The sequence below is a fragment of the Cupriavidus mimosae genome (genome assembly GCF_023952485.1).
GTDB classification, from domain to species: Bacteria; Pseudomonadota; Gammaproteobacteria; order Burkholderiales; family Burkholderiaceae; genus Cupriavidus; species Cupriavidus taiwanensis_C.
Genome location: NZ_JALHRY010000011.1, coordinates 225,121 through 265,661 on the forward strand (window position 1 = coordinate 225,121; position 40,541 = coordinate 265,661).

Annotated in this window: 38 protein-coding genes, 3 tRNA genes and 1 pseudogene (1 of these 42 running past the window's edge); 21 read left to right on the forward strand and 21 right to left on the reverse strand. The window is 67.7% G+C overall.

Annotated features, from left to right (window positions below):
- The 5 genes from hemW to MKD50_RS21085 all read right to left on the reverse strand — a co-directional run.
- On the reverse strand, positions 1–1,020 hold the 5' portion of the coding sequence (gene hemW, locus MKD50_RS21065) for a radical SAM family heme chaperone HemW (protein ID WP_252668552.1). The gene continues 213 nt to the left of window position 1, outside the view; the window shows 1,020 of its 1,233 coding nt (coding positions 1–1,020); it begins with the start codon at positions 1,018–1,020; its stop codon lies off the left edge, out of view.
- Positions 1,017–1,634 carry an RdgB/HAM1 family non-canonical purine NTP pyrophosphatase gene (rdgB, locus tag MKD50_RS21070; RefSeq protein ID WP_115706350.1) on the reverse strand — a complete coding sequence of 206 codons (618 nt, stop codon included), beginning with the start codon at positions 1,632–1,634 and terminating at the stop codon, positions 1,017–1,019. Before rdgB ends, hemW begins: the two co-directional genes overlap by 4 nt.
- 15 nt (positions 1,635–1,649) lie before the next feature.
- Complete coding sequence (gene rph, locus MKD50_RS21075; protein WP_111519003.1) at positions 1,650–2,369, reverse strand: ribonuclease PH; 720 nt, start codon at positions 2,367–2,369, stop codon at positions 1,650–1,652.
- Between the two features lie 103 nt (positions 2,370–2,472).
- Entirely contained in the window at positions 2,473–3,387 is a 915-nt protein-coding gene (locus MKD50_RS21080; RefSeq protein ID WP_115706352.1) for a PP2C family protein-serine/threonine phosphatase, read from the reverse strand.
- Positions 3,388–3,460: 73 nt separating this feature from the next.
- Positions 3,461–4,513, reverse strand: coding sequence for a serine/threonine protein kinase (locus MKD50_RS21085; protein ID WP_252668554.1), 1,053 nt, complete (start codon positions 4,511–4,513; stop codon positions 3,461–3,463).
- A gap of 212 nt (positions 4,514–4,725) precedes the next feature.
- Between MKD50_RS21085 and MKD50_RS21090 the strand changes: the two genes are divergently transcribed.
- From MKD50_RS21090 to MKD50_RS21105, 4 genes are all read left to right on the forward strand, one after another.
- Entirely contained in the window at positions 4,726–5,661 is a 936-nt protein-coding gene (locus MKD50_RS21090) for a YicC/YloC family endoribonuclease (protein WP_062797481.1), read from the forward strand.
- Positions 5,662–5,769: 108 nt separating this feature from the next.
- On the forward strand, positions 5,770–6,366 hold the full coding sequence (gene gmk / locus MKD50_RS21095; protein ID WP_240073919.1) for a guanylate kinase: 597 nt from the start codon (positions 5,770–5,772) through the stop codon (positions 6,364–6,366).
- A 105-nt stretch (positions 6,367–6,471) separates the two neighbouring features.
- Positions 6,472–6,675, forward strand: a complete 204-nt coding sequence (gene rpoZ / locus MKD50_RS21100; RefSeq protein WP_006578656.1) for a DNA-directed RNA polymerase subunit omega — start codon at positions 6,472–6,474, stop codon at positions 6,673–6,675.
- A gap of 205 nt (positions 6,676–6,880) precedes the next feature.
- Entirely contained in the window at positions 6,881–9,295 is a 2,415-nt protein-coding gene (locus tag MKD50_RS21105) for a RelA/SpoT family protein (protein ID WP_252668556.1), read from the forward strand.
- 9 nt (positions 9,296–9,304) lie between these two features.
- Here MKD50_RS21105 and greB read toward each other — a convergent pair whose 3' ends face one another.
- A complete protein-coding gene (greB, locus tag MKD50_RS21110) occupies positions 9,305–9,868 on the reverse strand; it encodes a transcription elongation factor GreB (protein ID WP_115706581.1) in 564 nt (187 codons plus the stop codon).
- Positions 9,869–10,024: 156 nt separating this feature from the next.
- Here greB and MKD50_RS21115 point away from each other — a divergent pair.
- The 3 genes from MKD50_RS21115 to MKD50_RS21125 all read left to right on the forward strand — a co-directional run bounded on the left by MKD50_RS21115 (position 10,025) and on the right by MKD50_RS21125 (position 10,741).
- Positions 10,025–10,101, forward strand: a tRNA-Arg gene (locus MKD50_RS21115).
- Between the two features lie 164 nt (positions 10,102–10,265).
- Positions 10,266–10,526 (forward strand): hypothetical protein, encoded by a 261-nt coding sequence (locus tag MKD50_RS21120; RefSeq protein WP_115706355.1) that lies wholly within the window; start codon positions 10,266–10,268, stop codon positions 10,524–10,526.
- A 139-nt stretch (positions 10,527–10,665) separates the two neighbouring features.
- A tRNA-Met gene (locus MKD50_RS21125) sits at positions 10,666–10,741 on the forward strand.
- A 138-nt stretch (positions 10,742–10,879) separates the two neighbouring features.
- Here the strand turns inward: MKD50_RS21125 and MKD50_RS21130 are convergent.
- Positions 10,880–11,161 carry a hypothetical protein gene (locus MKD50_RS21130; protein WP_115706356.1) on the reverse strand — a complete coding sequence of 94 codons (282 nt, stop codon included), beginning with the start codon at positions 11,159–11,161 and terminating at the stop codon, positions 10,880–10,882.
- A gap of 93 nt (positions 11,162–11,254) precedes the next feature.
- Between MKD50_RS21130 and MKD50_RS21135 the strand changes: the two genes are divergently transcribed.
- Positions 11,255–11,368 (forward strand): hypothetical protein, encoded by a 114-nt coding sequence (locus MKD50_RS21135; RefSeq protein WP_252668558.1) that lies wholly within the window; start codon positions 11,255–11,257, stop codon positions 11,366–11,368.
- A 58-nt stretch (positions 11,369–11,426) separates the two neighbouring features.
- Here MKD50_RS21135 and MKD50_RS21140 read toward each other — a convergent pair whose 3' ends face one another.
- A complete protein-coding gene (locus MKD50_RS21140; protein WP_018006974.1) occupies positions 11,427–11,735 on the reverse strand; it encodes a hypothetical protein in 309 nt (102 codons plus the stop codon).
- Between the two features lie 154 nt (positions 11,736–11,889).
- The gene (gene pdxR, locus MKD50_RS21145; protein WP_240073921.1) at positions 11,890–13,338 is read right to left on the reverse strand and encodes a MocR-like pyridoxine biosynthesis transcription factor PdxR; all 1,449 of its coding nucleotides are present in this window, start codon (positions 13,336–13,338) and stop codon (positions 11,890–11,892) included.
- Between the two features lie 170 nt (positions 13,339–13,508).
- On the opposite strand from pdxR, the gene MKD50_RS21150 reads away from it, so the two are divergent.
- The 4 genes from MKD50_RS21150 to MKD50_RS21165 all read left to right on the forward strand — a co-directional run bounded on the left by MKD50_RS21150 (position 13,509) and on the right by MKD50_RS21165 (position 15,865).
- A complete protein-coding gene (locus MKD50_RS21150; RefSeq protein WP_115679775.1) occupies positions 13,509–13,952 on the forward strand; it encodes a carboxymuconolactone decarboxylase family protein in 444 nt (147 codons plus the stop codon).
- Positions 13,953–14,180: 228 nt separating this feature from the next.
- On the forward strand, positions 14,181–14,492 hold the full coding sequence (locus tag MKD50_RS21155; RefSeq protein ID WP_252668559.1) for a hypothetical protein: 312 nt from the start codon (positions 14,181–14,183) through the stop codon (positions 14,490–14,492).
- A gap of 145 nt (positions 14,493–14,637) precedes the next feature.
- Positions 14,638–15,540 (forward strand): lipid A hydroxylase LpxO, encoded by a 903-nt coding sequence (lpxO, locus tag MKD50_RS21160; RefSeq protein WP_252668561.1) that lies wholly within the window; start codon positions 14,638–14,640, stop codon positions 15,538–15,540.
- A 67-nt stretch (positions 15,541–15,607) separates the two neighbouring features.
- On the forward strand, positions 15,608–15,865 hold the full coding sequence (locus tag MKD50_RS21165; RefSeq protein WP_115706359.1) for a putative hemolysin: 258 nt from the start codon (positions 15,608–15,610) through the stop codon (positions 15,863–15,865).
- A 25-nt stretch (positions 15,866–15,890) separates the two neighbouring features.
- Here the strand turns inward: MKD50_RS21165 and MKD50_RS21170 are convergent, their stop codons facing one another.
- On the reverse strand, positions 15,891–17,417 hold the full coding sequence (locus MKD50_RS21170; protein ID WP_371925381.1) for a sensor domain-containing diguanylate cyclase: 1,527 nt from the start codon (positions 17,415–17,417) through the stop codon (positions 15,891–15,893).
- 178 nt (positions 17,418–17,595) lie between these two features.
- On the reverse strand, positions 17,596–19,032 hold the full coding sequence (locus MKD50_RS21175; RefSeq protein ID WP_252668565.1) for an aminotransferase-like domain-containing protein: 1,437 nt from the start codon (positions 19,030–19,032) through the stop codon (positions 17,596–17,598).
- A 175-nt stretch (positions 19,033–19,207) separates the two neighbouring features.
- Between MKD50_RS21175 and MKD50_RS21180 the strand changes: the two genes are divergently transcribed.
- Entirely contained in the window at positions 19,208–19,579 is a 372-nt protein-coding gene (locus MKD50_RS21180) for a hypothetical protein (protein ID WP_252668566.1), read from the forward strand.
- 67 nt (positions 19,580–19,646) lie between these two features.
- Positions 19,647–21,272: an NAD(P)/FAD-dependent oxidoreductase gene (locus MKD50_RS21185; RefSeq protein WP_115706362.1), complete on the forward strand. Its 1,626-nt coding sequence runs from the start codon at positions 19,647–19,649 to the stop codon at positions 21,270–21,272.
- Here MKD50_RS21185 and MKD50_RS21190 read toward each other — a convergent pair.
- Positions 21,269–22,543, reverse strand: a complete 1,275-nt coding sequence (locus MKD50_RS21190; protein WP_252668567.1) for a TIGR03862 family flavoprotein — start codon at positions 22,541–22,543, stop codon at positions 21,269–21,271. The genes MKD50_RS21185 and MKD50_RS21190 overlap by 4 nt on opposite strands.
- Before the next feature lie 90 nt (positions 22,544–22,633).
- On the opposite strand from MKD50_RS21190, the gene MKD50_RS21195 reads away from it, so the two are divergent.
- On the forward strand, positions 22,634–23,245 hold the full coding sequence (locus MKD50_RS21195; RefSeq protein ID WP_115706583.1) for a DUF1415 domain-containing protein: 612 nt from the start codon (positions 22,634–22,636) through the stop codon (positions 23,243–23,245).
- On the opposite strand, the gene MKD50_RS21200 is transcribed toward MKD50_RS21195, so the two are convergent.
- Positions 23,246–24,085 carry a class I SAM-dependent methyltransferase gene (locus MKD50_RS21200; RefSeq protein WP_240073927.1) on the reverse strand — a complete coding sequence of 280 codons (840 nt, stop codon included), beginning with the start codon at positions 24,083–24,085 and terminating at the stop codon, positions 23,246–23,248.
- A gap of 190 nt (positions 24,086–24,275) precedes the next feature.
- Here MKD50_RS21200 and MKD50_RS21205 point away from each other — a divergent pair, with 190 nt between their 5' ends.
- Complete coding sequence (locus MKD50_RS21205; RefSeq protein WP_252668568.1) at positions 24,276–25,889, forward strand: flagellar assembly protein A; 1,614 nt, start codon at positions 24,276–24,278, stop codon at positions 25,887–25,889.
- Positions 25,890–26,159: 270 nt separating this feature from the next.
- Here MKD50_RS21205 and MKD50_RS21210 read toward each other — a convergent pair whose 3' ends face one another.
- Positions 26,160–27,272, reverse strand: coding sequence for a CapA family protein (locus MKD50_RS21210; protein WP_115706366.1), 1,113 nt, complete (start codon positions 27,270–27,272; stop codon positions 26,160–26,162).
- Between the two features lie 211 nt (positions 27,273–27,483).
- Between MKD50_RS21210 and MKD50_RS21215 the strand changes: the two genes are divergently transcribed.
- From MKD50_RS21215 to MKD50_RS21225, 3 genes are all read left to right on the forward strand, one after another.
- Positions 27,484–28,872 carry an FAD-binding oxidoreductase gene (locus tag MKD50_RS21215; protein ID WP_115706367.1) on the forward strand — a complete coding sequence of 463 codons (1,389 nt, stop codon included), beginning with the start codon at positions 27,484–27,486 and terminating at the stop codon, positions 28,870–28,872.
- Positions 28,873–28,992: 120 nt separating this feature from the next.
- Entirely contained in the window at positions 28,993–29,910 is a 918-nt protein-coding gene (ppk2, locus tag MKD50_RS21220) for a polyphosphate kinase 2 (protein ID WP_115706368.1), read from the forward strand.
- Positions 29,911–29,978: 68 nt separating this feature from the next.
- Positions 29,979–30,236, forward strand: a complete 258-nt coding sequence (locus tag MKD50_RS21225; RefSeq protein WP_115706369.1) for a hypothetical protein — start codon at positions 29,979–29,981, stop codon at positions 30,234–30,236.
- Between the two features lie 41 nt (positions 30,237–30,277).
- On the opposite strand, the gene MKD50_RS21230 is transcribed toward MKD50_RS21225, so the two are convergent.
- The 3 genes from MKD50_RS21230 to pepN form a co-directional block, all read right to left on the reverse strand.
- Positions 30,278–30,353: transfer RNA gene (locus MKD50_RS21230), tRNA-Thr, on the reverse strand.
- Between the two features lie 144 nt (positions 30,354–30,497).
- Positions 30,498–31,514 carry a class 1 fructose-bisphosphatase gene (locus MKD50_RS21235; RefSeq protein ID WP_012352281.1) on the reverse strand — a complete coding sequence of 339 codons (1,017 nt, stop codon included), beginning with the start codon at positions 31,512–31,514 and terminating at the stop codon, positions 30,498–30,500.
- An 80-nt stretch (positions 31,515–31,594) separates the two neighbouring features.
- Positions 31,595–34,306, reverse strand: a complete 2,712-nt coding sequence (gene pepN, locus MKD50_RS21240; protein ID WP_252668569.1) for an aminopeptidase N — start codon at positions 34,304–34,306, stop codon at positions 31,595–31,597.
- A 286-nt stretch (positions 34,307–34,592) separates the two neighbouring features.
- On the opposite strand from pepN, the gene MKD50_RS21245 reads away from it, so the two are divergent.
- Positions 34,593–35,228, forward strand: coding sequence for a DUF4136 domain-containing protein (locus MKD50_RS21245; protein WP_252668575.1), 636 nt, complete (start codon positions 34,593–34,595; stop codon positions 35,226–35,228).
- A gap of 338 nt (positions 35,229–35,566) precedes the next feature.
- Positions 35,567–37,888 carry an NADP-dependent malic enzyme gene (locus tag MKD50_RS21250; protein ID WP_240073931.1) on the forward strand — a complete coding sequence of 774 codons (2,322 nt, stop codon included), beginning with the start codon at positions 35,567–35,569 and terminating at the stop codon, positions 37,886–37,888.
- 105 nt (positions 37,889–37,993) lie between these two features.
- Here the strand turns inward: MKD50_RS21250 and MKD50_RS21255 are convergent, their stop codons facing one another.
- From MKD50_RS21255 to MKD50_RS21270, 4 genes and pseudogenes are all read right to left on the reverse strand, one after another.
- Entirely contained in the window at positions 37,994–38,239 is a 246-nt protein-coding gene (locus tag MKD50_RS21255; RefSeq protein WP_115706372.1) for a hypothetical protein, read from the reverse strand.
- Between the two features lie 238 nt (positions 38,240–38,477).
- The gene (locus MKD50_RS21260; RefSeq protein WP_115706373.1) at positions 38,478–39,545 is read right to left on the reverse strand and encodes a porin; all 1,068 of its coding nucleotides are present in this window, start codon (positions 39,543–39,545) and stop codon (positions 38,478–38,480) included.
- 180 nt (positions 39,546–39,725) lie between these two features.
- Positions 39,726–40,244, reverse strand: a complete 519-nt coding sequence (gene uraD / locus MKD50_RS21265) for a 2-oxo-4-hydroxy-4-carboxy-5-ureidoimidazoline decarboxylase (RefSeq protein ID WP_115706374.1) — start codon at positions 40,242–40,244, stop codon at positions 39,726–39,728.
- Positions 40,241–40,541: pseudogene (locus tag MKD50_RS21270) on the reverse strand (allantoinase); the annotation flags it as partial. The pseudogene MKD50_RS21270 and the gene uraD, both read right to left, overlap by 4 nt.

Below are 40,541 nucleotides of genomic sequence, written 5' to 3' on the forward strand. Positions count from 1 at the left end.
CGGCAGTTCGTCGGCGCCGACGTCGCGCGCTTCCTGCACGGCGTTGCCGGCCATGGCCTGGGCGATGTAGGTTGCCGGGTGCTTGTGCCGCATCTGGCGCAGCACGCGCTGCGGGAACGACAGCTTGCCGTGCGCGCCGGCACCGATGCCCAGGTAGTCACCGAAGCGCCAGTAGTTGAGGTTGTGGCGCGCCTCGCGATGCGGCTTTGCATAGGCCGAGGTCTCGTAGTGCCGATAGCCCGCCGCGGCCGTGCGCGCTTCGATCCAGTCCTGCATCTCGTACGCCGTGTCGTCGTCGGGCAATGCCGGCGGATACTTCGCAAACAGCGTGTTCGGCTCCAGCGTCAGGTGATACAGCGACAGGTGCGTGGTGCCGCAGGCCAGGGCGGCTTCGACGTCCGCCTGGCATTCCTGCAGGGTCTGGCCAGGCAGCGCGTACATCAGGTCAAGGTTGATGTTGTCGAAGCTGGCCTGGGCGATGTCGATGGCGCGGCGCGCTTCGGCGCCGCCGTGAATGCGGCCCAGTGCCTGCAGGTGCCGGTCGTTGAAGCTCTGGATGCCGATCGACAGCCGGTTGATGCCGCTGGCGCGGTAGCTGGCGAACTTGTCGGCTTCAAAGGTGCCGGGATTGGCCTCCATCGTGATCTCGGCATCGGCGTCGAGCGGCAGCAGGGCGCGGATATCCGACAGCAGCCGGTCCATGCCCGCCGCCGACAGCAGGCTGGGCGTGCCGCCGCCGATAAAGACCGTATGCACCGGGCGGCCCCATACCAGCGGCAGCGACTGCTCCAGGTCCGCGCGCAGCGCATCGAGGTAGAGGTCTTCCGGAATCTCGTGGTTGTCGGCGCCGGGCGCGGCGTGCGAGTTGAAATCGCAATACGGGCACTTGCGCACGCACCACGGGATATGCACGTACAGCGACAGCGGCGGCGAGCCGGGCAGGCTGATCTGCCCGGGCTTGAGCCACAACTGCTTGCTGTCCACGGGCACGGACGCGGAGGCCGGTACGATCGGAATCATCGCGTGGCAGTCTCCGCGGCCTCTGCCTGCAGCCGGGCCACCAGTGCGCGCAGCGCCTGGGCGCGGTGGCTGACGCGGTTTTTCTCCTCAGGCGGCAGCTCCGCAGCGGTCTTGCCCAGCGCCGGCAGCAGGAAGTGCGGGTCGTAGCCGAAGCCGCCCGCGCCGCGCGGCGCGTCGACGACCTCGCCATGCCACACGCCTTCGGCGATGATCGGGCAGGGGTCATCGGCGTGGCGCACGAACACCAGCACGCAGTAGTAGTACGCGTGCCGGTTCAGCTTGCCCGCCAGTTGCGAGACCAGGTAGGCGTTGTTGGCCGAGTCCGACTTGGCCTGCCCGGCCATCTGCGCATAGCGCGCGGAATAGACCCCGGGCGCGCCGCCCAGCGCCTGCACGCAGATGCCGGAGTCGTCGGCCAGCGCGGGCAGGCCGGCCAGCCGGCTGGCGTGGCGGGCCTTGGCCAGCGCGTTCTCGACAAAGGTGGCAAAGGGCTCTTCGGCCTCGGGGATGCCGAGCTCGCCCTGCGTTACCACGTCAAAGCCGAGCGGCGCCAGCAGCGCGCCGAACTCGCGCAGCTTGCCGGGATTGTTGGAGGCCAGCACCAGGCGTTGCATCGCGCGCTCCGCGGCTCAGGCCAGACCCAGCGCTTCGCGCTGGAGCTGCACCAGGCGGGCGATGCCGGCTTCGGCCAGGCGCGTCATGGCGTCGAGGTCGGCGCGGCTGAAGGGCGCGCCCTCGGCGGTGCCCTGCACCTCGACAAAGCCGCCGCTGCCGGTCATGACCACGTTCATGTCGGTGTCGCAGTTGCTGTCCTCGGCGTAGTCGAGATCCAGCACCGGCACGCCGTCGACCATGCCGACCGAGACCGCGGCGACATGGTCGCGGATCGGGCTGGCGGCGATCAGGCCGTCGCGCAACATGGTCGCGACCGCGTCATGGGCGGCGACAAAGGCGCCGGTGATGGCCGCGGTGCGGGTGCCGCCGTCGGCCTGCAGCACGTCGCAGTCGAGGTGCAGGGTGTATTCGCCCAGCGCCGCCAGGTCGAACACCGAGCGCATGGCGCGGCCGATCAGGCGCTGGATTTCCTGGGTGCGGCCGGTCTGCTTGCCGCGCGCGGCCTCGCGGTCGGAACGCGTATGCGTGGCGCGCGGCAGCATGCCGTATTCGGCCGTGACCCAGCCTTCGCCGCTGCCTTTCTTGTGCGGCGGCACCTTGGCCAGCACGCTGGCGGTGCACAGTACCTTGGTATCGCCAAAGGCGCACAGGACCGAGCCTTCGGCGTGGCGGGTGTAGTGGCGGGTAAGGCTGATGGAACGCAGCGCATCGGCTGCGCGGCCGCTGGGTCGCATGAGATGGTTTGTCCGCAAGGGGTAGAAGGGATGAGACCGCGATTCTACCGCTGCCGGCCCGTGCGCGCTGACGCTCTGGCCCGGCCGGCCCTTGCGGAGGCCATCACCGCATCAGGTTGCTGGTCTTGTCGATGGCGGCGCGGATTTCGGCGATGGAGCGCTCGATCTCTTCCTCGGACAACAGGTCGCTGTCGGTGGCGTTGCGCTCGAGGATCGAGGTGGTGAAGGCGTTCAGCGGCAGGGTGTCGGTCATCACCGCATCCTGGCCCGCGGTGTTGGTGTCCAGCTCCCACATCATGGCGATGCCGGTGGTGTTGTCCGCACCTTCGCCGGCCTGCTGCAGCGCCTGGTCGATCAGCGCCGGCACTGCCTGCACCACCGACAGCCGTGACAGCTTGTCCACCAGCACCGGCTCGTCCAGCGGGCCCCACAGGCCGTCGGAGCACAGCAGGGCGACGTCGCCCGGTTCCAGCCGCACCGGCCCGCCCAGATCGATCAGCGGCAGGTTGGGCGAGCCCAGGCAGTTGTAGAGCTTGTTGCGCTCGGGGTGGTTGGCCACCTCCATCGGCAGCACGCGTTCCTGCTGCAACAGGTTCTCGATCTTGGAGTGGTCGCGCGTGCGCGTCAGCAGCCGGCCCTTGCGCAGCAGGTAATAGCGCGAATCGCCGGCGTGCGCCCAGTGGATCTGGCCATGCTGCACCAGGCAGCAGACCACCGTGGTGCGGGGCACGTCGGCCATCTGGTTGGCCTCGGCATAGCGGTGGATCTCGCGGTGCGCCAGCATGATGGTGTCCTGCAGGAACTCGGCCGGGTTGCGCACCGCGGGCCGCGCCTGCAGCTGGAACTGGCGCGCCAGCGTCTGCAGCGCCTGCTGCGCGGCGACTTCGCCGTGGGCGTGGCCGCCCAGGCCGTCGGCCAGCACCATCAGCAGTGCGTCGCGCGTGAAGCAATAGCCCATGCGGTCCTGGTTGACGCGGCGGCCGCCTTTCCTGCTTTCCTGGTAGACAGAGAATCGCATGTTGGCTGGTTGGCTTTCTTTGGGTTCGATGGCCCGGTCGCGCGCGCGGGTGCGTCGCGGCCGGGTTTGTGATTCAGTCGACGCTTGTGCCTGGGGCCGGCTCGTCACGCCGGCGCAGCAGCGTCAGAAAGCGCGAGGTTGCGGGCGCTTTTTCCGGCGGCATGGGGGCGGGTGCCGGGGCCTGGGTCGCGGGCGCCAGCGCCTGCTCGCCGAGCGCGTTGGTCTGCTCGCGCAATTCCTTCTGCAGCCGGAACACGCTCTGCGGGCGGCCCGAGGGCTCCAGCCGCAGGCACCACTCGACCAGGTCGACCAGGCCGTTGGTGTAGCTGCTGCGCAGTCGCACCAGCGCCTCGCCCATGCGGTCATCCTTCTCGCGCTGGTTGGCTTCCTGCGGCGGCAGTCCGGCCATGCAGGCGTAGAGCGTCGCGCCCAGGCTGTAGATGTCGGTCCACGGGCCCAGATCGGTGTGCTTGCCGTACAGTTCCGGCGCGGCGAAGCCGGGCGTGTACATCGGCTGGAAGCGCGCGGCCTCCATGGTCAGGGTCTGCCGCGCGGCGCCGAAATCCAGCAGGATGGGGGACTCGTCCTCGCGCAGGTAGATGTTGCCGGGCTTGATGTCCAGGTGCAGCAGCTTGTGGATATGCACTTCGCGCAGGCCGCTCATCAGGTCGTGGAAGACCTTGCGGATGAAATGCTCGCGCAGCACCTTGGCGCGGCCCTGCTGCCGGGCCGCCAGCACATGTTCCTGCAGCGTCTTGCCCAGCTCGTAGTTCATCACCATGTAGACGGTGGCGTTCTCGCGGAAGAAGTTCACCACGCGCACCACGCTGGGATGGGAAATGCGGGCCAGCGAGCGACCCTCTTCGAAGAAGTACTTCAGGCCCAGCCGGAACGCCGCGGCGTTTTCCTCGGGCACCACGGGGATCAGTTCGCCCGGGTTGCGCCGCGCCAGCGACGACGGCAGGTACTCTTTGATGGCGACCGGCGCGCCGGTTTCGTCGGTGGCCAGGTAGACGAAACTGAACCCCCCGCTGGCCAACTTCTTTACAATACGATAGTTGGACAGCAGCGTGCCGACGGGCAGCGGTGCACTCTTCGGTTGTGGCGTGCCCTTTGGCTCTGTCATGGGAATAGGACGGGAGTTGCCCCCGCGGATTTGCCTCAGGATTGTCCGGGCTAATCGGTCACTTGTAAAGAACACAAATACGGGCGTTATTGCCCGCCTTTCAACGTTTTGAGGGCGTCCCCACAGGCTGCGCCGCGCGCCGGCCGGGCGGGCGTCCGCCGGCAGGCCGCGTCCGCTTCGGGCTGGCGCGGCGCCAATCACGAGAACAACCAATGATCCACAGCATGACAGGCTACGGCCTGGCGACGCGCCAGGCGCCATTGACCAACGCGCAGGGCGAGCCCAGCGGGCGCACCGCGTCCGTCTCGGTGGAATTCCGCACTGTCAATTCGCGTTTCCTCGACCTGTTGTTCCGGGCCCCCGAGGAGTGCCGCGCGTTCGAGCCGGCCTTGCGCGAGATGCTGATGGCCGAGCTGTCGCGCGGCAAGCTGGAATGCCGCATCAATTTGCAGCGCACCGATGCCGGCGGCGCCACCCTGGCGCTGAACGACGGGCTGCTGGCGCAGATCCGCGCGCTCGAAACCACCGTTGCCGCCACCTTCAGCAGCGCCGGCACCCTGCGCATGGGCGAGATCCTGCGCTGGCCTGGCGTGCTGGTCGAGCCGGAGCTGTCGCAGGAGTCGCTGCGCGAGGCCGTGCTCGGCGCCGCGCGCGAGGCGCTCGACCAGTTGCTGGAAGCGCGTCGGCGCGAGGGCGACGCGCTCAAGGCCACGCTGACGGAGCGCATCGACGCCATGCTGGCGATCGTCGAGCGCCTGACCCCGACCATCCCGCAGCTGATCGCGCATCACCAGGAAAAGCTGACCGAGCGCCTGCAGGAAGCCTTCAACCTGGCCGCGCCCAACGGCATGCCGGCGATGAGCCGCGACGAGATCGCCGAGCGCATCCGCCAGGAAGCCACGGTCTACGGCATCCGCATCGATATCGCCGAAGAGCTGTCGCGGCTGCAGGCGCACCTGAACGAAACGCGCCATATCCTGAAGAAGGGCGGCCAGGTGGGCAAGCGCCTGGACTTCATGATGCAGGAGCTCAACCGCGAGGCCAACACGCTGGGCTCCAAGGCCGCCGCCAAGGAGCTGGCCGATGCCTCGATGGAACTCAAGCTGCTGATCGAGCAGATGCGCGAGCAGGTCCAGAATCTAGAGTAAGACAGTCACCGAAACATCATGAGCCCAACTTCTTCAACGGCCGCCAATCCGACCGCCCACGCGACCCCCCACACCGCCATCGACACCGTCTACCCCGGCAACCTCTTCATGGTGGTGGCGCCCTCGGGCGCGGGCAAGTCGACGCTGGTCAACGCGCTGCTGGCGCAGGACCCGGCCATCCGCCTGTCGATCTCGCACACCACGCGCGCACCGCGCCCGGGCGAAGAGGACGGCCGCGAGTACCACTTCGTCACGGTCGACGCCTTCCGCGCCGCGCGCGACCGCGGCGACTTCCTGGAGTGGGCCGAGGTGCACGGCAACTACTACGCAACCTCGCGCGTGTGGATCGAGCAGCAGATGGCGCAAGGCAACGACGTGCTGCTCGAGATCGACTGGCAGGGCGCGCAGCAGGTGCACCAGCGCTTTTCCAACGCGGTGGAGATCTTCATCCTGCCGCCATCGCTGACCGCGCTGGAAGAGCGCCTTAAAAAACGCGGCCAGGACGAGCCCAACGTGATCGTGCGCCGCTTGCTGGCCGCTGGCAGCGAAATGGCCCACGCCTCGGAGTCGGACTACGTCATCATCAACGAGGTCTTCGACGATGCGCTGGAGCAGTTGCGCAACGTCATCAGCGCCACGCGGCTGCGCTTTTCCTCGCAGAAGGCGCGGCATGCGGAGCTGTTCATCGAGCTTGGCATCCACTGAAACGATGCCCGCCGATGACAGCCGCGCGGGGCGCCGCCGGCGTTTCCCGCCGCGTGCTGTAAAATAGCAACCCAACGTAAGGTTTTGTCCCAAGGTGGATTTGATATGGCGCGTATTACCGTCGAAGATTGTCTGAAACACATTCCGAATCGTTTCGAGCTCGCGCTGGCGGCCACGTACCGTGCGCGCCAGCTGGTGCAGGGCCACACGCCCAAGGTCGAAGCGAAGGACAAGCCGACCGTGGTGGCACTGCGCGAGATCGCGTCGGGCCAGGTCGGCATCGAGATGCTGAAAAAGGTCCCGACCTGATCGACCAGGCGGCCCATGGCTCATCCCTGTATCGTGCCAGCACTGTTCCAGGCTCCCCAGCCGGATTCCCCGGGCCGCCGCCATGCCATCGCCGCATCCGCCCTCCAAGCCTCCATCCCAGCCGTCGCCGACCGCGGTCGTGCCGGCGCCTGGCGATGCGGCCCCGCCCGCGGCGCGTAAGCGCACCATTCCGGGCCAGTCTTCCGTGAACGCGCGCACCGGCGCTCCCAATCTTCCCGATCCGCTCGGCGACGATGTTGTCGGCGAGCGCGCCGTCGCGCCCGCGCTGGCCCCGGGCAAGGCGCGCGGCGCGGCGGTGCAGGATGAACTGGCCGCGGTGCAGCAAGTGGCGCCGCCGGCAGCCGACAGCCTGTTTATCGATGCAGTGCTGGCGCAGTCATACCGGCACTTCTTCGGCCCGACCTCGCAACCCGCGGTGCCGCCGCGCCAGCAGGTCATCTCCATCACCCGGCTGATGGAGAAGCTCTCGTACCTGAAGGCGCCCGACCTGGCGCGCGTACGCGAGGCCTTCCAGTTCTCCGACGAGGCCCACCTGGGCCAGTACCGCCAGAGCGGCGAGCCCTACATCACCCATCCGGTGGCGGTGGCCGAGCTGTGCGCGGACTGGAAGCTGGACGTGCAGTCCATCATGGCGGCGCTGCTGCACGACGTGATGGAAGACCAGGGCATCACCAAGAGCGAGCTGGCCGAGAAATTCGGCCCCAAGGTCGCCGAACTGGTCGATGGCCTGACCAAGCTGGACAAGCTCGAATTCCAGAGCCGCGAGCAGGCGCAGGCGGAGAGCTTCCGCAAGATGCTGCTGGCGATGGCGCGCGACGTGCGCGTGATCCTGGTGAAGCTGGCCGACCGTACGCACAACATGCGTACGCTCGACTTCGTGCCGCCGGAGAAGCGCCGCCGCATCGCGCTCGAGACCATGGAGATCTATGCGCCGATCGCGCACCGTCTCGGTCTCAACACGATCTACCGCGAGCTGCAGGAACTGTCGTTCAAGGTCGGCTCGCCGTTCCGCTACGCCACGCTCGAAAAAGCCGTCAAGGCCGCGCGCGGCAACCGGCGCGAAGTGGTCAAGCGCATCCTCGAGGCCGCGCAGAAGGGGCTGGCCGATGCCGGCATCGTGGCCGAGCTGTCCGGGCGCGAGAAGACGCTGTACAGCATCTACCGCAAGATGCATGACAAGCAGTTGTCGTTCTCGCAGGTGCTGGACGTGTACGGTTTCCGTGTGGTGGTGGAAACGCAGATGCACTGCTACATGGCGATGGGCGCGCTGCATGGGCTGTACAAGCCGATGCCGGGCAAGTTCAAGGACTACATCGCGATCCCCAAGATCAACGGCTACCAGTCGCTGCACACCACGCTGGTGGGGCCGTTCGGCACGCCGGTGGAGTTCCAGATCCGCACGCGCGACATGCACCAGATCGCCGAAGCCGGCGTGGCCGCGCACTGGATGTACAAGCACCAGGCCGACCACGCCAACGATATCCAGCAGCAGGCGCACCAGTGGCTGCAGTCGCTGCTCGATATCCAGAGCCAGACCGGCGATTCGCAGGAATTCCTCGAGCACGTCAAGATCGACCTGTTCCCGGACGCGGTCTACGTGTTCACGCCCAAGGGCCATATCCGCGCGCTGCCGCGCGGCGCCACCGCGCTGGACTTTGCCTACGCGGTGCACAGCGACCTGGGCAACCAGTGCGTCGCGGTCAAGATCAACAACGAGATGCTGCCGCTGCGCACCGAGCTCAAGAGCGGCGACATCGTCGAGGTGGTGACGGCGCCGTACTCCAAGCCGAATCCGGCGTGGCTGTCGTTCGTGCGCACCGGCAAGGCGCGCGCGGCGATCCGCCACTACCTGAAAACCACCAAGCTGGACGAGGCGATCCAGCTGGGCGAGCGCCTGCTGGAGCAGTCGGCGCGCCAGCTCGGCATCGAGCTGAAGGCGGTGCCGCAGTCGGTGTGGGACCGCATGATCCAGTGGACCGGCAACAAGCAGCGCGAGGACATCTTCGCCGACCTGGCGCTGGGCCGGCGCGTGCCGGCGGTGGTGGCCAAGCGCATGGAGATCCTGCTGCAGGAACTGTCCGGCGATGTCGACAGCGCGCTGCTGGCGGCGGTGCAGACCTTTGCCGGCGAAGAAGCGCCCGCGGTGCCGATCACCGGCGACGAAGGCATGTCGATCATCTTTTCGGCGTGCTGCCGCCCGATCCCCGGCGATTCCATCGTCGGCTACCTGGGCAAGGGCGAAGGGCTGCAGATCCACGTGCAGGACTGCAAGATCGCCAAGCGCCTGCACAGCAAGGATCCGGAGCACTGGATCGAGGTCATGTGGGCAAAGAAGACCACGCGCGCCTTCGATGTGTCGATCAAGGTGATGGTGCGCAACGTCAAGGGCATCGTCGCGCGCGTGGCGGCGGACCTGACCGCCGCCGACGCCAACGTTGCCCACGTGGCGATGGAACAGCAGGACGCCGGCCAGCAGGAAGCCACCTACATGCAGTTCATCATCCAGGTGCAGAACCGCCTGCACCTGGCCAACGTGATGCGCGGGCTGCGCCGCAACCCGGACGTCATTCGCATCTTCCGCGACCGCAACGATAACTAAAGCGCCAGCTTACTGCTTGCGCGCCGGATAGCGGACTTCCAGGATATCGATCTGCTCGACGCCGGCCGGCGTGCGCAACGCCACGGTGTCGCCTTCGCGCGCCTTGAGCAGGGCCTTGGCGATCGGCGAGATCCAGCTGACGTGGTTGTGGTCGAGGTCCACCTCGTCCATGCCGACGATGGTGATGGTGGTTTCTTCGCCCGAGGCATGCGCGTAGGTGACGGTGGCGCCAAAGAAGATCTGGTCGTTGTCGCCCTGCAGGGACGGGTCGACCACTTCGGCCTTGTCCAGTCGGCGCGTCAGGAAGCGGATGCGGCGGTCGATCTCGCGCAGGCGCTTCTTGCCATAGAGATAGTCGCCGTTCTCGGAGCGGTCGCCATTGGACGCCGCCCACGAGACGATCTGCACCACGTCGGGCCGCTCGACATCGATCAGCTGCATCAGCTCGTTGCGCAGGCGCGCATAGCCGTCCGCGGTGATGTAGTTCTTGGTGCCGGGTGGCAGCGGCGCTGCGCCTTCGGGAAGATCGTCGTCCTCGTCGCCAGAGGACTCTTTGACAAATGCCTTGTTCATGGTCTGGATCACTTCTTTAGTCTGCCATTATAGGAAAAGCCCGCTGGCAGGCCGCGCCAGGGCGGGTCTGCCTCGACCCGCGCCAATAAAGATCGCAAAAAAGTTGGCAGGGGGCTTCACAAAAACGAAAACTGGGTTATAATCTTTTTCTCGCGTGCGGCTGTAGCTCAGTTGGATAGAGTACTTGGCTACGAACCAAGGGGTCGTGGGTTCGAATCCTGCCAGCCGCGCCACCTATGCAGAAAGAAAAAGGGCTTCCGGAAACGGAAGCCCTTTTTCTTTGTCCTTTGCCGCTCAAGTGTGTGTGCCGTCTTGCCGCGCGCTCGCGTTAAGCCTTGCGGTCGCGCGTGGCGCCTCCTAGTCTCGAAGAACCATCACGGATCCGGGAGTCGGGCGCATGGAAAACGCAGACTGGCGCGTCGAGGCATATCGCGGCATGGACGTCTACGTCCTGGTGTCGCCGCAGGGGCAGGACAGCATCGGCCGCTGGGGTTATGAAGTACGCGTGTCGCAGGAAGGTGCCGATCCGGCCGATGCGGGCGATACCGAACTGCTCGCCAGCGGGCCGCAGCAGTTCGCCACGCGCCATGCAGCCGAGGTGGCCGCGTTCGGCGCCGGCTATGCACTGGTCGATCGCCTGCTGGGTCCTGCCGAGTAAGTTGGGCGAGCCATCGCGCTCGCAGCGATTTATGTCACGTTGTGATGTATTGACTCGCCGGCGACGAACGATTTGATGCAAAGACACAAATAGTGCTTGCCATGCGCGGTCGGATCACCCATAATCCATCTCCTTCAGACGCGGGGTGGAGCAGTTGGCAGCTCGTCGGGCTCATAACCCGAAGGTCGCAGGTTCAAGTCCTGCCCCCGCAACCAACGCCTGGCATCAGCCATCCGCGGCAACCGCCGCGATCCCTCAAGCGTTGTTCCTCAGGCCGACCGGCCAAATCCCCTTAGCGTTTTGATATCGATGCCAATGCAGCAGTGCGCGCATGGACTCACGGCGCATCAATGTCAGGCAGGCACGCGTTCCGCCGCAAGCCTGAAGGTGTCGCGCACCAGCGGCTGGTCTTCGCGGTCGGCCGCGTCGGCGCGATCGCGCAAGCGTGCGGCGAGCACCGTCAGCGTTCCCTGTGCCTGCGGCCCGCCGGCGGCCTGGCACGTGGTCACCGCTTCGCGCATTACCGCATCGAGTTCGCCGCTGACGTCGGCACCATCGAAGGCGCTGACCGAAAGGGCCGAGATGCGTTCCAGGTAGAGATTGACCAGCGCTTCGTCGTGTAGCGGTTCGGACATGTCTGCTCCTTGTCGATGACGGCATACCCGAACCATTGTAGTGAAGGCGCCGCCTGCCCGGGATCAAGCAATAATGAATCTTGTTCGGGGCCTGTGCTGGATGGGCGCATCCGCCAGGTGGCGCAGGAGCTTGGCCAGGCGCACGAATGGGTGATCGGCCTGACCGGCGCCTATCACAACCTGCTGCGGCGCTGGGCCGACGCCTGAGCGCTGCCGGCGCCCGTGCAGGCGCGCGGTATTGGATCCGCGAAGATGAAGAGGGCGACTAGTCGTCGCGCCGTCGCTGGTTCTGCAACAGCTCGATGGGGGAGGGCTGGATGCGCCGCCGCGCCGGACGCAGCGCCCGGTTCGGCCACAGCACATAGTTGGTGTGCGGGTCCAGCGGCTTGCCGAAGTACGAGACCCAGACCTGTACGCCCTGCTCGGTTTCGGCAACGATGGCCGCGACGGCGCGCGCCGCGGCGGATGGGGACTTGAGCAGCTCGGCCAGGGCTTCGACGCCCTGCACCACATGGTGCTTCACCCCTGCAAACCATGCGTACTGACGCATGGCGGACAACAAACGCTTGGTCATGAACGCGACTCGGGTTGTTTGGAAGTGCGAATGAGACTTTCGTACATCCGTTTTGTTCACAGCAAATTCGCCCGGCAAGTATGACTGAGGCGCCATGTCGCAGGTGTGTCACCTGCTTGCCGTGCGTGGCTGGCGTCTCCCGGTGCTGGCCGCATCACGCGGTGCGCGGCGGGGCGGGAGCCAAGGCAGAGAGTACCATCGCCAGCCGGTCCAGGGCAGGGTCGATATCCAGCAGATCGATCGCGCCGAAGCCAAGCAGCAGCCCGGCGCAACTCGCTGGCGGACTGGCATAGCACGGGTCCAGCGTGGCCAGTTCCAGGTCCGCCAGCCGCGCCATCGACACCAGCGCCTCGGTGGCGACCGGCACCCGCAGCCGTGCCGCCAGGTGGAAGCCGGCCACCGCCGGCAGCGGCTCCAGCCACGGCGACAGGTCGCCCTGCAGCCGTGCCAGCAAGCGCGCGCGGCGCTGGGCATGGCGCGCATGCGAACGCCGGATGTGGCGCAGCAGGTGGCCCTCGGACAGAAAGCGCGCCAGCGCCTGCTGCAGCAGCGTCGGCGTGTACCAGTCCATCAGGTGCTTGACCTTGCGCGCCGCCGGCATCAGCCACGGCGGCACCACCACATAGCCGCCGCGCAGGTTGGCCGCCAGGGTCTTGGAGAACGTGCCCAGGTAGACCACGCGGCCGTGCCGGTCCAGCGTCTGCAGCGCATCCAGCGCCTGGCCGCCGTAGCGGAACTCGCTGTCGTAGTCGTCTTCCAGGATCACCGCATGGCGGCGCGCGGCCCAGTCGAGCAGGGCCTGGCGCCGCGCCAGGCTCATTGGCACGCCCAGCGGCGACTGGTGCGAGGGCGTGACATAGACCAGGGTTGCGTCGTTGGGCAGCGCCGCCACCACCAGGCCTTCGTCATCGACCGGCACCGGCACGACCCGCGCGCCAAGGCCCTGGAACAAGGCGCGTGCCATCGGATAGCCGGGGTCCTCGATCGCCACCACCGCGCCCGGCCCGAGCAGCAGCCGGGCCAGCAGATCGATGCCCTGTTGCGCGCCGCTGGTGACGAGGATGTCCGTCGGCGCGCTCTGCACGCCGCGGGTGAAGGCGATGTGGCGCGCGATTGCCTGGCGCAGTGTCATCTCGCCAGCGGGATCGGCCGGGCCGGGCGCACGCGTGCGCTCGGCCGTGAGCGCCGCGCGCACGCAGCGCGACCAGGCTTCATGCGGAAAGCGGGTGGTATCGGCCTGCCCGGGCTGGAAGGCATAGCGGGCGCCGCCGATTGGCCCCAGGAACGGAGTCGGCACGGCCAGCCAGCGCTGCACCGCCGGCGGCAGCACCGGCGCCGCGGCGCTACGCACCGCCGGCCGCGCCAGCCCTGGCGCGACATAGGTGCCGTCGCCGACGCGCGCGTGCAGCCAGCCTTCCGCCACCAGCCGCTCATAGGCGGTGGTCACGGTCTTGCGCGCCACGCCCAGTTGCGTGCCGAGCAGGCGCGAGGGCGGCATGCGTGCGCCGGCTTCGAGCCGGCCGCCCTGGATCGCGTCGCGGATGTGGTGGACGATCTGCGCGGTCAGGTCGCCGGCATGGTCCAGGGCCAGGTGCAGTTCCATCGCGGATTGCGTCGATTTCGATTGGTCTACTGATTCTGCCGGAAATTGGCAGTGTACGGGGCCAATCTGGAGGGCTATCGTTCATTCCGTCGGGCGCCGAACCAGCGCCCGCTGCATCGAACCTGAATCCAACCTGCTGAACCTGCTGAACCTGCTTAAGGAGATCGATCATGGAAGAACGGATGAACTGGCAAGACGTGGCCCCCGACGCCTACAAGGCGATGATCGGCGTCGAGGTCTACCTGGCGCGCTGCTCGCTGGAAACCACGCTGAAGGAACTGGTCAAGATCCGCGCTTCGCAGATCAACGGCTGCGCCTTCTGCCTGGACATGCACGTAACCGACGCGCGCAAGCACGGCGAAAGCGAGCGCCGCCTGAATCTGCTGCCGGCCTGGCGTGAAGTGAGCTGGTTCACCCCGCGCGAGCGCGCCGCGCTGGCGTGGACCGAGGCGCTGACGCTGCTGCCGCAAAGCCAGGCGCCGGATGCGGACTACCAGGCGCTGCGCGAGCAGTTCTCGGAAAAGGAGATGGCCGACCTGACGCTGCTGATCTCGGCAATCAACGCGTGGAACCGCTTTGGGGTCGGCTTCCGCCGCCAGCCGCCGGCGCTCTGAAGCCCGCACTCCCGCCAGCTTGGCTGACCGCGCGCCGGCTTGTCGATTGACAAGCCGGCGCGCGCTGCATTAGCTTCGGTTGCAGCGACTGCACATCTGGCAACGGCCCGCGGTGGCGGCATGGGAGGCGTGGTGCCTGGGCAGCAGCGACCGCATGGCCGACGTGATGATAGGCTATGCCAATGGCTTTCCGCGTGTAGTGTGACGTCCCCCGCCAGGAGTCTGCCCATGACCGAAGACACCCTGCTGCAACTGATGACGGAAGTCGAGAAGGAAGACCCGATCGACTACGCCGACCTGCCGTTCGACGATGCCGCGCTGCGCCGGCTGGCCTGCCGCCTGATCGCCGAGCGCTCCAGCGAGCTGGAAGCGTCCGGCCTGCCGGTGGAGGCACTGCTGGCCACGATGTGGGCCTCGACCGCCAAGCTGGTGCTGGAGAACCTGGTGCTCAACGCGCGCCTGCTGACGCTGCAGGGCCAGCCCGACGACGCACGCGCGCTGATCGAGCGCATCGCCCGCCAGTCGCGCGGCGACGGCTGATTCGCCGCTGGCCGGCATGTGCGCCGGCCCCGCCATGTGCCGCAGCCGGCGCAAGCTGCGGTGCCCCCGCCGTTTCGCTAAAATACGGGTTTTCGCCCAGCCGGGCCGCGCCATGCGGCGCAGACGGCTGACCAGGAGGATTTCGGTGATCAAGTGGATAATCGTCGCGGGCTACCTCGGTGCCATCCTGTATGTGCACTTCCGCGGCAAGGTGCGCCTGCGCCTGTGGCGCCAGCTGCTGGACCATTCGGCCCTGGTGGCCCCGATCAACTGCTTCATGTACGCGTTCTCGGGCGTGCCGCGCACCCCCTACATCCCGGTCGACAGTTTCCCCGACCTGGAAAAGCTGCGCGCGGCGTGGCCGGAGATCCGCGATGAAGGCCTGGCCCTGGCGGCGATGCGCAAGATCAAGGCCGCCGACAAGAACGATGACGCCGGCTTCAATTCCTTCTTCAAGTACGGCTGGAAGCGCTTCTACCTGAAGTGGTACGAGGCCCAGCACCCGTCGGCCGAGCAGTTGTGCCCCAAGACCGTGGCGCTGCTGCGCGAGCTGCCCACGGTCAAGGCGGCGATGTTCGCCGAGCTGCCGCCGGGCGGCAAGCTCAATCCGCACCGCGATCCGTTTGCCGGCTCGCTGCGCTACCACCTGGGCCTGGCCACGCCGAACGATGACCGCTGCTTTATCGAGGTCGACGGCGAACGCCACAGCTGGCGCGACGGCGAAGGCGTGGTGTTCGACGAGACCTACCTGCACTGGGCCGAGAACCGCAGCGATGCCAACCGGCTGATCCTGTTCTGCGATATCGAGCGACCGATGCGCTATGGCTGGGCTGCGAAATTCAACCACTGGATGGGCCGCAAGGTCATGACCGCCGCCAGCTCGCCCAACGACGAGCACGACCAGACCGGCATGATCAACCGGCTGTTCCGCTTTGTCTGGCTGGGCGGCCAGTATCGCCGCCGCTTCAAGGCCTGGAACCGCCAGCTCTACTACGTGGCCAAGTTCGGCCTGATCGTGCTGGGCGTGGTTTTGATCGTCTACCTGTAAGAAGCAAGAGCCGGCGCCAGCCGGCTCTTTCGTTTTGCGGACCTGTTTGCTTCTGCCGGAGATGCCGATGCGCTTTGTTCCCGTAGCCCTCGGGCTGGCCACCAGCCTTGCCGCGACGGCCTGCACCACCACGCCCGCCGAGCGCCCCGCCAGCACTGGTGCCGCCATCGGCATGGCCAATCCTGCCTCGGTCAACTGCGCGCAGCGCGGCGGCAAGCTGCAGATCGTGTCGACGCCGGCGGGTCAGACCGGCCTCTGTACCTTCCCGTCGGGCAAGCAGTGCGAGGAATGGGCGCTGCTGCGCGGCGAGTGCACGCCGGGCTGAAGCGTCGGGCCGTAGCGCCCGTCCTTCAGTCGCGGCGGCGTTCGTTGGCGAGCGCGGCGTAGTGATCGCGCTTGGCCTGGTACATGCGGCTGTCGGCCAGCTTGACGATGTCGCCCAGGCGCTCGCCTTCCTGGCAAGTGGCGTGGCCGATCGAGAAGCTGAGTCGCGTGCCGGGGTAGAACTGGTTGTTCAGCTCCACCACCTTGCCGATCTGCTCGACCACGGTGGCTGCGCCGCGCTCGTCGCGGCCGGGCAGCAGCACCATGAATTCGTCGCCGCCAGTGCGCGCCACGCAGGCCTGCTCGCCCACCGCTTTCTTCAGCACTTCGCCGGTGCGGCGCAGCAGGCTGTCGCCGTCGGCGTGGCCGAACTGGTCGTTGACGACCTTGAGCCCGTTCAGGTCGACCGCCACCACGCTGACCGGCCACGGGCCCTTGCGGCCCAGCCGCGCCAGTTCGTCCTCATAGTAAGCGCGGTTGTAGAGCTTGGTCAGCACGTCGTGCTTGCCGAGGAACTCGACATAGGCCTCGGCCTTCTTGCGCGCCGTGATGTCGGTCAGCGACACCAGCACCTGGTCCCAGTCCGCCTCGCGCCCGGGGAATACCGACCACTGCATGAACACGTCGACGGCGCGGCCGTCGAGCGCGTAGTTGATGACTTCGCGCTGCTGCCACAGCCGGCCGTGCCACAGATCGATCAGCTGCTCGGCAAAGTGGATGCGCATGTCGTCGCGGAACACGTCGCCGAGCCGCGACAGCAGCGTGGCCTTGCTGTCCGCGCCGAACATCAGCAGGGTCTGCTGGTTGACGTCGAGCACGCGGATTTCCTGCATGCAGCGCGAGACAAAGTCAGGGTGGACGTTGAGGAAGGTGCGGAAGTCAGTGATGCCCGCGGCGCGCACCTCGTCGATCAGCACCTTGACCGCGCTGAAGTCCTCGACCCACAGCGACACCGGCGAATGCTCGAACAGGCCCAGCGCATACTGCTCGCTGCGGCGCAGCTCGCGCTCGCTGCGGCGCAGCTCGCGCTCGCTGCGCAGGCGCGGGGTGATGTCCTTGATCGACAGCAGCACCCGCTCCCAGGTCTGTTCGTGCCCCGGCATCACCGTGGCCTCGAGCTGGATGTCGAGCCGCGCGCCGTCCAGCGCGTAGTTGACGGTCTGGCTGGCAAAGCCGTTGGCGCCATCCCACAGTTGGCCGAGTTCTTCGACATGTTGCTCGAACATGTCGTCGCGAAAGACGGTGTCGAGGTTGGCCACCAGGTCGTCGAGGTCGGCCGCGCGGAACATCTCCAGCGTGCGCCGGTTCACCGCGATCACGCGGATCAGCGCGGAACACTGCGCCACCCGCCGCGGGTCGGCGCGCAGGTGCGCGCGCACGTCGGTGATGCCCTGCTGCCGCCATTGCGCGAAGCACTCGCGCACCGCACTGAAGTCTTCCAGCCACAGCGACACGGGTGCCAGCTGGAACAGGGCCTGGTAATCGTCGGGAAGGGTGCGGGTGGGGTCGCCGCTACCCTGGCCGGCGGACTGCGCCACGGATGTACTGGTCAAGGCCATTCTCCTTGTTCTTGTCGTGAAGGTGCGCGGCGGCCGTGGACAACCGATGCGATGCCGCCGGGGACCAGCCGGGCAGCCGCGTGCGCGCCAGCGCACTAGGATAGGCGAGCGGCCGGTAAAAGGGGAGGGTTGTTGCAAAACGGCGCCGGCCCGGGCGCCGGCCAACTCGGCTTCAGCCCGCCAGCCGCTGCACGATCGCGGCGAGCGTGCCGAGCGCGCGCTCGATCTGCGCCGAGCGCGGAGCACCGCAGTTGATGCGCAGGCAGTGGTCGAAGCGCCCGGCGTTGGAAAACATCACGCCCGGCATCACGCGGATGCCGGCCTGCAGCGCCTGGTCGAACACCGCCTCGGACGAGACCTGCGCGGGCAGCTCCACCCACAGGTGCATGCCGCCGCGCGGCGCGCCCAGCCGCGTGCCGGCCGGAAAGCCGGCGGCGATGGCCTGCGTGAACCATTCGCGCTGCGCACGCAGCCGCGAGCGCAGCCGGCGCAGGTGGCGGTCATGCGCGCCCGATGCCAGGAAATCGGCCGCGGCCATCTGCGACAGCATCTCGTTGGGCCGCGACAGTCCGAACTTCAGCATCTCGACGCGCGCCTGCCATCTGCCCGCGGCGATCCAGCCCAGCCGCATGCCGGGCGCCAGCACCTTGTGCAGCGACGCGCAGTGGATCACGTTGCCGCTGCCATCCCAGGCCTTGGCCGCGGCCGGCGTCGCGTCGCTGTCGGCGGTGGCGGAAAAGCAGTCGTCCTCGATCAGCGCGATGCCGCGCGTCTCGCACCATTGCACCAGCCGCGCCTTGTGCGCGTCGGGCATGATGCAGCCGAGCGGGTTCTGCAGGTTTGGCACCACCGCGACCGCGCGGATGTTGTCGTAGTGCTGCGCGGCCAGGTCCAGCGCCTCGAGCGAGATGCCGGTCTGCGGGCTGCATGGGATTTCCAGCGCGCGCATGCCCAGGCTTTCCAGGATCTGCAGCAGGCCGTAGTAGGTGGGGGACTCCACCGCGATCACATCGCCGGGGCCCGCCACCGCGCGCAGGGCCAGGTTCAGCGCCTCGGTGCAGCCGTTGGTGATGGCGATCTCTTCCGGGGCCAGCTGCATGCGGTTGCGCAGCGCCTGCCGTGCGATCGCTGCGCGCAGCGGCTGATAGCCGTCGGGCTCGACGCCCTCGCCGAACAGCTGCGGATGCCGGCGCAGCGCGCGGACCGCGGCACTGCGCAGGGCCTCGGTCGGGTACAGCGAGGGCGCGCAGTAGGCGCCGCCCAGGTTGGTGTGCACGTGCTCGTGCTGGCCGCGCGCGAGCAGGCCGGAAATGCGCTGGTGGATGCCGACATACTGGGCCGGATCGGGCAGCGCGGCGGTGGGTTCGGACAGCGCGGCCAGTGCTGCGCGCCGCGGCGCGGCAACGAAGTAGCCGGAGCGCGGCCGCGCTTCGAGCAGGCCGTCGCTTTCCAGTTGCCGGCAGGCCTGCAGCGCCGTCGACAGGCTTACGCCGTGCAGCGCCATCAGCGCGCGCACCGACGGCATGCGGTCGCCGGTGGCGAGCGTGCCGGAGTCGATGGCGCGGCGGTAATGGCCGGCAAGCTGGCGATAGAGCGGGGTAGTTTCCATGGCGGCATCGTGGCGCGGCGGGCCGCATCGGTACAGATACAGAGGCGGGGGCTCTGTATCGTAACAGGCGGAAATCCTGGTTGCTGTTCCGGTCGCGGCGGTGAGGTCGTGTGCCTGCCGCGCGCGACAGCCGGTCGATACGCTGGAGTCCTGTGCCAGCTACCGGAGTCCTGCCATGCCAAGCGATCTCAACCACGCCCCGACCGTGATGCCAGTGCCGGCCGGCCAGGCCCTGCGGCTGCATGTGGCGGCCGGCACCGTGCTGCATGCCGCCGCCGGCGAGATGGCGCTGGCGGGGCCGATGCAATGGCTCGCCGGCCACTGCCACGTGCCGCAGCGGCATTTGGGGGCGGGCGACACCTGGATCGCTCCCGCGCGCGGCTGGCTGACGGTGTCGGCGAGCCGGGGTGGAGCGTTGTCGGTCACGGTGCCGCCGGGTTGGCTGGCGCGGCTGCGGACGCGGCTGGCGTTGCCCTGGCACCGTCCCCGACCGGCTGCCCAGCCGGCCCCGCTGCGGATTCCCGACCCGGCGCGCCAAAGACGATAAAATTGCGCTCCGGCCGGCCTGGCACATTGGTGTGCCCAACCCCCCGGCCGCAGTTCCCGGGTTCCCCATGCTACGTCTAAGTGAAGTCAAACTCCCGCTCGACCATACCGAAAGCGACCTCGACGCCGCCGTGCGCGCCGGTGCCGCGCAGATCGGCGTCAAGGGAGACGGCCTGATCGGCTATACCGTATTCCGCCGTGCCCACGATGCGCGCAAGCGCTCGGATATCAAGCTGACCTACATCATCGATATCGAAGTGAGCGACGAGGCCGCGGCCATCCGCCGCATGGCCGGCAAGCCGAACTGGAGCGTGACGCCCGACATGGCGTACCACTTCGTCGCGCGCGCGCCGCAGGGCGGTACGCATCCGCGCCCGGTGGTGATCGGCATGGGCCCGTGCGGCCTGCTGGCCGGCCTGATCCTGGCGCAGTCCGGCTTCCGCCCCATCATCCTGGAGCGCGGCAAGGAAGTGCGCGAGCGCACCAAGGACACCTTCGGCCTGTGGCGCAAGAGCGTGCTCAATCCCGAGTCGAACGTGCAGTTCGGAGAAGGCGGCGCCGGCACTTTCTCGGACGGCAAGCTGTACAGCCAGATCAAGGACCCGAAGCACTACGGCCGCAAGGTGCTGAACGAGTTCGTGCGCGCCGGCGCGCCGGAAGACATCCTGTTCAAGGCGCGCCCGCATATCGGCACCTTTCGCCTGGTGAGCATGGTCGAGAAGATGCGCGCGGAGATCATCGAGCTGGGCGGCGAGATCCGCTTCGAAACCCGCGTCGACGACATCGATATCGATGGCGGCCGGGTGCGCGGCCTGAAGCTGTCCAACGGCGAGTACCTCGAGGCCGACCACGTCATCATGGCGGTGGGCCACAGCGCGCGCGACACCTTCCAGATGCTGCACGAGCGCGGCGTGTTCATGGAGGCCAAGCCGTTCTCGCTGGGCTTCCGCATCGAACATCCGCAGGGGCTGATCAACCGCAGCCGCTTTGGCAAGTTCGCGGGCAACAAGCTGCTGGGCGCGGCCGACTACAAGGTGGTGCATCACTGCAGCAATGGCCGTTCGGTGTACAGCTTCTGCATGTGCCCGGGCGGCACCGTGGTGGCCGCGGCGTCGGAGCCCGGCCGCGTGGTGACCAACGGCATGAGCCAGTACAAGCGCGCCGAGCGCAACGCCAATGCCGGCATCGTGGTCGGCATCACGCCGGAAGACTACCCGGGCGGCCCGCTGGCCGGCATCGAGTTCCAGCGCAAGTGGGAAGAGCGCGCGTTCGAGCTGGGCGGGCGCAACTACAACGCGCCGGGCCAGCTGGTCGGCGACTTTATCGCCGGCCGCGCCTCGACCTCGCTGGGCTCGGTCGAGCCTTCCTACAAGCCGGGCGTGACGCCGACCGACCTGAGCACGTCGTTGCCCGACTACGTGATCGAGGCGATCCGCGAAGGCATTCCCGAAATCGACAAGAAGCTGCCGGGCTTCGCGCTGCACGACGCGGTGCTGACCGGGGTCGAGACGCGCACCTCGTCGCCGCTGCGCATCCGCCGCAACCACGACGACTACCAGAGCATCAACGTCAAGGGCTTGTACCCCGCGGGCGAGGGCGCGGGCTATGCGGGCGGGATCTATTCCGCGGCAATCGACGGCATCGAAGTGGCCGAGGCGGTGGCGCTCAGCATCGTCGGCGGCAGGGCGGTTTAAGCCTGCGTCCTGAGATAAGCCGCGGCTCCCAGCGCCGCGGTGCGGCCGCTGGCGAAGCATGCCGTCAGCAGGTAGCCGCCGGTGGGCGCTTCCCAGTCCAGCATCTCGCCCGCGCAGAACACGCCGGGCACGGCGCGCAGCATCAGGCTGGCATCCATCGCTTCGAAGCGCACGCCGCCGGCGCTGCTGATGACTTCGTCGATCGGGCGCGGGCGCAGCACGCGCAAGGGCAGCGCCTTCAGCGACACGGCCAGCGTGCCGGGATCGAGCATGGCGTCGCGGGACAGGCATTCGCGCAGCAGGCCGGCCTTGACGCCGGTGATGCCGAGCCGGCTCTGCAAGTGGCTCGACAGCGAACGCGAGCCGCGCGGATGCTCGACCTGCGCGCTGACCTGTTCGGCGCTGTGCGACGGCAGCAGGTCGAGGTGGATGGTGGCCTCGCCATCGGCTTCGATGCGGTCGCGGATCGGCGCCGACAGTGCATAGACCAGGCTGCCTTCGATGCCGTCGCGGCTGATGACGAATTCGCCCTGGCGATAGTGCGCTTTCCCTTCGCGGTCGTTCAGCGCGATCGCCACCGGCTTGACCGGCGCGCCGGCAAAGCGGGCGGCAAAGTCCTCGCTCCATGCCACGTCGAACCCGCAGTTGGCCGGCCGCAGCGGCGCGATCTCGACGCCGCGCCCGGCCAGCCGCGGCAACCATGCGCCATCGGAACCCAGCCTGGCCCAGCTTGCGCCACCCAGCGCCAGCACCACGGCGCGTGCGCGCACGACCGTGTCGCCGTGCGGCGTGGCAAAGCGCAGCGCATGCCCCGTGCCGTCTCCATCGTCCCAGCCCAGCCAGCGATGCCGCATATGGAACTGCACGCCCGACTCGCGCAGCCGGTGCAGCCAGGCGCGCAGCATCGGCGCGGCCTTCATGTCGGTCGGAAAGACGCGGCCGGAGCTGCCGACGAAGGTCTCGATGCCCAGCCCATGCACCCAGTCGCGCAGCGCCTGCGCGCCGAAGCCGGCCAGCATCGGCGCCAGCTGCGCGGTGCGCGCGCCGTAGCGGCCCAGGAAGGCCGGCTCCGGCTCGGCATGGGTCAGGTTCATGCCGCCCTTGCCGGCCATCAGGAACTTGCGCCCGACCGACGGCATTGCGTCATAGACCGCCACGCTGGCGCCCTGCGCCGCCAGCACTTCGGCCGCCATCAGCCCGGCCGGGCCGCCGCCGATGACGGCGACGTCGGGAGTGGCATGGTCAGGGGCGGGCGTGGCGGTAGAGGGCATCGGCGGGGCTCGGCAGGGCAGGGGTGTTTCCGCCGCGGATTATAGAGCCTGCGGCAGCGCTAGAATGACGGTTTGCCGCACCTTGCCATCATGTCTTCCGCCACGCACTCCGCCAGCCACCCCGACGATGCCGTCATTGCCGCCACCCGCCATTGGCTCGAGCGCGCGGTGATCGGGCTCAACCTGTGCCCGTTCGCCAAGAGCGTGTACGTGAAGGAGCAGGTGCGTTATGTGGTCAGCCCCGTCGCAGAGGCGCCCGACGTGATGGATGACCTGGAGCGCGAACTGCGCCTGCTGGCCGATGCCGACCCCGCGCAGGTCGACACCACCCTGCTTATCCTGCCGCACGCGGTGGCCGATTTCCTCGACTTCAACGACCTGCTGTACTTCGCCGAGCGCCTGCTCGCCAGCCTGGGGCTGGAAGGCACGCTGCAGATCGCCAGCTTCCATCCGCACTACCAGTTTGCCGGGACCGAGCCGGACGATATCGAGAACTACACCAACCGCGCGCCGTACCCCATCCTGCACCTGCTGCGCGAGGATTCGATCGCGCGCGCGGCGGCGGCGTTTCCCGATGCGGCGGACATCTACGAGCGCAACCAGGCGGTCATGCGCCGCCTCGGCCACGAGGGCTGGCAACGCTGGATGGCGGGTGACGATGAGCCGGGGCCCGGGCCTGGATCCGAGCCCGGGAAGCCGTAGTTACGCCGCTACCGGCGCGGTGAAGAAGCGCTCGCGCATTTCTTCCAGCCCCAGCCGGGCCAGCACCTCTTCCAGCCGCTCGGCCGGACGGCGGCGCGGCAGGTCCTTGTACTGCGCGATGATCAGTTCGTTCTTCATCGAGTGTTCCCAGCCCACCAGCTCGGTCACGCTTACCTGGTAGCCGTGCGCCTCCAGCTGCAGGCAACGCAGCACGTTGGTCACCTGGCTGCCGAACTCGCGCGTATGCAGCGGGTGGCGCCAGATCTCCGTGAGCGGATTGCCCGCCAGCAGCTTGCCCTTGTGCTTGCGCAGCACGCTCGCCACCTCGGCCTGGCAGCACGGCACCAGCACGATGTGCTGCGCGCGCTTGGCCAGTGCGAAGCGGATGGCGTCATCGGTGGCGGTATTGCACGCATGCAGCGCGGTGACCACGTCGACGGTGGGCGGCAGCTGCGGCGAGGTGATCGAATCCGCCACCGACAGGTTCAGGAAAGACATCCCCGGAAACCCCAGCCGCGCCGCCAGCGCCTGCGAGGTCTTCACCAGTTCTTCGCGGGTCTCGATGCCGTAGATGTGCGAGTCGTCCTGCAGGGCCTTGAAGAACAGGTCATACAGGATGAAGCCCAGATACGACTTGCCGGCGCCGTGGTCTACCAGCGTGACGCGGCCGCGCGCGGCCTTGACTTCCTGCAGCAGCGGTTCGATGAACTGGAACAGGTGGTAGACCTGCTTGAGCTTGCGCCGGCTGTCCTGGTTCATCTTGCCGTCGCGCGTCAGGATATGGAGTTCCTTGAGCAGCTCGATGGACTGGCCGGGGCGGATTTCGTGGGTGTTTGACATGGAGGGGGACTGCACAGGCTGCGGGGCGCGGCGCGCCCCCGGAATGGCGACAGTTTACCGAAAAGTCGCCCGGCGGCCGCCGGGGCTTACCGTGTGCGCTAAAGTTCCCGGCGCACCTGCCGTTGGTGATGAATCGATAACAAGCAGAGCGCCGGCTTCCGCCGTCGCCGCCAGACGATTCAGGGGACGCATGACGCATGAATCGGGACTGCGCCTGGAGCTTGCCGAGCCGGGCGAACAGGTGCACGCACGCTACACGCCGCAGCCGGGCCGCCTGCCGCCGGACCCGGCCAGCCTGCGCCAATGCCTGGCCGACCTGGGCTGGTCCGGCGCGCGGCTGGATGCGCGCGCGGTGGCGCAGTTCCTGGCGCAATGCCAGCGGGCCGAGCATGAGATCGACGCCACCATCGGCGCCCTGGTCGACGGCGCGTTCGAGCTCGATATCACCGCCGACGGCCTGGCCGTGCGGCTGACGCTGATGCCAGCGGAGGGCGGCCGGCCGGTCAGCGCGGACGAGATCCGCCGCGCCATGGCGGAGCGCGGCGTGGTGGCGCCGATCCAGTCGCTCGCACTGGACGCGGCACTGGCCGAAGGCGGCTGCGAATTGCGCACCATTGCCGCAGGCATCTCGCCGCGGCAGGGCGAGCCCGCGCGCTTCATCAGCCTGCTGGAGCCGCGCAAGCCGGCGCACAGCGACGTCGATGCCGGCAAGCTCGATCTGCGCGAGCTGGGCAACCTGCTGCTGGTCAGCCCCGGCACGCCGCTGATGCGGCGCATTGCGGCGGTGCCGGGCCATGCCGGCGTCGACGTGTTCGGCAAGCCGATTGCCGCCGATGCGGTCGACGACCCGCCATTTGCCGAGGGCCTGACCGGCGCGGCGGCGGATGCGGACGACCCCGGACTGCTGCGCGCGGTGATTGCCGGATCGCCGGTGGTCGGCGTATACGGCATCTCGGTCAGCCCCGTGGTGCAGGTCGAATCGGTGGACCTGCACTCCGGCAACGTGGCGTTCGATGGCACCCTGCGCGTGTCGGGCGACATCCGCACCGGCATGTCGGTCAATGTCAGCGGCGACGTGGTGGTCGAAGGCACCATCGAAGCCGCCAGCGTCGAGGCCGGCGGCGACGTCATCGTCAAGGGCGGCATTATCGGCAAGTCCGAAAGCGCCCATGCCGAAGGCGGCATCAGCCGCGCCAGCGTGCGCTGCAAGGGCGCGGTGAAGGCGCGCTTCATCGAGAATGCGGTGGTCGAGGCCGGCACCGAGGTCACCGTCGACAGCGGCATCCGCCAGAGCGATGTCGCCGCCGGCCAGCGCATCGTGGTGGGCGGCACCGGTGTGCAGGGCAGCATCAGCGGCGGCCGCAGCCGGGCCTTGCTGGCGGTGCGCGCCGCGGTGCTGGGCGCGCCGGCCGGCACCGCCACCAGCATCCAGGTGGGCCTCAATCCCTATGCCGACGCGCAGCGCGACGCGCTCGAGGCCAAGCGCCGGCGCATGCTGGAGGAGCAGAACAAGGTCAGGCAGCTGGTGGACTTCTTTGCCAAGCACCCGGAGCGCGCCGTCGGCGACCTGCGCGAAAAGGCGCGCGCGACGCTGTTCAAGCTGTCGCGCGAGATGTTTGAACTGGAGGCGCGCCTGAGCGAACTGGGACAGCAGATGCAGCCTGCCGCCGATGCCGTCATCGACGCCGCGCGGCGCATCCATGGCGGGGTCACGCTGCAGGTGGGCAGTCGCGTGCTCAAAGTGATGGAAGACAAGCCCGGTGGCCAGATCCGGCTGCTCGACGACCGCATTACGGTCGGCTGAATCGTGCGCTGGCTCGATCCCGCTTTGATCCGTGGGGATTTGTACTATCCTGCAGGTATGTCCTGGGGTGCCGCAGGATGGGCGACCGAGCTAGCGTTGGGCAATGAATGCAGAAGCGGATCAGCACTCTGTGGAAGCGTTACACCGAACCGACACACGTGGCACTTGATTGAACGGGAAGGCCAGCCATCGCGCTGGCCTTTCTGTTTTTGCGCCGGCCCTTTTGCAAGTATCGCAAGCACCGGAAGCGTGGCACGGTAGGCTTGCGGTTTATGCCGCCCACAGCCGCAACTCGTGCAGTCCGCTGCGCGCCACGCGTGTGCCAAGCGCGCTTCCCTGTGCTTCGAACATGGCTTGCAGCCATGCCATGTCGACTTCGCGCGCATACGCCAGCCGGAAGTGGCTGCGCCGCAAGGGCACCAGCCGCAGGTCCGCGCTGCCGCCGCCATCGAAGCTGACGAATGCCATCAGCGCCAGGTCCGGGCGGTAGGTATCGTATCCGCCGATGCCCTCGTAGTCGTTGATGAAATCGCCGCAGCCATACAGGATCGGCTTGCCTCCATGCAGCTCGATGCCGAGCGGGTGATGCGAGGAATGCCCGTGCACGATGTCGATGCCGGCGTGCTCGACCAGCGCACGGGCGAAGGCGCGTTGCGCGGGATCGATGTGGTAGCCCCAGTTCGGGCCCCAGTGGATCGACAGCACCATCACATCGCCGGGGCGGCGCAGCTGATGGGCCTGCGCGGCAATGCGCTGCTGCGAGGCCGCGGACCAGTCGTCCAGCAGGTTCACGCCCGAGTGCCCGGCGGTGGCGCGCCACGCCGCCGGCGTGCCGGCGTTAGTCATGGCGAAGGCGAGCACCACCACGCGACCACCGCCGGGCCGAGGCAGCACCGCGGCGCGGGCCGCGCTGGCCTCGTCGGGACCGGCGCCGGCGCGCGCGATGTGCGCGCCGTCCAGTGCGTCGAGCGTATCGGCCAGGCCCGCGCGGCCCCAGTCCAGCACATGGTTGTTGGCAAGTACCGCGCAGTCGATGCCGGCGGCCTGCAGGCAATCCACATTGCGCGGATGCATGCGGTAGTGCACGGACTTGCCGGGCCAGGCATCGTCGCTGGTGGTAATGGCGGTTTCCAGGTTGGCGATGCGCGGCCGCGCCGCACGGCTTGCCAGTTCCGCCAGCGCATCGCCCCACGGATAGTCGGGCCCCGCCGGGCGCGCGATCGGGCCGGCCTTGCGTTCCGCCAGGCGCACGTAGTCGAGCGCGGAATGCACATACGATTCATGCAGCAGCGGCTGGCTGGGATGCGCCAGGATCTGGTCGATGCCGCGACCGGTCATCACGTCGCCGCACAGGAACAGGGGAGGTTGGCTGGGAGTATCCATCGTGCAGGCGCACGGCGCGCGGGCACCGTGCCTCCATGATAGGCCGCGCGGCCACGCTGCATCCGGGCCCACCCGCGGAATGCGCCGCGCGCGGCGCGCATTTACATTCGCGCGGTGCCTGCCTTAAATGATGAAGTCATCGGTCTTCGTGGCCATTTTTTTGCTCCTGACGCCGCGTGTCGTCCGATGTTTACAACTCGGGAGGCAGATCATGGCCCAGCCATCGCAGGAACATATTGAAGCACTCAAGGCGCAGCTGCGCGGACGCTTGCTGCAGCCGGGCGACGGCGGCTATGACGACGCGCGCCGGATCTGGAACGCGATGATCGATCGCCACCCACAGTGGATCGTGCAGGCCGCGGGCGCTGCCGACGTTGTGGCGGCGGTGAACTTTGCGCGCGAGCACGGCGTGCTGCTGTCGGTACGCGGCGGCGGCCACAATATCGGCGGGCTGGCGATCTGCGAGGGCGGCATGGTGCTGGACCTGTCGACGATGCGCTCGGTGCGCGTCGATCCCCACGCGCAGCGCGCGTGGGTGGAGCCGGGCGCCACGCTGCGCGACTTCGACCATGAAGCGCAGGCGCAGGGCCTGGCCACGCCGCTCGGCATCAATTCCACCACCGGCGTGGCCGGGCTGACGCTGGGCGGCGGCTTCGGCTGGCTCAGCCGCAAGTTCGGCACCACGGTCGACAACCTGGTGTCGGCGCAGGTGGTTACCGCCGACGGCAAGCTGGTGCGTGCCAGCAGCGACGAGAACGCCGACCTGTTCTGGGCGCTGCGTGGCGGCGGCGGCAACTTCGGCGTGGTGACGATGTTCGAGTTCCGGCTGCATCCGGTGGGACCGCAGGTCTATGGCGGACTGATCGTCTATCCGCTGGAGCAGGCCGCCAGCGTGCTGCCGGCCTATCGCGAACTGTATGAATCGATGCCCGATGAACTGACTGTGTGGGTGGTGCTGCGGCAGGCGCCGCCGCTGCCGTTCCTGCCGCCCGAGGTGCACGGCAAGCCGGTGGCCGCGCTGGCGATCTGCTATATCGGTCCCCCGGAGCAGGGGCCGCAGCTGGTCGAGCCGCTGCGCCGGCTCGGCACGCCGTATGGCGAGCACCTGGGGCCGATGCCGCTCACCGCGTGGCAGCAGGCCTTCGATCCGCTGCTGACGCCTGGCGCGCGCAACTACTGGAAGTCGCATAACTTTGGCGGGCTGGACGACGGGCTGATCGCGATGCTGATCGAGCAGATCGGCAAGCTGCCATCGCCGCAATGCGAGGTCTTTATCGGCGCGATGGGCGGGCAGACCAACCGCGTCGCGCCCGACGCCACCGCCTACGCCAACCGCGACGCCAAGTTCATCATGAACCTGCACGGGCGCTGGGACAGCCCCGCGGACGACGACCGGTGCATCGGCTGGGCGCGCGAGGTGTTCCGCGCGGCGGCGCCGTTCGCGCTGGGCAGCGTCTATGTCAACTTCCTCACCCAGGAGGAGGTGGACCGCGTCGGCGCTGCCTATGGGCCGAACTACGACCGGCTGGTGGAAGTGAAGCGGCGCTACGATCCCGATAACCTGTTCCGCCATAACCACAATATCAATCCCGCGGGCTGAAAGGCGTATCACGTGGCGGGCTGGAGCGGGGCAGGGCGACCTGCTCCGCCTTCACGCGGCTGCAATACGGCCATGCCAGCATCGCCGCGACCGCGTTGTATCCACAGGGAGAGCAAGCAGATGAGACCGGGCGAAGCAGAGCTGGTGCGGCGCATCCACAACGAGGTGGCCGACTACTACGACGAAGAGATCGAACTGGAACTGGACGACCGCGAGGCCAGCGAGGCCTTCGGCGATCCCGTGCACCTGGACGACCAGGCCGAGCAGGACAGCCGCCGGAAATATTTCCGCGAGCTGTTCCGGCTGCAAGGCGAACTGGTGCGGCTGCAGAGCTGGGTCGCCGCCACCGGGCACAAGGTCGTGATCCTGTTCGAGGGGCGCGACGCCGCCGGCAAGGGCGGCGTGATCAAGCGCATCACCCAGCGGCTGAACCCGCGCGTGTGCCGCGTTGCCGCGCTGCCCGCGCCCAACGACCGCGAACGCACCCAGTGGTACTTCCAGCGCTACGTCGCGCACCTGCCCGCCGCCGGCGAGATCGTGCTGTTCGACCGCAGCTGGTACAACCGCGCCGGCGTCGAGCGCGTGATGGGCTTCTGTACCGACGACCAGTACGAAGAGTTCTTCCGCTCCGTGCCCGAATTCGAAAAGATGCTGGTGCGTTCCGGCATCCAGGTGATCAAGTACTGGTTCTCGATCACGCACGACGAGCAGCGCCTGCGCTTCCTCAGCCGCATCCATGACCCGCTCAAGCAGTGGAAGCTCAGCCCGATGGACCTGGAATCGCAGCGCCGCTGGGAAGACTACACCCGGGCCAAGGAGATCATGCTCGAGCGCACCCACATCGCCGAGGCGCCATGGTGGGTGGTGCAGGCCGACGACAAGAAGCGCGCGCGGCTGAACTGCATCCATCACTTTCTGAGCCTGGTGCCGTATGCGGAAGTGGAATCCCCCACGGTAGTGCTGCCCGGGCGCGAGCGACACGAGGATTACGTGCGCCAGCCGGTGCCAAAGGAGATGATCGTGCCGGAGGTGTACTGAGCGATGCTCGGGGCCTAGGGTATCCACGGGGTGCGCCATCGGCCCCATGCCGAAGGCGGCTACCTATAATGAAAACGGCCACCCCGACATCCGCGGCGGCCGTGATCGTGGAACTGCTAGCTTTCTGGGCGGCCATGCTTGCCGCCTATCTCCTGATGAAGCGTGCCGGCTGCTTCAGCCAGCCGGTGCTCTATCCCGATCTGGATCACCCCTTCCGCTACTGGTGGGCGCAACGGCTGGGGCGCCAGCCGGCGGCATTGCCGCTGCCCCCCTGTACACCGCCGTCATCGCAAGAACGCAGGCAACAAAAAACCCGGAGAGCGTGACGCTGTCCGGGTTTGAGCGGGGCTGGGCCCTGGAATTCTGGTGGTGCCGAAGAGAGGAATCGAACCCCCGACCTTCTCATTACGAATGAGCTGCTCTACCGACTGAGCTACTTCGGCAACATGTTCCGGCGATCTGGAACAGCCCGCAATAGTAGCAGCGTTTCCCGGCCTTGTGAAGCCCTTTTGTGTCGCCGATGTCATCCGGCGCCGGCACGAAAAACGGGGCGCGGAGCGCCCGTTTCAGGCTGGCCTTGGCCGGAATCAGGCCTTGGCTTGCGCTTCCTGGTGGTAGCGCGTAACGCGCTCCACTTCGTTCTTCGAGCCCAGGATCACCGAGACGCGCTGGTGCAGCTTTTCCGGCTGCACGTCGAGGATGCGCTGCTCACCGTTGGTGGCGGCGCCGCCGGCCTGTTCGACCAGCATCGCCATCGGGTTGGCCTCGTACATCAGGCGCAGCTTGCCGGGCTTTTCCGGCTCGCGCTTGTCCCACGGGTACATGAAGATGCCGCCGCGGGTCAGGATGCGGTGCACGTCGGCGACCATCGAGGCCACCCAGCGCATGTTGAAGTTCTTGCCGCGCGGGCCTTCGTCGCCAGCCAGGCACTCGTCGATGTACTTGCGCACCGGCGGGGCCCAGTGGCGCATGTTCGACATGTTGATGGCGAATTCCTTGGTGTCTTCCGGAATCGTGACGTTGGACTGGGTCAGCACGAAGCTGCCGGCCTCGCGGTCCAGCGTGAACATGTGCACGCCGTTGCCGACCGTCAGCACCAGCGTGGTCTGCGGGCCGTACACGGCGTAGCCGGCGGCGACCTGGTGCGTGCCGGGCTGCAGGAAGTCGGCCTCGGTCACGGTCTGGCCCGGCTTGGGCATGTGCAGCACCGAGAAGATAGTGCCGATCGAGACGTTGACGTCGATGTTCGACGAGCCGTCGAGCGGGTCGAACATCAGCAGGTATTCGCCCTTCGGGTAGCGGTTGGGAATCTCGTAGAACGATTCCATTTCTTCCGACGCCATCGCGGCCAGGTGGCCGCCCCATTCGTTGGCGTCGAGCAGCACTTCGTTGGCGATCACGTCCAGCTTCTGCTGGGTTTCGCCCTGGACGTTGCCGGTGCCGGCCGAGCCAAGCACGCCGGCGAGGGCGCCCTTGCTGACGGCGTTGGAAATGGCCTTGCAGGCGCGCGCGACCACTTCGATCAGCAGCCGCAGTTCGGGCTGGATGGTGTTGTGCTTGCGCTGCTCCTCGACCAGGTAGCGGGTCAGGCTGATGCGAGTCATGGTTGGTTCTCCTTGGATGGCCGCAATTCTACATGCCCGGCCGTGCCGGGCCGGGCATCGGGGACGTCGGCCGGCCGCGCTCAGCCGGCCAGCGCCTTGCCGACGATCTCGCGCACGTCGCGCGACAGCGTGCTGCAGGCGGCGACGCGTTCCAGCTCGGCGCGCATGCGGTCGCGCAACGCCAGTTCATATTTCTGCCAGCGGTCCATCACCCGCGCCAGGCGCGCCGCCACCTGGGGGTTGATGGCGTCCAGCGCCAGCACCTGGTCGGCCCAGAAGCGGTAGCCCGAGCCGTCCTCGGCGTGGAACTGCGCCGGGTTGCCGGAGCAGAAGCTGAAGATCAGCGAGCGCGCGCGGTTGGGGTTGCGCAGGTTGAAGGCGGGATGCTCCATCAGCGCGCGCACGGTGTCGATGGTGCGCTTGCCCGCGTGCGGGCCACCGGCCTGCGGGCCGACGCTGCCGCGCTGCATGCCTTGCAGCGAGAACCATTTGTCGATCACCAGCGCGTCGTCTTCGAAGCGCTGGTAGAAGTCCGCCAGCGCATGCTCGCGGCCGGGGGCGAAGCTGTTGACCAGTGCCGACAGCGCGGCGAAGCGGTCGGTCATGTTATCGGCCTGCTGGTATTGCTGGTCGGCCAGCGTCTGCATCGCGGCGTCGCCGCTGTCGGCCAGGTAGCCGAGCGCGAGGTTGCGCAGCGCGCGCTTCGCCGCCGAGGCGGCATCGGGCGAATACGGGCCCGGCGTGGCATTGGCTTCGTAGGCGGCCAGCCAGTCCGCCTGCAGCGCGCGCGCCAGGCCTTCGCGCATGAACTGGCGCGCGCGGTGGATGGCGGCGGGATCGGCCACGCCCATGCGCTCGGCCAGGTAGGCCTCGGCGGGCAACACCAGGGCCTGCTCGCGGAAGGCGGGGTTGAGCGTGTCGTCGGTCAGCACCGCGCGCATGGCGCGCACCAGTGCGGGATCGAGCCTGAGCTCGCGCCCGGCCTGCACGTCGGCCACCAGCTGCAGCAGCGCCCGCGTGGCCAGGCGCTGGCCGGCTTCCCAGCGGTTGAAGGCATCGCTGTCGTGCGACAGCTGGAAGGTCAGCTGCGCGTCGGTGTACTCGGCATCGACGATCACCGGCGCGGAGAAATTGCGCAGCAGCGACGGCAGCGGGGCCTCGGCGCCGCGCGGCAGGTTGATGAAGCGGAAGCTCTGCTCGGCCTGGGTGAAGTCGAGCACGCGCGTGGTGCCTGCGGGCGCGCTTTCGCCTTCCAGCTGCAGCGGCAGGTCGTTGCCGTCGGCGCCCAGCAGGCCGAGCGCGAACGGGATATGGAAGGGCTGCTTGTCGGGCGTGCCGGTACGGGTCTCGATGCCGACCTTGGGGCAGCGCTGCGACAGCGTCAGCGTCAGGCTGCCGTCGTCGCCGTTCCACGCGGTGCGCGCGGTCACCACCGGCGTGCCGGCCTGGCTGTACCAGAGCCCGAACTGGCTCAGGTCGCGGCCGTTGGCATCGGCCATGGCGGCGCGGAAGTCGTCGCAGGTCACGGCCTGCCCGTCATGGCGCTGGAAGTACAGGTCCATGCCCTTGCGGAAGCCGTCGCGGCCCAGCAGGGTCTGATACATGCGCACCACCTCGGCGCCTTTCTCGTACACCGTGACGGTGTAGAAGTTGTTGATCTCTTCATAGCTGTCGGGGCGCACCGGGTGCGCCATCGGGCCGGCGTCCTCGGGGAACTGCACCTGGCGCAGCACGCGCACGTCCTCGATGCGCTTGACCGCGCGTCCCGATTCCGAGCCCATCATGTCGGCCGAGAATTCCTGGTCGCGGAACACCGTCAGGCCTTCCTTCAGCGACAGCTGGAACCAGTCGCGGCAGGTCACGCGGTTGCCGGTCCAGTTGTGGAAGTACTCGTGGCCGACCACCGCCTCGATATTGGCGAAGTCGGTGTCGGTGGCGGTTTCCGCGTTGGCCAGCACGTACTTGGTGTTGAAGATGTTCAGGCCCTTGTTCTCCATCGCGCCCATGTTGAAGTCGCCCACGGCGACGATCATGAAGCGCTCGAGATCCAGCTCCAGCCCGAAGCGGCGCTCGTCCCAGCGGATCGAATGGACCAGCGAATCCATTGCGTGGCGGGTCTTGTCGAGATCGCGCGGCTCGACCCACACCTGCAGCAGCTTGTCCTTGCCGGAGGCGGACCGGATCCGTTGCTCGATGCATTCGAGCTTGCCCGCGACCAGCGCGAACAGGTAGGACGGCTTGGGGAACGGGTCTTCCCACACGGCTTCGTGGCGGCCGTCGTGCAGTTCGCGCTGGCTCACCAGGTTGCCGTTGGACAGCAGCACCGGATAGGCGGCGCGGTCGGCGCGCAGCGTGACGCGGTAGGTCGCCATCACGTCGGGGCGGTCGAGGAAATAGGTGATGCGGCGGAAGCCCTCGGCCTCGCACTGGGTGAAGAAGTTGCCGTTGGACACATAGAGGCCCGACAGCGTGGTATTGGCCGCGGGCTGGCACGCGGTGGTGATTTCCAGCGTGCCCTGCGCCGGCAGGCCGGCAAGCGTCAGCGTGCCGCCATCCTGGGTGGCGTTGGCCACGGGCTTGCCGTCCAGGCTGACGCCGATCAGTTCGAGTTCTTCGCCGGCCAGCACCAGCGGCGCGTCGGGGGCGCTTGCCGTGCGCGCGAAGCGCAGCGTGCTGGTGACGACGGTGCGCTGGGGATCGAGCTCCAGCACCAGCGCGGCGTGGTCGATGGCGAACGGCGGCGGGGTATAGTCCTTGCGATAGACGGTAACGGGCGTGTCGGTGCGCAGCATGGAGGGATCCTGTCTTCGGAAGACCGTTAGGAAAAGGGGGCGGCCACGCGCGTGCAAGCAGAGCATGGCGCTGAAGTCCTCATTGTAGCCAAGGGGTCGCGGCGCGGTCTGGCCGGCGCCGCACCAAGCGGGCACGGGGAATTCCGCGGGGCCGGCGTGGTCTCAGAGACACGCAGGGTTTCAGTGGACAGAAGAGCGAGGTAGCACTATGTGGCAGCGCGCAGGCGGTGTCGGCAATGAAAGGGCAGTGGGACGGTGGCCGGGGCCGCGCAGGATATGGGGCGCGCTGGCGCTGCTGGCGGCGCTGCTGCTGACGGGATGCGCCAGCACCGTGACCACCGATGTCACGGCGTTCCGCCAGCCCGGCTGGCAAAACGACGCGCCGCGCACCTACAGCTTCGAGCGCAGCGCCGAGCAGGCGGCCCAGCTCGACCGGCAGACCTATGAACAATGGCTGGCGGCGGCGCTGGCCGAGCTCGGCTTCGAGCAGGTGCCGGCCCGGCAGGCGCGCTACCTGGTCAGCATGGACTACGACTCGGCGCCGGGGCTGGTGCGCGTGGCCGAGACGGTCTACCCGGACCCGTGGTATGGCCCGTGGGGCCCGTACTGGGGCCCGTACTGGGGACCGGGTTATTACCGGCCGTGGGGTCCCTGGGGACCATGGGGCCCTTGGGGTCCGGGCTACTGGCCGCCGCAGACGGTGGTGCGCGACGTGCCGGTGACGTTCTCGAGCCTGCGGGTTTATTTCAGGGATGCGGCCAGCGGCAAGCGGGTCTGGCAGGTCACGGCGCAGAACCAGGCCGAGAACAGCAGCCTGCCGGCGATGATGCCCTACCTGATCCGCAGTGCCTTCACCGACTTCCCGTCCGACAGCGGCCGTCCGCGTCGGGTGACGCTGGAGGTGGAGAAGAGCGCCAGGTAAGGCGACAACCTGGGCAGCAAAACCGGACCGGTCCGGCCGCTCCGTGCAATGCGTGCGGATGCATGCAGGAGCATGCTTCTGCACTGCAATTGCATACCCAATGGTAAAAGCTGTTTAACGGCCAGAATCCGCCCAAAATGCGGCCTGCAGGCGTGCAGCGGTGGTACTTTGCGCGGGCGCGTGGGCTAGAATAGCTGCTCGATTTTTCCGGCCTGGCGGCCGGAATCGTCAGTTTCGCTGCCAGAGCTTGTCCTTCGCTGCCGGCTTGTCGCTTGAGCCGGGCCGAACCATGGCGGGAGAGGGGCGCTTCCGGTCCGGGCCATTTTCCGGACGAGCCAATGAGCAGCAAGAACGGCGGTGATGCACCGCAACATGCCCCGAACAGTCCTGAAGCGCAGCTGCGCCTCGCCGCGCTGGAATACCACCGCAGCCCGACCAAGGGCAAGATCCAGGTCACCGCGACCAAGGCGCTGTCCAACCAGCGCGACCTGTCGCTGGCCTATTCGCCGGGCGTAGCCTACGCCTGCGAGGAAATCGCCAAGGATCCCGCCACCGCCGCCGAGTACACCTCGCGCGCCAACCTGGTGGCCGTGGTCACCAACGGCACCGCGGTGCTGGGTCTGGGCGACATCGGCCCGCTGGCCGGCAAGCCGGTGATGGAGGGCAAGGGCTGCCTGTTCAAGAAGTTCGCCGGCATCGACGTGTTCGACATCGAACTCGACGCGCGCGACCCGGACCAGATCGTCGAGATCGTCGCCGCGCTGGAGCCCACGCTGGGCGGCGTAAACCTCGAAGACATCAAGGCGCCGGAGTGCTTCTACATCGAGCAGAAGCTGCGCGAGCGCATGAACATTCCGGTGTTCCATGACGACCAGCACGGCACCGCGATCATCTCGGCGGCGGCGCTGCTCAATGGCCTGAAGGTGGTCGGCAAGGACATCGCCAAGGTGAAGATGGCGGTGTCGGGCGCCGGCGCCGCGGCGATCGCCTGCCTGGACACCATGGTGAGCCTGGGCGTGAAGCGCGAGAACATCTCGGTGGTCGACTCCAAGGGCGTGATCTATGTGGGCCGCGACGCCAACATGGAGGCCAACAAGGCCCGCTACGCGCAGGACACCTCGGCCCGCACGCTGGCCGACATCGTCAAGGGCGCCGACGTGTTCCTGGGCTGCTCGACCGCCGGCGTGCTGACCGGCGACATGGTCAAAACCATGGCCGACCAGCCCATCATCCTGGCGCTGGCCAACCCCGAGCCGGAAATCCGCCCGGAAGTGGCCAAGGCCGCGCGCCCGGACTGCATCATCGCCACCGGCCGTTCGGACTACCCGAACCAGGTCAACAACGTGCTGTGCTTCCCGTACATCTTCCGCGGCGCGCTCGATTGCGGCGCCACCAAGATCACGGAAGCGATGAAGCTGGCCTGCGTGAAGGCGATCGCCGAGCTGGCCGAAGCCGAGCTCAACGATGCAGTCGCCGCGGCTTACGGTGGCCGCGAGCTGAAGTTCGGCCCCGACTACATCATCCCGACGCCGTTCGACCAGCGCCTGATCGAGAAGATCGCGCCGGCGGTGGCCAGGGCCGCCGAAGAGTCCGGCGTGGCCACGCGTCCGATCAAAGACCTGGAAGCGTACCGCCAGCAGCTCTCCACCTACGTCTACCACACCGGCCTGATCATGAAGCCGGTGTTCTCGGCCGCAAAGGCCGCGCCCAAGCGCGTGGCCTACGCCGAGGGCGAGGAAGAGCGCGTGCTGCGCGCGGTGCAGGGCGTGGTCGACGAAGGCCTGGCCCGCCCGATCCTGATCGGCCGTCCGCACGTGATCCAGATGCGCATCGACAAGGCCGGCCTGCGCCTGAAGCCGGGCGTGGACTTCGAGCTGATCAACCCCGAGGACGATCCGCGCTACCGCGCCTACCATGAGGCCTACCATGCGCTGCGCGGCCGCGACGGCGTGACCCCGGACATGGCCAAGGTGGCGCTGCGCCGCTCCAACACGCTGATCGGCACCATGCTGATGCACATGGGCGACGCCGACGCGCTGCTGTGCGGCACGGTGGGCCGCTTCGAGGCCCACCTCGAGCACGTGCGCGATGTGATTGGCCTGGCGCCGGGCGCGCATGTGTTCGCGGCGATGAACGCGCTGATGCTCGAGAAGTACACGCTGTTCATCACCGACACCTTCGTCAACGACGACCCCAGCGCGGAACAGCTGGCGGCCATCACCCAGCTGGCCGCCGAGGAGATCGCGCGCTTCGGCCTGCAGCCCAAGGTGGCGCTGATGTCGCACTCGATGTTCGGCTCGTCGACGCGCCCGTCGGCGCGCAAGATGCGCGAGGCCGCGCAGATCCTCGCGCGCGAGGCACCGCACCTGGAGGTGGAAGGCGAGATGCAGGGCGATGCCGCGCTGGTCGAAGACGTGCGCCGCCACTTCCTGCCGTCGACCAAGCTGGCCGGCAGCGCCAACCTGCTGGTGATGCCGACACTGGACGCCGCCAACATTGCCTTCAACCTGCTCAAGATCACGGGCGGACAGGGCGTGACGGTCGGCCCGATCCTGCTGGGCGCGGCCAAGCCGGTGCACATCCTCAACCCGCAGGCCACCACGCGCCGGATCGTCAATATGACGGCCGTTGCCGTGGCCGAGTGCAACGCGGTGCGCTGATCCGCCGCGCGGCGTTTGCCATGCAAAAGGCCGGGTCAATTGACCCGGCCTTTTTGTTTGTTGCCCCGCCGCATCCGCGCACCCAAGGGCAGGTTGGGATGGTGGCTATTGCAGCACGTTGTACTGCTCGCGCATGACCACGATAATCGATTTTGCCGCTGCGAGCTGGTGTCCCAGGTTGTCGATGGACTCCTGCGGGAAATCGACCTCGGCGCTCCAGTTGCAACCGGTATGGTCAGGCTGGTGCATTCGTACCGCGTGCAGCTCGCACTCGCCGCACTCGGGGTTGTTGTCGAGGCACTGGTTCAGGATGGCCATCAGTTCAGACCGGGTCTTCGCGTATCGCCGCATGTGTCACCTCGCTGCATTGGTTTTTGAGGCCTGGAACACCAATCTAGGAAGCGCGCCGGGGCCAATCCAATTGAATCCGCCTATGGAGCGGCAGTTTCCAATCCGGCGCGGGAGCGCGCGGGGCGTGGCGCAGCGCAGCATTATCCAAGGGGGGAAGTTGCGCGCGATGCGCGTCGCGCGCAAAGAAAAAGCCCGCCGAAAGGCGGGCTCCAGTGCTGCCGGTGACGCGTTCAGCGCATCAGAACTTGTGGCGCACGCCCACGCCGAAGGTATCGCCGTGCTCGATGCCGGTGATCTTGTCGTAGTAGTAGGCGGCGTACACGTCGGTGCGCTTGGACAGGTTGTAGTCGTAGGCGACGGCAAAGGTATTGCGCTTGAAGTCGCCCAGCGAGTTGTCGACCTTGCCGTAGGCGTACGACGCCAGCAGGTTGCCGGCGCCGATCGGCACCGAGGCGCCGAACTGGCCGTCGATGTGCTTGATGTCGCCCGACGGCGCGGTGGTGGCGCGGGTCTTGATGTACTGGCCCTGCGCGAACAGCTTGACCACCTTGAAGTCGTAGGACAGGCCGATCTGCGCGGCGTCCTGGCGCGACAGGCCGAGATCGGACATGTCGGTCGGCACGTTGTTGAAGCGGACCTGCTGGTAGGCCACGGTCGCGGCGAACGGGCCGTTGAAGTACAGGACGTTGCCGCCGAACTTCTGCTTGCCCGCGGCGCCCGGCTGCTCGCCGAAGCCGTAGATGAAGTTGGCGGTCAGCCCGCCGAAGTTTGGCGTGCTGTACACCACCGAGTTGTTCCAGCCCGAATCGCCGATGATGCCGGGATCGGCGACGGCGCCGCTGACCGCGCCGAAGTAGGTGTGGAAGATCGTCGGCGAGAACACGTACGAGTCGACCAGCGGGTTGAACAGGATAGTCGAGATGAAGTACGGCGTGGTGTTGCGGCCCAGCTTGATGGTGCCGGCCTTGTCGTTCTGCAGGCCGACATAGGCGTTGCGGCTGAACATCGAGTCGCCTTCGAAGCGGCCGCTGCGGCCGGCGTCCGTGCGGAAGAAGCCGTTCAGGTCGAAGATGGCTTTGGTGCCGCCGCCCAGGTCTTCGGTGCCTTTGATGCCCCAGTAAGACGTCTGCATGCCGCCCGAGTTGGCGACCCAGGCGCGCTCGCCCGAGCCCGGGCTCTTCACGCCGCCGACGAACATATCAGCCTGGCCGTACAGCGTGACGCTGGACTGGGCCATGGCAGCGCCGGAAAAAAGGGTAGCCGCTACCGCCGCCAGCTTGAGCGCCGGCTTGTACTGCTTCTGCATTGTTAGACCTCCGTGGTTTTGATCCTGCTTGGAACGTTGTGTACTGGGTCCCTGACGGGTTCTTGTCATGTCTTTTTGCTTTTATTCGTGCCGCCTGGCCGGGGCTCGGTGTGGTGTTGCATGGGAGGCCGGCGGCATCGGGGTACAGCGTTTTTTGTTATACAGGTGACGCTTTTTTGCTCAGGCGGATACTAAGTCGTCAAGACGGAACTGTGCAATGCGATGGATCTGGTTGATGCAAGTTTGCAACTCTTGCTGCGGCGTGTTTTCAACGCGGCGCGCGAACTCGGCGATGATGCCGTGGCGGTCGTAGCCGCGCACCGCGAGGATGAACGGGAAGCCGAACTTCTGGTTGTATGCCGCGTTGAGCGACTGCAGGCGGTCGAACTCCTCGGGCGTGCATTGGTTCAGGCCGGCGCCGCTCTGCTCGCGCGTCGACTCGGCGGTTAGTTCGCCGCGCACGGCGGCCTTGCCGGCCAGCTCCGGGTGGGCGCGCACCAGCTTCAGTTGCGCCGCCTCGCCGGCTTCATCGACGGCCTGGCGCAGCGCCTGCGCCAGCGCGGCGCCATCGGCGAAGGGCCGTTGCGCGGCGGCGGTCTCGGCAAACCACGGCGAATGTTCGTAGATGCCGCCCAGCACCTGCACGAATTCCGCGACCGGCATGGTGTTGAGTTGGGCGATGGTGTAGGTCTGGCTCATGCTTGATTCCGGGGGGTGTAGGGGTGGGTGGCGGCCCAGTGCCGGGCGATATCGACACGGCGGCAGATCCAGACCTGGTCGTGTCCCTGCACGTAGTCGAGGAAGCGCTGCAGCGCGCGGAAGCGGCCCGGGCGGCCGAGCAGGCGGCAGTGCATGCCGATCGACAGCATCTTGGGGCTGTCCTGTCCCGCGGGATCGCCTTCTTCATACAGCACGTCGAACGCATCCTTCAGGTACTGGAAGAACTGCTCGCCGGTGTTGAAGCCCTGCGGCGTGGCGAAGCGCATGTCGTTCGAG

Excerpts from the sequence above, each read along its gene's own strand:
- rdgB (WP_115706350.1), bottom strand. The coding sequence starts at position 1,634 with ATGCAACGCCTGGTGCTGGCCTCCAACAATCCCGGCAAGCTGCGCGAG.
- rph (WP_111519003.1), bottom strand. The coding sequence starts at position 2,369 with ATGCGACCCAGCGGCCGCGCAGCCGATGCGCTGCGTTCCATCAGCCTT.
- MKD50_RS21080 (WP_115706352.1), bottom strand. The coding sequence starts at position 3,387 with ATGCGATTCTCTGTCTACCAGGAAAGCAGGAAAGGCGGCCGCCGCGTC.
- MKD50_RS21085 (WP_252668554.1), bottom strand. The coding sequence starts at position 4,513 with ATGACAGAGCCAAAGGGCACGCCACAACCGAAGAGTGCACCGCTGCCC.
- MKD50_RS21090 (WP_062797481.1), top strand. The coding sequence starts at position 4,726 with ATGATCCACAGCATGACAGGCTACGGCCTGGCGACGCGCCAGGCGCCA.
- gmk (WP_240073919.1), top strand. The coding sequence starts at position 5,770 with ATGGTGGTGGCGCCCTCGGGCGCGGGCAAGTCGACGCTGGTCAACGCG.
- rpoZ (WP_006578656.1), top strand. The coding sequence starts at position 6,472 with ATGGCGCGTATTACCGTCGAAGATTGTCTGAAACACATTCCGAATCGT.
- greB (WP_115706581.1), bottom strand. The coding sequence starts at position 9,868 with ATGAACAAGGCATTTGTCAAAGAGTCCTCTGGCGACGAGGACGACGAT.
- MKD50_RS21120 (WP_115706355.1), top strand. The coding sequence starts at position 10,266 with ATGGAAAACGCAGACTGGCGCGTCGAGGCATATCGCGGCATGGACGTC.
- MKD50_RS21130 (WP_115706356.1), bottom strand. The coding sequence starts at position 11,161 with ATGTCCGAACCGCTACACGACGAAGCGCTGGTCAATCTCTACCTGGAA.
- MKD50_RS21140 (WP_018006974.1), bottom strand. The coding sequence starts at position 11,735 with ATGACCAAGCGTTTGTTGTCCGCCATGCGTCAGTACGCATGGTTTGCA.
- pdxR (WP_240073921.1), bottom strand. The coding sequence starts at position 13,338 with ATGGAACTGCACCTGGCCCTGGACCATGCCGGCGACCTGACCGCGCAG.
- MKD50_RS21150 (WP_115679775.1), top strand. The coding sequence starts at position 13,509 with ATGGAAGAACGGATGAACTGGCAAGACGTGGCCCCCGACGCCTACAAG.
- MKD50_RS21155 (WP_252668559.1), top strand. The coding sequence starts at position 14,181 with ATGACCGAAGACACCCTGCTGCAACTGATGACGGAAGTCGAGAAGGAA.
- MKD50_RS21165 (WP_115706359.1), top strand. The coding sequence starts at position 15,608 with ATGCGCTTTGTTCCCGTAGCCCTCGGGCTGGCCACCAGCCTTGCCGCG.
- MKD50_RS21175 (WP_252668565.1), bottom strand. The coding sequence starts at position 19,032 with ATGGAAACTACCCCGCTCTATCGCCAGCTTGCCGGCCATTACCGCCGC.
- MKD50_RS21180 (WP_252668566.1), top strand. The coding sequence starts at position 19,208 with ATGCCAAGCGATCTCAACCACGCCCCGACCGTGATGCCAGTGCCGGCC.
- MKD50_RS21185 (WP_115706362.1), top strand. The coding sequence starts at position 19,647 with ATGCTACGTCTAAGTGAAGTCAAACTCCCGCTCGACCATACCGAAAGC.
- MKD50_RS21190 (WP_252668567.1), bottom strand. The coding sequence starts at position 22,543 with ATGCCCTCTACCGCCACGCCCGCCCCTGACCATGCCACTCCCGACGTC.
- MKD50_RS21195 (WP_115706583.1), top strand. The coding sequence starts at position 22,634 with ATGTCTTCCGCCACGCACTCCGCCAGCCACCCCGACGATGCCGTCATT.
- MKD50_RS21200 (WP_240073927.1), bottom strand. The coding sequence starts at position 24,085 with ATGTCAAACACCCACGAAATCCGCCCCGGCCAGTCCATCGAGCTGCTC.
- MKD50_RS21205 (WP_252668568.1), top strand. The coding sequence starts at position 24,276 with ATGACGCATGAATCGGGACTGCGCCTGGAGCTTGCCGAGCCGGGCGAA.
- MKD50_RS21210 (WP_115706366.1), bottom strand. The coding sequence starts at position 27,272 with ATGGATACTCCCAGCCAACCTCCCCTGTTCCTGTGCGGCGACGTGATG.
- MKD50_RS21215 (WP_115706367.1), top strand. The coding sequence starts at position 27,484 with ATGGCCCAGCCATCGCAGGAACATATTGAAGCACTCAAGGCGCAGCTG.
- ppk2 (WP_115706368.1), top strand. The coding sequence starts at position 28,993 with ATGAGACCGGGCGAAGCAGAGCTGGTGCGGCGCATCCACAACGAGGTG.
- MKD50_RS21225 (WP_115706369.1), top strand. The coding sequence starts at position 29,979 with ATGAAAACGGCCACCCCGACATCCGCGGCGGCCGTGATCGTGGAACTG.
- MKD50_RS21235 (WP_012352281.1), bottom strand. The coding sequence starts at position 31,514 with ATGACTCGCATCAGCCTGACCCGCTACCTGGTCGAGGAGCAGCGCAAG.
- pepN (WP_252668569.1), bottom strand. The coding sequence starts at position 34,306 with ATGCTGCGCACCGACACGCCCGTTACCGTCTATCGCAAGGACTATACC.
- MKD50_RS21250 (WP_240073931.1), top strand. The coding sequence starts at position 35,567 with ATGAGCAGCAAGAACGGCGGTGATGCACCGCAACATGCCCCGAACAGT.
- MKD50_RS21255 (WP_115706372.1), bottom strand. The coding sequence starts at position 38,239 with ATGCGGCGATACGCGAAGACCCGGTCTGAACTGATGGCCATCCTGAAC.
- MKD50_RS21260 (WP_115706373.1), bottom strand. The coding sequence starts at position 39,545 with ATGCAGAAGCAGTACAAGCCGGCGCTCAAGCTGGCGGCGGTAGCGGCT.
- uraD (WP_115706374.1), bottom strand. The coding sequence starts at position 40,244 with ATGAGCCAGACCTACACCATCGCCCAACTCAACACCATGCCGGTCGCG.